Origin of the sequence: Streptomyces sp. IBSBF 3136 (genome assembly GCF_036815105.1) — a bacterium.
GTDB lineage: Bacteria > Actinomycetota > Actinomycetes > Streptomycetales > Streptomycetaceae > Streptomyces.
In genome coordinates this window covers 1-43,117 of the sequence record NZ_JAJSZC010000044.1, presented here as the reverse complement: position 1 = coordinate 43,117, position 43,117 = coordinate 1, and the positions used below count along the sequence as shown (strand labels likewise).

At 69.6% G+C, this 43,117-nt stretch carries 35 protein-coding genes and 15 pseudogenes; 23 read left to right on the top strand and 27 right to left on the bottom strand.

The annotated features are described in order from the left end of the window. Window positions 1-680 precede the first annotated feature (680 nt). Window positions 681-1,018: pseudogene (locus V7E45_RS12535) on the top strand (M15 family metallopeptidase); the annotation flags it as partial. Between the two features lie 27 nt (window positions 1,019-1,045). Here the strand turns inward: V7E45_RS12535 and V7E45_RS12530 are convergent. Together V7E45_RS12530 and V7E45_RS12525 are read right to left on the bottom strand one after the other, a co-directional pair. Beyond that, window positions 1,046-1,396: pseudogene (locus tag V7E45_RS12530) on the bottom strand (IS630 family transposase); the annotation flags it as partial. Between the two features lie 110 nt (window positions 1,397-1,506). After that, on the bottom strand, window positions 1,507-2,964 hold the full coding sequence (locus tag V7E45_RS12525; protein WP_333774193.1) for a helix-turn-helix domain-containing protein: 1,458 nt from the start codon (window positions 2,962-2,964) through the stop codon (window positions 1,507-1,509). 1,068 nt (window positions 2,965-4,032) lie between these two features. Between V7E45_RS12525 and V7E45_RS12520 the strand changes: the two genes are divergently transcribed. Further along, window positions 4,033-4,485 carry a hypothetical protein gene (locus tag V7E45_RS12520; protein WP_333774192.1) on the top strand — a complete coding sequence of 151 codons (453 nt, stop codon included), beginning with the start codon at window positions 4,033-4,035 and terminating at the stop codon, window positions 4,483-4,485. Here the strand turns inward: V7E45_RS12520 and V7E45_RS12515 are convergent. From V7E45_RS12515 to V7E45_RS12495, 5 genes and pseudogenes are all read right to left on the bottom strand, one after another. Beyond that, the gene (locus V7E45_RS12515) at window positions 4,482-4,781 is read right to left on the bottom strand and encodes a hypothetical protein (RefSeq protein WP_333774191.1); all 300 of its coding nucleotides are present in this window, start codon (window positions 4,779-4,781) and stop codon (window positions 4,482-4,484) included. The genes V7E45_RS12520 and V7E45_RS12515 overlap by 4 nt on opposite strands. Next, a pseudogene (locus V7E45_RS12510) lies at window positions 4,672-5,160 on the bottom strand (transposase); the annotation flags it as partial. The pseudogene V7E45_RS12510 and the gene V7E45_RS12515, both read right to left, overlap by 110 nt. Window positions 5,161-5,338: 178 nt before the next feature. Further along, window positions 5,339-6,055 (bottom strand): DUF4232 domain-containing protein, encoded by a 717-nt coding sequence (locus tag V7E45_RS12505; protein WP_333774190.1) that lies wholly within the window; start codon window positions 6,053-6,055, stop codon window positions 5,339-5,341. A 391-nt stretch (window positions 6,056-6,446) separates the two neighbouring features. Continuing rightward, window positions 6,447-6,857, bottom strand: coding sequence for a hypothetical protein (locus tag V7E45_RS12500; protein WP_333774189.1), 411 nt, complete (start codon window positions 6,855-6,857; stop codon window positions 6,447-6,449). Window positions 6,858-6,950: 93 nt separating this feature from the next. Continuing rightward, entirely contained in the window at window positions 6,951-7,307 is a 357-nt protein-coding gene (locus V7E45_RS12495; protein ID WP_333774188.1) for a PRC-barrel domain-containing protein, read from the bottom strand. A 109-nt stretch (window positions 7,308-7,416) separates the two neighbouring features. Here V7E45_RS12495 and V7E45_RS40585 point away from each other — a divergent pair. Beyond that, window positions 7,417-7,689 (top strand): annotated as a pseudogene (locus V7E45_RS40585) (ISKra4 family transposase); the annotation flags it as partial. 123 nt (window positions 7,690-7,812) lie between these two features. Here the strand turns inward: V7E45_RS40585 and V7E45_RS12485 are convergent. The 3 genes and pseudogenes from V7E45_RS12485 to V7E45_RS12475 form a co-directional block, all read right to left on the bottom strand. Then, a pseudogene (locus tag V7E45_RS12485) lies at window positions 7,813-8,019 on the bottom strand (NAD(P)H-dependent oxidoreductase); the annotation flags it as partial. Between the two features lie 124 nt (window positions 8,020-8,143). After that, window positions 8,144-8,400 (bottom strand): annotated as a pseudogene (locus V7E45_RS12480) (carbohydrate ABC transporter permease); the annotation flags it as partial. Between the two features lie 63 nt (window positions 8,401-8,463). Beyond that, window positions 8,464-9,597, bottom strand: a complete 1,134-nt coding sequence (locus tag V7E45_RS12475) for a GH12 family glycosyl hydrolase domain-containing protein (protein ID WP_333774186.1) — start codon at window positions 9,595-9,597, stop codon at window positions 8,464-8,466. Between the two features lie 340 nt (window positions 9,598-9,937). On the opposite strand from V7E45_RS12475, the gene V7E45_RS12470 reads away from it, so the two are divergent. Together V7E45_RS12470 and V7E45_RS40580 are read left to right on the top strand one after the other, a co-directional pair. Next, window positions 9,938-11,905 carry an acyl-CoA dehydrogenase family protein gene (locus V7E45_RS12470; protein ID WP_333774185.1) on the top strand — a complete coding sequence of 656 codons (1,968 nt, stop codon included), beginning with the start codon at window positions 9,938-9,940 and terminating at the stop codon, window positions 11,903-11,905. Window positions 11,906-11,911: 6 nt separating this feature from the next. After that, entirely contained in the window at window positions 11,912-12,247 is a 336-nt protein-coding gene (locus tag V7E45_RS40580) for a DUF6308 family protein (protein ID WP_443056021.1), read from the top strand. A gap of 589 nt (window positions 12,248-12,836) precedes the next feature. Here V7E45_RS40580 and V7E45_RS12460 read toward each other — a convergent pair. Then, complete coding sequence (locus tag V7E45_RS12460; protein ID WP_333774183.1) at window positions 12,837-13,244, bottom strand: hypothetical protein; 408 nt, start codon at window positions 13,242-13,244, stop codon at window positions 12,837-12,839. A 128-nt stretch (window positions 13,245-13,372) separates the two neighbouring features. Next, window positions 13,373-13,648, bottom strand: a complete 276-nt coding sequence (locus V7E45_RS12455; RefSeq protein ID WP_333774182.1) for a hypothetical protein — start codon at window positions 13,646-13,648, stop codon at window positions 13,373-13,375. A gap of 690 nt (window positions 13,649-14,338) precedes the next feature. Between V7E45_RS12455 and V7E45_RS12450 the strand changes: the two genes are divergently transcribed. Continuing rightward, complete coding sequence (locus V7E45_RS12450) at window positions 14,339-15,022, top strand: hypothetical protein (protein ID WP_333774181.1); 684 nt, start codon at window positions 14,339-14,341, stop codon at window positions 15,020-15,022. Between the two features lie 106 nt (window positions 15,023-15,128). On the opposite strand, the gene V7E45_RS12445 is transcribed toward V7E45_RS12450, so the two are convergent. From V7E45_RS12445 to V7E45_RS12430, 4 genes are all read right to left on the bottom strand, one after another. After that, window positions 15,129-15,683 carry a hypothetical protein gene (locus V7E45_RS12445; RefSeq protein WP_333774180.1) on the bottom strand — a complete coding sequence of 185 codons (555 nt, stop codon included), beginning with the start codon at window positions 15,681-15,683 and terminating at the stop codon, window positions 15,129-15,131. Further along, window positions 15,638-16,063, bottom strand: a complete 426-nt coding sequence (locus V7E45_RS12440) for a hypothetical protein (RefSeq protein ID WP_333774179.1) — start codon at window positions 16,061-16,063, stop codon at window positions 15,638-15,640. The genes V7E45_RS12445 and V7E45_RS12440 overlap by 46 nt, the downstream gene beginning before the upstream one ends. A 717-nt stretch (window positions 16,064-16,780) precedes the next feature. Beyond that, entirely contained in the window at window positions 16,781-17,266 is a 486-nt protein-coding gene (locus V7E45_RS12435; RefSeq protein ID WP_333774194.1) for a hypothetical protein, read from the bottom strand. A gap of 11 nt (window positions 17,267-17,277) precedes the next feature. Next, window positions 17,278-18,234: a LysR family transcriptional regulator gene (locus V7E45_RS12430; RefSeq protein WP_333774178.1), complete on the bottom strand. Its 957-nt coding sequence runs from the start codon at window positions 18,232-18,234 to the stop codon at window positions 17,278-17,280. Between the two features lie 98 nt (window positions 18,235-18,332). Here V7E45_RS12430 and V7E45_RS12425 point away from each other — a divergent pair, with 98 nt between their 5' ends. Together V7E45_RS12425 and V7E45_RS12420 are read left to right on the top strand one after the other, a co-directional pair. Next, window positions 18,333-18,698, top strand: a complete 366-nt coding sequence (locus V7E45_RS12425) for a YybH family protein (RefSeq protein WP_333774177.1) — start codon at window positions 18,333-18,335, stop codon at window positions 18,696-18,698. A 231-nt stretch (window positions 18,699-18,929) separates the two neighbouring features. Beyond that, entirely contained in the window at window positions 18,930-19,598 is a 669-nt protein-coding gene (locus V7E45_RS12420) for a class I SAM-dependent DNA methyltransferase (RefSeq protein WP_333774176.1), read from the top strand. A 178-nt stretch (window positions 19,599-19,776) separates the two neighbouring features. On the opposite strand, the pseudogene V7E45_RS12415 reads toward V7E45_RS12420, so the two are convergent. Beyond that, a pseudogene (locus V7E45_RS12415) lies at window positions 19,777-20,773 on the bottom strand (helix-turn-helix transcriptional regulator). A gap of 93 nt (window positions 20,774-20,866) precedes the next feature. Between V7E45_RS12415 and V7E45_RS12410 the strand changes: the two are divergent. From V7E45_RS12410 to V7E45_RS12405, 3 genes and pseudogenes are all read left to right on the top strand, one after another. Next, window positions 20,867-21,265 carry a VOC family protein gene (locus V7E45_RS12410; RefSeq protein ID WP_333774175.1) on the top strand — a complete coding sequence of 133 codons (399 nt, stop codon included), beginning with the start codon at window positions 20,867-20,869 and terminating at the stop codon, window positions 21,263-21,265. A gap of 49 nt (window positions 21,266-21,314) precedes the next feature. Continuing rightward, a pseudogene (locus V7E45_RS40575) lies at window positions 21,315-21,581 on the top strand (helix-turn-helix domain-containing protein); the annotation flags it as partial. After that, entirely contained in the window at window positions 21,476-22,306 is an 831-nt protein-coding gene (locus V7E45_RS12405) for a DDE-type integrase/transposase/recombinase (protein ID WP_443056020.1), read from the top strand. The pseudogene V7E45_RS40575 and the gene V7E45_RS12405, both read left to right, overlap by 106 nt. Here V7E45_RS12405 and V7E45_RS12400 read toward each other — a convergent pair. Beyond that, a pseudogene (locus V7E45_RS12400) lies at window positions 22,271-22,435 on the bottom strand (aminotransferase class III-fold pyridoxal phosphate-dependent enzyme); the annotation flags it as partial. The gene V7E45_RS12405 and the pseudogene V7E45_RS12400 overlap by 36 nt on opposite strands. Window positions 22,436-22,868: 433 nt before the next feature. Further along, window positions 22,869-23,168 (bottom strand): hypothetical protein, encoded by a 300-nt coding sequence (locus V7E45_RS12395; RefSeq protein WP_333774173.1) that lies wholly within the window; start codon window positions 23,166-23,168, stop codon window positions 22,869-22,871. A gap of 111 nt (window positions 23,169-23,279) precedes the next feature. On the opposite strand from V7E45_RS12395, the gene V7E45_RS12390 reads away from it, so the two are divergent. From V7E45_RS12390 to V7E45_RS12360, 6 genes and pseudogenes are all read left to right on the top strand, one after another. Then, on the top strand, window positions 23,280-24,242 hold the full coding sequence (locus V7E45_RS12390) for an NADP-dependent oxidoreductase (protein WP_333774172.1): 963 nt from the start codon (window positions 23,280-23,282) through the stop codon (window positions 24,240-24,242). 707 nt (window positions 24,243-24,949) lie between these two features. After that, a pseudogene (locus V7E45_RS12385) lies at window positions 24,950-25,219 on the top strand (transposase); the annotation flags it as partial. 493 nt (window positions 25,220-25,712) lie between these two features. Then, window positions 25,713-27,974 carry an FUSC family protein gene (locus V7E45_RS12380; protein ID WP_333774171.1) on the top strand — a complete coding sequence of 754 codons (2,262 nt, stop codon included), beginning with the start codon at window positions 25,713-25,715 and terminating at the stop codon, window positions 27,972-27,974. Continuing rightward, the gene (locus V7E45_RS12375) at window positions 27,925-28,356 is read left to right on the top strand and encodes an ImmA/IrrE family metallo-endopeptidase (RefSeq protein WP_333774170.1); all 432 of its coding nucleotides are present in this window, start codon (window positions 27,925-27,927) and stop codon (window positions 28,354-28,356) included. Before V7E45_RS12380 ends, V7E45_RS12375 begins: the two co-directional genes overlap by 50 nt. Window positions 28,357-28,791: 435 nt before the next feature. Beyond that, window positions 28,792-29,397, top strand: a complete 606-nt coding sequence (locus V7E45_RS12370; RefSeq protein WP_333774169.1) for a WD40 repeat domain-containing protein — start codon at window positions 28,792-28,794, stop codon at window positions 29,395-29,397. Window positions 29,398-30,169: 772 nt separating this feature from the next. Next, window positions 30,170-30,472 carry a hypothetical protein gene (locus tag V7E45_RS12360; RefSeq protein WP_333774168.1) on the top strand — a complete coding sequence of 101 codons (303 nt, stop codon included), beginning with the start codon at window positions 30,170-30,172 and terminating at the stop codon, window positions 30,470-30,472. 356 nt (window positions 30,473-30,828) lie between these two features. Here V7E45_RS12360 and V7E45_RS12355 read toward each other — a convergent pair whose 3' ends face one another. Beyond that, window positions 30,829-31,974 carry a hypothetical protein gene (locus V7E45_RS12355; RefSeq protein ID WP_333774167.1) on the bottom strand — a complete coding sequence of 382 codons (1,146 nt, stop codon included), beginning with the start codon at window positions 31,972-31,974 and terminating at the stop codon, window positions 30,829-30,831. A gap of 116 nt (window positions 31,975-32,090) precedes the next feature. Between V7E45_RS12355 and V7E45_RS12350 the strand changes: the two are divergent. Then, a pseudogene (locus V7E45_RS12350) lies at window positions 32,091-32,857 on the top strand (permease); the annotation flags it as partial. Continuing rightward, a pseudogene (locus tag V7E45_RS12345) lies at window positions 32,854-33,571 on the top strand (TIGR03943 family putative permease subunit); the annotation flags it as partial. The pseudogenes V7E45_RS12350 and V7E45_RS12345, both read left to right, overlap by 4 nt. Before the next feature lie 713 nt (window positions 33,572-34,284). On the opposite strand, the gene V7E45_RS12340 reads toward V7E45_RS12345, so the two are convergent. Both V7E45_RS12340 and V7E45_RS12335 read right to left on the bottom strand, forming a co-directional pair. After that, window positions 34,285-35,145, bottom strand: a complete 861-nt coding sequence (locus V7E45_RS12340; protein ID WP_333774166.1) for an alpha/beta fold hydrolase — start codon at window positions 35,143-35,145, stop codon at window positions 34,285-34,287. 9 nt (window positions 35,146-35,154) lie between these two features. Beyond that, entirely contained in the window at window positions 35,155-35,589 is a 435-nt protein-coding gene (locus V7E45_RS12335) for a hypothetical protein (RefSeq protein WP_333774165.1), read from the bottom strand. A 561-nt stretch (window positions 35,590-36,150) separates the two neighbouring features. Between V7E45_RS12335 and V7E45_RS12330 the strand changes: the two genes are divergently transcribed. After that, the gene (locus V7E45_RS12330) at window positions 36,151-36,402 is read left to right on the top strand and encodes a hypothetical protein (protein WP_333774164.1); all 252 of its coding nucleotides are present in this window, start codon (window positions 36,151-36,153) and stop codon (window positions 36,400-36,402) included. A gap of 53 nt (window positions 36,403-36,455) precedes the next feature. Continuing rightward, window positions 36,456-37,622 (top strand): serine hydrolase domain-containing protein, encoded by a 1,167-nt coding sequence (locus tag V7E45_RS12325; RefSeq protein ID WP_333774163.1) that lies wholly within the window; start codon window positions 36,456-36,458, stop codon window positions 37,620-37,622. Between the two features lie 144 nt (window positions 37,623-37,766). Here V7E45_RS12325 and V7E45_RS12320 read toward each other — a convergent pair whose 3' ends face one another. The 3 genes and pseudogenes from V7E45_RS12320 to V7E45_RS12310 form a co-directional block, all read right to left on the bottom strand. After that, window positions 37,767-38,063, bottom strand: a complete 297-nt coding sequence (locus tag V7E45_RS12320) for a hypothetical protein (RefSeq protein WP_333774162.1) — start codon at window positions 38,061-38,063, stop codon at window positions 37,767-37,769. Between the two features lie 166 nt (window positions 38,064-38,229). Then, entirely contained in the window at window positions 38,230-38,673 is a 444-nt protein-coding gene (locus tag V7E45_RS12315; RefSeq protein ID WP_333774161.1) for a cupin domain-containing protein, read from the bottom strand. Between the two features lie 369 nt (window positions 38,674-39,042). After that, window positions 39,043-40,251, bottom strand: a pseudogene (locus tag V7E45_RS12310) (PP2C family protein-serine/threonine phosphatase). Between the two features lie 177 nt (window positions 40,252-40,428). On the opposite strand from V7E45_RS12310, the gene V7E45_RS12305 reads away from it, so the two are divergent. Continuing rightward, entirely contained in the window at window positions 40,429-40,788 is a 360-nt protein-coding gene (locus V7E45_RS12305; RefSeq protein WP_333774195.1) for a hypothetical protein, read from the top strand. A gap of 154 nt (window positions 40,789-40,942) precedes the next feature. After that, entirely contained in the window at window positions 40,943-41,251 is a 309-nt protein-coding gene (locus tag V7E45_RS12300) for a hypothetical protein (protein WP_333774160.1), read from the top strand. A gap of 44 nt (window positions 41,252-41,295) precedes the next feature. Here the strand turns inward: V7E45_RS12300 and V7E45_RS12295 are convergent. Continuing rightward, window positions 41,296-42,486, bottom strand: a pseudogene (locus V7E45_RS12295) (IS110 family transposase). A gap of 411 nt (window positions 42,487-42,897) precedes the next feature. Next, a pseudogene (locus tag V7E45_RS12290) lies at window positions 42,898-43,117 on the bottom strand (SMI1/KNR4 family protein); the annotation flags it as partial.

Sequence of the window (43,117 nt, the reverse complement as noted above, 5' to 3'; positions counted from 1 at the left end):
TGCGTCTGGAAGGGGGGCGGGGGGGGGGGGGGGGCCGGCGGCGCCCCCCCCCCCCCCCCCCCCCCCCCCCCCCCCCCCCCCCCCCACGCGCCTAACTAACCTTCCTGTACGAACGCTTGGGAGGGATCGGGCGTATCGGACGCTCCGCAGGGTAGGTGAGTGATGCACCGGCCCCGCGGACCCAGCAGTGGAACCCTGCTCCTCCTGTCTGCGGGGCCGCTGCGCACCGCTCGTGCCGGACGTACCGGTCGACGTACCGGTCGATGCGCCGGTTGGCTAGCCCCGACCGGTCGGCCGGCAGCGATGCAGTGCCGATACCCGGTAGCTACGGAACTTCTGTGCGGTACGGGACGCGTTCTGTGCCTTTCGGGTCGGCCAGCACTCTCGCAAGCCTCGCGCAGAGCGGCGTCGAAGGACTCGCCCAGGAGTGGCGGGTGAGCCGCCGCAGACACGGTTGAGCGAAGGAGTTCGCTGGTCAGAGCAGTTCAAACAAGGGTCCTGCACGTGACACTCACGAGCCTGCCGCGTGGCACAACGTGCTCAACGAAGGGTCCATGGCCAGCGTGAGAGTGAATTGCTCTGCCGGTTGCCCATGCCAGTCCGAGTCGTCCCAGTCAGTAGACGAGTGAACGCCCTCGACCGGACCCCATGGCAGAGAATTGGGTTGAGGCGAGGCGGAGGCGAGCCGTTTCGTGTCGCCACCGGAGATCGCGCCGCAGAGCGCGGGCGCGGCGGTGGATCTTACGCTCGTGGATGCGAACGGCCGTGAGCTGGATCTGGGTACGCCTATGAACGCGACTCCGGAGGAGAGCGCCGGCACCTGCTACACCGACGCTGCCGGGATCGGCGAGCAGGCGCGCGCCCACCGGGAGATCCTGGGGCGTGTGCTGACGGCGTGGGCCTGGTGAACTATCCGACGGAGTGGTGGCACTGGTCGTTCGGCGACCGCTACTGGGCGCTGGCCACCGGAACGGCAAGCGCCTGTTACGGACCGAGTCGGCAAGGCGTGTACGAATGACGCTCCCGACTGAGCCGCGGTAGCCCGTCAGGCCGTCGCGGCAAGGGGGCGTCCGCCCCAGCGGATGCCCTTCTCGCTGCGGATGCGGGCGCGCTCCTTGCGTTCGGCGACGAGCACGTCGGGGTGACGGGCGTTGGCGTTGCGCCAGCGCAGATACGCGTGCAGGGCCCGGGTCTGTGCGGGGTGGCTGCGATGGTTTCAATTGGCCAGAGTGAACTGCCGCAGCGGTCCGAAGTGGGCCTCGATCGGCTTGGCCCAGGACGCGTAGGTAGAGGTGAAGCACAGCGCGACGCGGTTCTTCCTTGCCCAGCGCCGGATGGTCTCGCCCTCATGCTGGAGTCCGACACCCGCAGCGTACCGCTCGGGGCGCGAGGCCCTGCGGCGAGACGTGGTGCCCTATGAGCGCTGCGGCCTCGCTTTCAGCCGCTCTCCGGGCCTGGGGGACGGGAACGGGCACATCGAATGTGACCCGAGCAGCTCCTGAGGTCTCACGAGTTCGTGGGTACCCACTGGCGCACACCGTGGTCGTTCGTGCCGTACCAGTAGCGGGGCAGTCCCTTGATGCTGCTGGTGCGGAACGGGCGGCCGTGGTCGTCGATGCGGACCGTGCCGGTACGGCCTTGGGAGGACCAGTCGAGTTCCAGGTACCAGTTGCAGTCGTACGCGTCGGTCGTCGCGGTGAGCTGCAGCACCTCCGGGTCCTCCGCAGAGACGCGGTAGGGGAACTGCACCGCGGGCACGAGCGTTCCGCTGTCGTTGCCGGGGCCCGGGTGGGCGATCGGGCGGTCGACGTCCAGGTTCACGGAGAAGTTGCGGGGCGGCAGATCACTGCCGCAGCCCTGGCCCATGGCATACGCGGTGCCGGTGACCGGGGTGCCGCGGCTGACGACACGGACCCGCAGCGCCGTGAGGACCACGGACGTGGACGACTTCCCCTGCACCGAGATCTGCACCATCGTCTGCTGCCCGGGTACCGCCTGCTGCGTCGCTGCCCACACTCCGGCGTCCTGCTGCACCGGTGGCGGGGGCACCTGGGCCGGGTCCTTCCCGATGACGTAGTCGTGCCCGCAACCGCCGTCCCAGATCTGCGAGTCGGCGGTCCAGGCGAGCGGCATGGGGGCGTCGTTCTTCGTCTCCGCCGAGGGTCCGCCCTTCGACTCGGGGCTCCCTGAAGCCCGCGCCCCCGCGGAGGGCGAGGCCGAGGCCGAGGAACGGCTGCGGGAGGGGCCGGCCGCAGTGGCCGAGGGGTGGCGTGACGTACCGGCTCCTGTCGTACGGGACTGACCGGGGGCCTTGGCGGAGGTGCCGTGAGACCGGTCGGCCGACAGCGCCGACATGCTGCCCAGCGTCACCAGCATTACGGTCGCCGTGGCCGTGCCGACGACAGTGCCGCGACGGCGGTACCAGGGCCGTCCAGTTGAACGGACCGGATCCCACGTGGCCGTCGACTCGCGACTGCCCGGTCCAGGAGCGTCGGAAGCAGGCAGCGCCGCGTCGGGCGCGCCCGCATCGAGTCGCGGTGGTGAACCGCTCGTGCAGCCCCCGTCACCACCGATGCCGTCGGCGCCGCCACCCACACCGCTACCCGCACGCCCCGCCGTCCGGCCGGCCGGACCCGAAGCCCGCTCGTCCCCTGTCGGCTTCAGTGCCCCTTCGGCCGCTGTCGGCTCCGCCGCCTCCTCACCCTTCGGCCGCTGTCGTGTCGTCAGGGCGAGCAGCCACAGGCGGTGCAGTTCGAGGCGTTCCTCCGGGCTCGCCCCGCAGAAGGCGGCCATGCGTTCCACGGGGGCGTAGTCCTGCGGGACCGCGTCGCCCGCGCAGTAGCGGTGCAGCGTGGAGGTGTTCATGTTGAGGCGCCGGGCCAGTGAGCCGTAGCTCCGGTCCGTGCGGTCCTTCAGCCGGCGCAGCAGCGCCGCGAACTGCTCGACGTCGTCCCCGGTCGACATCGTTCCCCCGTCCTGCCGTGTGTCCCCGTGTCCCAGGCGGTCCATGTGGTCCATACACCTGCACGTCGGATGGGCTGGGATGGTTCCACCGTGGCTGGAGGGGCGTTTGGCGTTGCGCCGCGCCGCCGTGACGGCTGATGCGCACGGCCCCGCACTCGCGTACTCCCGGGGTGCGGGGCCGCGGCGTAGGCGTGGGGCGCGGCGGGCTGCTGGGGTGCGGGGCACGAGGGTGTCCCGCCCGGGCGGCGGGCCTACAGCAACGCCTGCAGCGACCTGTGGACCTCTTGGCTGCGTGTCAGCAGGAGTTCACCGCGTTGTGCCGCTCCTGGCGTGAGCAGCACCCCTTTTGCCCTCTGCCCGGTGCGGCCGTCCAGGCCATGTGTATCGGTCCGCTGTGGTCGCCGGCGCCCCGGTGCTGTCCGCAGGCGTGGCGGCACAGCGGCCGCGGCCGTAGGGATGTGCATGTGTCTCCCGCACGATCAGCCGGATCTTCGTCCGGGTGTGCTCAAAGACAAGGCGGACAATTGGTTGTAGGGCGGTGGAGCTCTTTCCTGCGGGTCGGTGCTGCGGACGGTCGCGCACGCGGCCGCGGTGGGGGCGGTGGTGTGTCTGAACAGCGACGCTGGCTAGGGCAAGACCGTCGCTCTGCAGTACGCCCTGTCGCAGTTGCCGCACCCGGCCTGGGAGTCACTGGTTTCGACGGGACGTGCCCAGGTGGAGTCACCGGGGCACTCACGCATTGCCTCGTCGGCCAGTTGCCGTGCGGTGTCATCTCAGAGGTGCTTGGTGCGCGCGCCGCTGTGGCTGCGGGTCCTGCGAGAACCGGCGAACAAACCATGCCGCCTGGAGCTGCTCCGCTTCGCCCGCCGGGTCGCGGTCCAGCAGGCGGCGTTGTCCCTCGCCCGGCTCGATCGGTGGAGCGCTGTTGGAAGGTCGGGAGGCCGAACACCGTCGTGAGCGGAGGCGCCCACTCGATCCCGAGTGGCTGATCGAGTGCGGCCAGGTGGCGCTCTGCACCTCGTACGGTGGGCCCCGCGCCCATGACCAACCCCTAGCTGACAGGAAGACATGAACGACGTACCCGCCGACGAGAGCCGGGTTGAGATCGCCACCGCGGACATCCCCTCGCTGCTGTTGCGCATGATCCCGGAATCTGCCGACTCCATTGCAGAGACGTCTGGCCATCCCGCGGAAAAGGCCATGGTGACCGAGGAAGCGTGGGTGCTGCTGTATCGGCTGCTGGCCGAGTGCTTCACCACGCCCGTGCTGATGCCCGAGCTGGAGAGCGTCAGACCCGACGCCCAGCTTCTCGGCCGCTGTTGGGACTTCGTGGAGACCATCGTCGCCCGCTCCAGTGAGCATGTCAGCGGCGCCGTGTACTTCGAGGTGCTCGAACAGCTTCTGAACGCTGAAGGGCTCATCGAGGCGGCCTGGCCCTACATGAAGGACCGGACACGGGCGCGCACCGTGCAGATGCTGGACTCTTACGACGTCCGCCTCCCAGGGATCAACCGGCGCTAGAAAGCCCGTGAACAATGCGGGTACGTCACCCACCGCCTGGCAGACGTGTCGTACCACGCGAGTGTCCCGGCCAGGATCGCGCTGAACGGTATCCACTCATCGTCCGGATTCCACTTCTCGCCGCCCGTGGCTTGCATGAAGATCGGGCTGGGCGCCCAAGCGACCGATACCCGATCGTCCGCGACTTCAGCGATCCAGCCGAGAAACTCGCGACCGTCGACAAGGCTGAAGCCGACCTTCGCCGCGTTGTCCATGCAGCCGGCAAAAAAGGTCTTCATCCTCGAGACATCGGCCATCGCCCGAGCATAGAGCGGAGTTCGTCAAGAGGATGCAGACGAGGACCGCAGCCACCCCCCGCCCCGTCGTGCCGACCGGCGACCGGCACGCGTCGGATTTCCACCGGCGGCGATGCCTACCCGCGCTGACTGCAGGGTCAGGCTGAAAGGGCTCAGTAACAAGTACGGCTACGAAACGGTGATCGAGCCGCTCGTCGGCGCCCGCGCTGATGCGCGGGGCGTCGTATCCGGCGTCCGGCACGACCACGACCCCAGGATCGCCCGCTTTCCACTGTCCGGCGTCAATCAATTGGCCGATCATGTCGTGGAGTTGGGTGGCGGTGACGGCGACGAGGTTGGCGCCGGGCTCCAGTCGAATGGCGTCCAGAATCGACGTCCGGGAGGTGTTGCCGGCCTCCCGCGCGGCGACGAACGGTTACGGCCAGCCGGGGGTCATCTGGTGCTTGGCGTCGCCGCGACCGGCGGTGTGGCAGAACGAGCGGTGCGGGCAGGCCCCGGCGTTCGGGCGGGGCCAACGGCGCGGTACTTTGCCCGCCGGGCGACGGCGCGCCGGCGTGCTAAGGCATACTTCCCGGGCCCGGCTGGATCGCGCTGACGCTCAGGATGCCAACCGTCCCGGCACAGGCCGTCGAGTTGTAGGAGACGTACATCGGGGTCGTCTGGCCCGGCGGGTAGACCTGCAGGTACTGCGCGGCCGTCGGATGACACTGTGTCGCGGGGTAGTTGCCGGCGTCCGTGATCCGCAGCAGCGCGTTGCCGGTGGCCCGCGGTGCCAGCGTCACCAGCGCGCGGGGGGCGGTGGTGTTCCGCGTGGCGGCCGAACCGATCTGACGGACGGGGGTGCCGCCGGCGAGCGACACGCCGGGGTAGCCGTACAGGGTGCAGGTGGTCTGGGAGATGTTGGTGAAGTCGATCACCTGGTAGACACTGCCCGCGGCACCCTGGCTGGCACCCAGTCTGGCGCTCACATAACGGGTCGGGCAGGCAGCGGTACGTCTGTGCGCTGTTCCGGCCGGTTGCGCCTGGGTACTGGTGCCGGTACTGCCGGCCCGAGCCGTGTGAGCCGCAGTCGGCGTTGCCGCGGCTGACTTTGTCCCGGCCGGTGTTCTCCCGGACGGCGCCGGCGCGGCCGATGATGCGCCAGAAGCCGTGGCCGCAGCCGTGCCATCCGAGGAAGAGGTGGCCGGGCCCGCGCTGCAGCCGGCGGCGAGCACCGCGACACAGGTGAGCGCGGTGGCCGGGAATACCCGCCGGAGCGTGAGCGGAGATGACATCGCGGTTGCCTTTCTGCTGACGAGAGCGGCTCAATTGGCCGTGTGACACTCATGACGCCGCAGGTGCCGCGACGGTTGTACCGGACACGTCCCGGTGGTTTCACTGTTATGTCACGCCGCTCGGCGGCGAAGACGGCTCGGCGGCCATGGCGCCGAGCGGCGTCCCCGCCCTGCGAGACACCGCCGCGTGACGGGCATCCGTCGGCCGTCCCGCGCCTGACCCCTCGGCGGACGACGCGGGCTCATCCGGCGCGCATCACCTCGCGGGCCGGTCCCGGTGATCACGTTCCCTACGTCGTGCCGGGTGCTCCCAGTGCGGTGCCCGGGGTGCGGTATGCCCTCCGGGCGGGGTACCAGGATCGTCAGCACTGCCGGCCACCGGGTGAGTGCTTCAGGATCGGGGCACACCACCCCACCCGAGCCGGAACTCCCGGCTCGGGTGGGGCCTGCTGTAGACGAGCAGCCCGTTGCCGTGCGCGGGACTCTGGCCGCCGTACTCGACCGTCTTGCCGGAGACGGTACGCACCAGCCGCGTGAATGCGGGCCACACCCCGGCAGCCGTCCCGGCATGTTCGAGGAACACGGCCAATCGTTCCTGCTCGGCCCGCCGTTCCTGTGCTTGCAGCAGAGCCTCCTGCAGACGCCGTTCGGCGGCAGAGGCATGCGCAGCGGCAGACCGGCGCGCCTGCTCGGCTGCCTTGGCACGCGCGGTGGCAGACCGGCGGGCCCGCTCGCCGGCCCTGGCACGCGCGGCGGCATCGGCATCCGCCTCCAGCCGGGCGCTGGCGGCCGCCAGGTCCACGCGCCGTGTGTCAGCAGATATGTATCCGCCGTGACGTCGCTGATGAGGCGTAGCGGAGTCGTGGTCGGCCGCCTTGTTGGGGAATCGGCGGAATCAGTGGCCGGCGCCGCCGGCCCCGTAGTGGCCGCTGATCTGGTCGCGGTAGGCGGGGTCGCCCAGGTGCTTGTCCTTATCGAACTCCGGTGCGCGCTTGATCTGCTCTTTGGAGCGAGCGACAGTGATGGTGCTCGCATCGTGGTCGATGAGGGTGATCGTAGCGGCTGGGAGCAGGACCTCCTTGCCGAAGATCCACATTCCGGTGTCGACGACGATGTACTGCGATCCGACGTCGCTGGAGTGCTTGTCGACCTTGCCGATGTGTCCGTCCGTCGCTTCCACCGCATAGCCGGTCAGATCGGCGTCAGGAGTGTGGCCGGCTGTGGGCGCGTAGTTCCACATGTTCTCAGTCACGCTCATCCTCCACAGATGCGCTAGAGAGATGCCTGCGCATCTCGGTTTCCGTCTCGGGGGCTCCAAATGTCCGTGAAGCGGGCTTGTAAACGCCGTCAAGGCTGTCGACGCCCGCTACCGCTACCTGGCGGGCCACCTCGACCAACTCCGCTACGGCGCTGCCCTCGCAGCCGGCTGGCCGATCGCCACCGGCGCGGTCGAGGGTGCCTGCCGCCACCTGATCGCCGACCGCCTCGACATCACCGGCGCCCGCTGGCGCCTTCACGGAGCGAAAGCCGTACTGCGACTGCGTACCATCCTGGCCAACGGAGACCTCGGCCCGTGCTGGCGCTACCACGCCGCCCGCGAACACGAACGCCCCTATCTCGCGCCCGACCAGAGACCTACGCAACCCGCCATCGCCCGCGCACCACCACACGGCCGCACCCTCCCGCTCCGAGCCGTAGACGCCGAGGTGATGCCGGGGGCATACCGGCCAGACCTGCCAGATCCATGCTTCCGCCGGCGCCGATGGGAGCACCGTCTTGCCCACAAGGGGCCCAGGTCGTCGGTCGCTTCTCCGAGGCACTCGGCAGCCGTACGGCCCTGCCGGCGGCCAGTACTGCGGAAGCAGGTCCAGCAGCGACTTCAGCAGGCCGGTGCAGGCGGCCTTGTGGACCGGCGTGCCGATCACGACGCCGTCGGCTCGCGCGACCAGTTCGGTTACCTCGACATTCCCTTACGCCTCAGTAGGTCTGTGCGTCGGGTTGAGCCTTTCAGCGTCGGCAAGGCGGACACCGGCTCCCACCGGGAACCAGTCGTCCAGGGCCGCCGGGTGAACGTCTCCTTGTAAGCGATCATTTGGTGGCCCCCTGGGCGAACCCGTTGTAGATGTAGCGCTGCAGGAACAGGAAGACGACCAGGGTCGGCAGGATGACCAGGTGAAGCGGAACAGGGCCGTGGAAATGGTGCCGAGGTCCTCCGAAGGCATGTAGAGGAAGGGGATGATCCTGCGGTAGATCGTGACGGAGTTCGCCCCGTCCAGGCGCGCGGCCTCGTCCAGGGATGTGGGAATGCCGCGGATGAACTGCAGGAAGATGTAGATCGACACGACCCGCCCGGGAGGACGTCACCCGGGAGGGCGAGGACGAGGGGAGGAGCTGTCGCGCGAGGCGCATCACGCGATGGCGCAGGCGGTCCCGTTGAGGCTGAAGGTCGCGGGCTTGGCGAAGGTGCCGCCGTACGTTCCCTGGAAGCCGAAGGTGACGTTCCCGCCGGCCGGGATCTCCGCGTTGTAGGAGACGCCGCTCGCCGTGACGGCCCCCGACGCCGCAGCGAGGGAGGCGTTCCAGGAACCGGTGATCTGCTGCCCGGCCGGCAGCGTGAACGCCAGCTTCCACGCGTCAAGCGGGGCGGAACCGGTGTTGGTGACGGTCACGTCCGCGGTGAAGCCGCCCTGCCAGACGTTCGTGCCGTAGGACACGGTGCAGGCCGAGGACCCTCCGGAGCCCCCGGAACCGCCGCCGGTGCCGGTGTTGATCGTGGAAAAAAACGAGGTCACCGCGAGGCCGGCGCCGTTCTGCCAGGGCTCGAACCCGGCCTGGACGCTGGTCAGGTACCAGTTGTTCTGCGCCAGCCCCCGCGAGACGGCCTGTCGGACGAAGTCCATGACGTCGAAGTTCCAGCTGCCGACCGCGGAGGGGGCGACGAACGACAGGACGTCGTTGGAGCCGTTGTTGCCGGACCACACCTGCCACTGGCGCCCGGCCACGGTGGCCGTGCCGACCTGCGTGCCGACGGGCTGGACGGGGCCGACCTTGTTCAGCCAGACCATGATCTCGGTCCGGTTGACCCCGTCGGTGCGGGGCGTGGGGTCGAGCCAGATGTCGTACGCGGCGTCGTACACCGCGTCGCTCACGTAGCTGTAGGAGATGCCGGTCGGCGCACTGGAGATGCTGCTGAGCTGGGCCGGAAGGGCTGTACCCGGGGAGCAGTTGGTGTAGTGGCAGCCGTTGTAGACGGACGGGTAGGACTTGGGGGCGCCGTTCGTCGGGACCGAGCCGTCGGCCTGGGTGATCCTGAACCCGGAGTCCGTGGCGGTGATGCACTGGGTCTGGCTCGTGCCCCAACGGTTGTTCTGGACGACGTAGCGGCCCTGAATCGTGGTCGACCCGAACTGTTCGCAGATCGAGGTGTCGGCGTGTGCCGCGGGGGCGGTGCCCAGCAGGGCGGCCAGGGTGGCGAGCGAGGCGAGCAGGGCGCCTAACAGGCCACAGGCTTTGTGGGGGAGGGGGTGCCGTGAGGTTCGCACGGAGGTCCTCTCGGAGATGTGGGGGAGTCATACGTGAAGGCATCGCGCGGGAGTGACGAGAAGACTTGGGAGCGCTCCCACGGCTTTCGTTTCGCAGGGACTGTAGGAGAGGGGCGTGGCCCTGACAAGGTGGTGAACGCGAATCCGTTGAACCTTCTCTCGAACGCCCAGGTCGGACTGGCATCACGTGCCGTGGCCGCGCCAGACGGTGCCCCCCGGCCTCCAGTGGCAGCGTCCGTCAGCCGTTCGGAACCGCGCACCGGTCCCGCGCCCCGCCCCGACCACGCTTGACGCCGGGGTCGCGTCGGTTGATCGTCGCGGCTCGGGGTAGCGAAGCGCCATGGCAACCGAGAACAGCTCCGTCCCCGCCGGCGGCCGGCTCCAGCCCGAGATCGACGTCCCGGCCCTCACCGCCGTCCTCGACGGCGAGTACGCCGGGATCCGGGACCTCGTCCGGACCAACCTGGTCACCCATGCCGCCGTCCTCGACGAGGCCGATGAGCTCGGCATCGACGCGTTCCGCGAGAGGGTCCGCGATGTCGTCGTCCAGTTGGCCGCGACCGGTCAGACCGGCATGGGCTTCCCCGGCGCATACGGCGGCGGCGACGACGTCGGCGCGTCGATCGCCGCCTTCGAGACCCTGGCATTCGGCGACCTCTCCGTCCTCGTGAAGGTCGGCGTCCAGTTCGGGCTCTTCGGCGGAGCCATCCTGCATCTCGGCACCGACCACCACCACAAGACCTACCTGCCCCGCCTGGTCACCGGAGAGCTGATGGGCTGCTTCGCCATGACCGAGGTGGGTCACGGTTCCAACGTCCAGGCGCTCGGCACCATCGCCCGCTACGACCCCGAGAACCGGGAGTTCGTCCTCACCACTCCCGACGAGCAAGCCCGCAAGGACTACATAGGCAACGCCGCCCGCCACGCCGAACTCGCCGTCGTCTTCGCCCAGCTGGAGGTGGACGGCCGGACCGAGGGAGTGCACGCCTTCGTCGTTCCCCTACGGTCGGACGGCCGGGTCCTGCCCGGTGTCGCCATAGAGGACGACGGCCGGAAGTTGGGCCTCAACGGCGTCGACAACGGACGCATCCGCTTCGACGGGGTACGCGTCCCCCGCGAGGCGCTCCTCGATCGCTTCGCCCAGGTCACCCCCGAAGGTCGCTATGAGAGCGCCATCGAGAACCCCGACCGACGCTTCTTCACCATGCTCGGCACCCTCGTGCAGGGCCGAGTCAGCGTTGCCGGAGCCGGAGTCAGCGTCGCCAAGGTCGCACTAGCGGTCGCCACCAAGTATGCCGACCGGCGGCGCCAGTTCAAATCGTCCCAGGACACCGAGGAACAGGTACTCCTCGACTACGGCCTCCACCAGCGCCGGCTGCTCCCCCTCCTCGCCCGCACCTACGCGCTGCACTTCGCCCAGGACGTCGTACGAGCCCAGCTGCACGAGGTCTTCTCCAGCATCGAAAACGACCCGCAGGCACGGCGCCGCCTTGAGTCGCGAGCCGCCGGCATCAAGGCACTCGCCACCTGGCACGCCACCCGCGTCGTCCAGGAGTGCCGCGAGGCGTGCGGCGGCGCGGGCTACCTTGCCCGGAACCGCTTCGCCGCCCTCAAACGGGACAGCGACGTCTTCACCACCTTCGAGGGCGACAACCACGTGCTCCTCCAGCTCGTGGCCAAGGGCCTGCTCACCGACCACGCGACCGAGTTCGAGGACCTCGACCAGCTCGGTATGGTCCGCTACGTCACCGGCCTAGCCGTCGAGACCGTCATCGAGCGGACCTCGGCGCACAAACTCCTCGAACGTGTCCGCGACCTGCTGCCCGGCGGTGACGCATGGGACCGGGAAGCTGGACTCCTCGACTCGGAGTACCACCTCGCCATGGTCCGCTTCCGCGAGGAGCACATGCTCGCCGGCCTCGCCCGCCGCATAAAGCGCGGCGTCCAGCAGGACGAGCCCGGCGCGGTCTTCTCGCTGATCCAGGACCACGTCATCGCCCTCGCCCGGGCCCACGTCGAACGGCTGGTCACGGAAGCCTTCGTCGACAAGGTGCGGGCTCTACCCGAAGGCACAGAGAAGGATGCCCTGGGCCTGCTGTGCGACCTGTTCGCGCTCTCGACCATCGAAGCCGACCGCGCCTGGTTCATGGAACACGGCCGACTGACCGTCCAGCGGTCCAAGGCGATCAGCCGCGAGGTGAACGACCTCTGCCGCAAGGTGCGCCCCCTCGCCGTCGACCTCGTCGACGCCTGGGGCATCCCCGCTCCCGTCCTGCGAGCACCGGACCTGGTCGGCCCCGCCGACTGAGCGCACATCAGTTGGCCCCGGAAGCCCCCCGGCGTTGTCGCTCCGTCGCCCACCCTCACGTGTCGGCCTCTACTGGCTCACTGCCGAGTTCTCTTCGCGGGGAAGCGTCCGCGGTTGTTGCCGGTCTGCGACCGTATGGTGCGTTGCGCTCTGGGCCGCCCGCGGCCACCGTTCTGGCTTGCGTTGCACGCCGCGCTGCGCGAGGACAACGGCGCTGTGCACCGCCAGTTGCATGAGCTGCGCCAGGTGACGGGGGTGCCGGAGACGGTGAGCGCGCTGCGGGTGTGCGACGTGGCGGTGTGGAGGGGGCACCGGGACACCGGGCACGCCTGCCCTCGCTGACGCCCGGCCCTATGACGCTGCTTGGGCGTTCTGGCGTGTGCTGCGATCTATCCACATTTGGTACGTACTGCGTACGCTATATGTACGTGTACGCTTCATGGCCGGTTCGGCGGCACAGACGCGGGCTTGGGCGTTCATCCTGGCCGGCCGGGCTTGGGTGGTCAGGTCCATCGCATGCCGATGGCGGGGGATGCTGAGCGATCCGAAGGGCCTCGGCGGTGACGTCGGCCTGGAGGTCCTCGCTCATGTCGGGGCCTGCCGGGTCGGGTGTCCTCCCGGCGGACGTCGCACCTCCGGGCGGGAAACTCGAGGTCAGGGCCGTCGAGGCACGGCCGCCGAGCCGGGCCAGGACATCCTGCGCAGCCTCGGCCGCCCACTCGCTGATCGCCACGAACCTTGTCACACGGGTCCATGGCGGAGCAGGCGATCAGCAGTACTGCCACGAAGGGGTGACGCTTCCCGCGCCGGCACCGCGGATCGGCCAGTGTCTGCAGCCGCTCATCGCCCTGAACGCCGCCTACCGTGCGGCCCACAGGCGTCCGGCTACCGGCGCCGTGGGCTTCGTCAAACTACGCGGCGCGCTGCGGCTCTACAGTTGTTGAGCGAAGCCGCACGACTTGGCCACGTAGGCGAGCTTTCCGTTTTTATCGGCCACACGCGCCCACTTGTTGTCGTGCAGTCCGCTACTTCCATCTGCGTAATTGCACGTGTAAGAGCCGCCCGTGACCGTCGAGCCGCAGCCGCCCGTTTGATACCAACACCATGCGCCCTGGCTGCAACTGGACAGGTGGCCGACGATGGTGCCGCTGGTGCTCGCCGAGCTGCGGAGATTGAGACCGCAGTCGTTGCCAGGGTTCGGCGTCGTGTACCAGTGCGTTGCGGCTGGCTGCGCGGTTCCGGTGCCGTTCGCCTCCGCCGTGCCCACAAGGCCGAGCGTCATAAGTGCAGCGATAGAGACCACGCAGGCAAGCCGCCGAACAAGGCTTTCGCGAACCATGTTTCCTCCCGTTTCCTCTGAAATGCGCTCGGTCTGACGCGGTGAATATGCCTTCCCTTGCTGACGCCTGGCGATTCGGGACTAGGGCAGGTTGTCCAGTTTTCGGTGGTTCCAGGGAACAGCTGGTTTCACTGCGATGGCTGCTCGGTGGCTTGCTCCAGCAGGGCTCGTGCGGAGTCCGCATAGCGCATCGCGGTCTTCTCGTCGAGCCCGAAGACTTCTGCGAGATGGAGTGGGTCAGGCCCCTTGGCCATGGCCTCTTCGAGTTGGTGGTCGACGCGGAGTTTCCCCAGGGTCGCGTCCTGGCTGCGGCTCGCAGTGCTGTTCCTGTGGTTGCTGGCTCGGCCGGTCGTGTTGGCGGTTGTTTGTTGATCAGCAGGTGAATGTTCGCAGTGTTCGGCCACCGGCTGCGCCGGTGCTCCAGCCAGTCCAGTAGCAGCTTCAGCCGCAGAGCACCCGAAGGAGAAAGAACCCCCTGGCCACCGGGTCGGGGAGCCGACAGGGCTCAGGGGAACTCACGGGATACTCCGAGAATGCCGGGCCGGCGCACATCGAGTACGGCAAACAGGTGCCCACGTGCACGCTCCGCAGGCGGGAGCCCAGGAGCAATGGGCGCTCACTACATGAGACAGCGGTACCGGTGTGAGCCGTATATATCATGGGTCTCGTGTCCCGTCTGTGCTCCCGCTCGCAGGGAGTCACCGCGTCCTCGTACCAGTTCCGGTCCCCGGCCACTGTCGCTGTCATGTTGCATCCCGCCATCGCGGCATCGCGGGGCCGCCCACCGCGCTTCCCCCTCTGAGCGGCCCCACACCGGCGCGTCGACACCCGCCGCGAGCAGCACTTTTGTCGAGCGCTGCGATTTCCAGACGGTTGCGAAGGGACCGCAGCCCACTCGGTCGTCCCCCGTGGAGAGGGGACACGCCAGGTGGAGCAATTGCGCACACCCGGCAGGGTGAGGTGAGTGCTTCCGGATTGCAGGCCGGACGTACAGTACGGACTGTGGTACCTGGCTGGTGCGGATAGCCGTGGCACCGGTGAATGCGTGTCAGTCCCTCGTGAGGGGCCGACGTGCCCCACACGGATGTGACTCCATGAACGGGACGGTCGCCGATCTTGCCAAGCAGCTGCGGACCGGGCTGGCCGAAGTCCTGCCCCAGCTGGTTGCGCTCGACGTCACGCAGAGGCGCGCGAAGCTGGCGGAGGCGCTCGGACTGCCGGGGGCGCGCCTGACGCCCTCGGCGCTGCTGTCCCGAGTCGGCGTGCCGGAGAGCGATCAGGCGGGCGACCTGTGGCCCAAGCTGCTGGCGCTGCTCGCCGACGCGGTGGGCGGCGCGGTTCCGAGCTGGAACCTCACCGTCCCGGACGTCCTCGTGGTCACCGCGAACGACGTCCAGGTCCTTCGCGACACACTGCCGCCCGAGATCTCCTTCAGCGTGCACCTGGGCACGCTCCAGCTCGCCGACGTGCTGCGGGTACGGGACACCGACCTCGCCCTCGCCGTGCCGTCCGATCCCACGGGCTCCGCGCTGCAACTCTCCGTGCGCGGCCTGCGGCTCAGCCTGCCCACCGATGAGCTGCTCACCCTGCTCGCACCGGGCGGGCTGGCCTTGGAAGGTGACGTCCAGGGCCGGCTGGACGTGCAGGGAGGCCACTTCCAGGGCGGCAGGAGGAACGGCCTGGCGGTGCCGCTACAGATCGCGCCGCCAGGTCTGCGCGCGCCCGCCCTGTATCTGGCTCGAAGCTCCCTGCTGCGTTCTGAGTTGTCTCGTGGGTAGGGCCGCGTCACGGCCAACGTGCCCATGCGCCCGCCAGCGGAGATCGCTGTTCGGGCGCCGGATGGGCCGCTGCTTTGCTCGCCGTGCAAGGGAGCACCTGCCTGAGTCACGCCGCTCGGGGAGCCGCAGAGCGTGGGCGAGGGACGACCACGCTGGACTCAGTTGGTGCGTGCACGGTGTTGCGCAGAAGCCGCCCGTAGGCCACCAGAGGATCGCCCTGTTCACGCTTCGGAGTCAGAATGCTGACCGATGCGACCACCCGCGGCTCGGCACCGGGAACAGCCGGTGCGCCAGGCAGGCGGCGTACCGGGACCGAGATGAGGATCCAGCCGGGCAGCGGCGACTCGGTGATCGCTACCTGAGCGGACCGGATCTGACGCAGGTCCTCTCGGAGCGGGGCATCGTGGCCGGCCAGGTTGGCAAGCATGGCCAGGCCTGGTACGTCGGAGTCGAGGGGAGCCCGGCGAAGACGGTCGACAGCCTCGGGCGTGAAGGCCAGTTCGCGACGGAAGCTCACGTCCTGGGCTCCGACGGCGGCGATGCAGAGCCGCTCGCCGGTGACGGGGGAGTGGGTGTGGAGCAGTACAACCTGGCCGGTGCGGTTGTGGATGCCCGTCAGGAGGAAGGAGACGTCAAGCAGGGGAGCGGTGGTCGGACGCACGAGACCGGTCGGCATCGGAGTGGCTGCGGCGGGGCGCAACTCCCAGTAGCCGTATCGGGGCCGGTCGCACAGCTGCGCGTGGAAGAGCTGGAGCAGCCGACGGCGGACTTCTTGGTGCCGCCGGTCTTGGACTTACCGTCGCCGACGGTGGTGGAGTCGTACGACTTGTCCAGCTCCTTGCTGGCCTTGTCGACGGCGGAGAAGAACAGGGCGTTCATGGCGAAGAACATGATGATCGCTACGGCCGACGTGACGAGGCCGGTGATGCCGGCGCCCTTGCCCTTGCGGACCTTGCCCGCCCTGGAGAGGCCGATGGCGCCGAAGATGATGCCAAGGATCGCGAGCGGCCAGACGACAACGTTGAGGACAGGGACTGTCAACCCAGATGCCGAGATCGATCACGAGGGGCCGGTGACCCCGTACCGGCAGCTTGCCGGGATCCTCAAGGCGCGCATCAAGCGTGGGGACTGGCAGGACGGGCGGCCCGTGGCCAGCGAGACCCGCCTGGTGCAGGAGTACGGGCTCGCCCGGTCGACCCGTGCGCCGGACCATCGCCGTCCTCGTGGAGGAGGGCGTCGTCTGGACGGTGCAGGGACGCCGCACGTACGTGGGGCAGCCGCCCCAGGAGGGGTAGTCGCAGACAAGGATCGCGGCTGACAGGGCAAGCCCTGCCAGCCGGTCACCGGCGCTCAGCGCCGCTTACCCTTCGGTTCCGCCGCTCAGGCTTTGTGCGGGCCGCTTTCGCGGGTCCGAACTTGACCTTCAACGCCGAACATCAGGATCGCCCCCTTCCGTCAAACCGCCCATACAGGGCAGATCACGGTCAGAGCTATCAACGGCTGGTGCAGAAGGTTTTCCTGCATAACCGGTCCTCCTTTCTCCAGAGGACCGGCGGCCCAGCCGCTGTCGACACAGACGCCTGTTTTCATTTTGTGACTAAAAGTGCCACTTGTCTAGCCTTGCTGGACACTAGTCGATCATGCTCGTCGGACTACCGATGCGGTAGCGGCGCGCTGGGCAGTGAGTGAGGCTGTGGACCGGGCAGATAAAGGACGCCGCCGGGGCGTTTCGATGCCCCAGCAAACGTCCTCACTGACTCACTGAAAGGGATCCCGGTCAGGCCACGCCGACCTCGCCCAAGGGGACTTGTTGCCTGCCTGAGCTTGTTCTTTATCTTCTGGCGCTCCTGAAGCGGTGCGGGCAGAGTGGGCGGCATGACAGACAGTTCCGGCCCTGTTCCTTGAGGACGTGGGCGACCGCCAGGCGATAGAGCACATCCTCGGTCGTCCCCGCCGAACTCGAAGTGGAGAATGCCGCGCTCCGCGAATCTCTCCACCAGATCGGCGGCAACGTAGCTTCTCTCCCCGTGACGTCTTGAAAGCGGCCGCGAGGCGGTCGTGGTGGAGGATGTCGAACACGTTGAGGATGTGCCCGGTGCCTCGTACGAGGCGGAACATCTCGGAGATGTGCACGGTGTCACCCGGCCGGGCGTAGTCGAGGAGCGCGCGGAACTTTGGGCTCTGGAGGGGGTGGAGGCGGCTGGAGGTGCCCGGGCCCTCCTGGAGGATGACCGGGTTCTGGATGCCGGCCTCGTCTAGGTCGAGGTTCTGCCGGGCGGTGGACTGCTGGTCGGTCGAGAAGGCCCGTGGGTTCGCGGTGAAGTCGCGGGGGCGGGCTTGGTGAATGCTTGCCGGCTGTGCACGAGCAGTTCACGCATCCCCGGGCTGTGCGTGTTCTTCCAGATCAGGGCGAGCAATGCGGGTGTATCGACATCATCGATGGTGCGGGCGGTGAGCCGGTCGCGGTAACTCGCGGCCATGGAGTCGGTGAGGACGGCGACGGCGAGCCCGCGGGCGGCGAGGCCGGCAATGGCGTCCGCGGCGCTGGCCTGCAGAGAGATCGCGGGTTGAAGGCTCTGTGCGGCGCAGGCCTGGTCGAATACCGTGCGCAGGCCGGTGCCGGGCGGCATGCACACGATCGGGTAGGCGATCAGGTGGCGCAGGGTGACCCGCCGCTGTTTCGCCAAGGGGTGCCCGGCCGGGACTGCCGCGACGAGCCGCTCGCTGATGATGGTCAGCGCGTCCAGCCCGTCGGGGGTGGCGGTTGCCGCCCCGATGAGTGCCAGGTCGACGGTGCCGGTGCGCACCCCCTCGATGAGCCGGTCGGAGCTGTCCTCAAGCAGCGAGATCTCCACACCGGGATGTGCCTGGTGGAACGCGGCGAGAGCGTCGAACAGCGGGGTGAGGCTGCAGCCGATGACCATCCCGACGGTGAGGTGCCCCCGGATCAGGTCGGTCACGTCGCCCACCGCCTGGCCGACTGCCCCAGCGGCGGCGAGTGCGGCGCGGGCGTGTTCGAGTGCGGCCTTTCCGGCGACGGTGAGGGTGACGGTGCGGGCCGACCGGTCGAACAGCTCAGCTCCGAGCTCCCGTTCCAGCTGGCGGATCTGGGCGCTGACGCCGGACTGGCTGATGTGCACCCGCTCGGCTGCCCGGGTGAAGTTCCGCTCCTCGGCGACCGCGACGAAGTATTCCAGCTGTCTCAGCTCCATGACTGCAGATTCTAGTTTCTAGAAGATTCATCTGTTGGAATTCTGGCCAGTCGGCAGCCACGCTTGGAAGCCACGAAGCCCGACGTCAGGAGGAATTCATGCCGGAGTACGAGAAGGCCATGCGGCCCGAGGACATCACCCGCTTGTTCGTGGAACGATCCAACGCCGGTGACGCGGCCGGGGTCGCCGCACTTTACGAAGAGGGTGCGGTGATGGCCTACCCACCCGGCGACCAGACGGTGGGCCGGGAGGCGATTCGTGCGCTGTGGGAGAAGGTGCTGGCCAACCGTCCCCGTTTTGAGCAGGAACAACCGCTGCCCACGCTGATCAGTGGCGACATCGCCCTCACCTCGACTCCTCCGATGGACGGGGCCTGCGCCCGGGCGCAGGTCGTCCGGCGCCAGCCTGATGGAAGCTGGCTGCGCCTGCTCGACCAGCCCGAGTTCGTCCCACCCACCCGCTGACCCCTCGCCTCCGCGAGTTCGCGGAACTGAAGGCTGTTGGGCGCGGCCGCGAGAGGTCGGTACCCCAGTGTCAAGGAGTTGACCTCGATCTTTCGTGACGGTCCGCCGATGGAGTCGGTGGGCCGTTTCGCCTTCTGGGGCTGATGGTGGGCAGGCTGAGGAGCCGTGTGTCGTCCCGGGTGGAACCGCTTCACCAGCCCCAAGTCCCCGGTGCGGTCCTATCGTTGGCTGATGCGCGCACATCCTATTGACCGCCCAGCCGACCTCGACGTGGTCCGTGAGTCCTATGACCGCGTGGCCGACAACTACGCCCACATGGTGGTGACAACCGGCATGGGCGACATCCGGCGCCATCCCTGGCTCAAGGCGTCGATTGACGCTTTCGCCGACACCGTGGGCGAGCTCGGGCCCGTCCTCGACGTCGGCTGCGGCCCCGGCACGGTGACCGGCTACCTCGCCCAACGCGGACTCGACGTATCCGGGGTCGACCTCTCTCCCCGCATGATCGAGAACGCGCGCCGCCTCCATCCGCAATGCCGCTTCAGCGTCGCCTCCGCCACCGAGCTCGACCTCGCTGAAGCCTCCCTAGGCGGCGTGCTCGGCTGGTGGTCCCTGTTCAACCTCCCCCGCGATGTCCTTCCCCAGGTCCTCGCCCATTTCGCGCACGCCCTGAAGCCGGGCGGGCACCTCATCGCCGGCACACACGTCGGCGACGAGGACGCGGAGCGCACCGAGGCCTACGGAGGAGTGCCCGTTCGTTGGACCACGCACACGTGGCGGCCGGAACAACTCGTGGACCTGATCGAGCAGGCCGGACTACACCCGGTCGCCGAACTCCGGCTCCCCGCGGATGAGTGGAGCGGGCCGGGTGTGGTCGTCATGGCCAGGCGTCCCGGCTGACGATCAGCGTCACAAGCGGCACAGGGGCTCCTGCCGGGCTCCACCTGACGCCTACCGCTAATTTCCGTTCGGATACCGAGGCCGCTGTCCAGCGGCGGTCTCCCCGGCGGGACGACTCCCCATTTGAACTTTAAGGAACAGACTAGCTGTGCCGTCTCATGACATTGGTTCCTCGCTGTCAGGCTTGGCGGGCGTAGGACGTGAGGCGATCGGCGAGCGCGATGACGATGTCGCGTAGTTCAGCGGGGCGCTCAATGACGAACGGCCGGTCGAGTGAGGCGAGTATCCGAGGCAACCAGTCGAGCTGTTGCGCCCGTAGCTCGACGCGCAGCCAGTGCTCAGCCGCCGGATCCTGGCCGGCCGCAGGCTCGTGCTCCTCCAGGCTCGCGACGCTGGCGGGGAGGTGCGCGCGGATCTGCTCAACTGTCCCGTGGATCCGCAAGGTCACCTCATGCTGGTACTCGGCCGTGGCGAATCCTGACAACACGCGCTGTGCCGGACCGGGACCCACGGGCGCTTCGAATGAGCCGGGCAGGGTCCTCGCGTCTGCGATGCGATCGAGCCGGAAGGTTCGGTCCTCGTCGACTTGGGCGTCCTTGCCCGTGACGTACCACCGGCCCGCATGGGCGACGATCCCGTACGCGTGCAGTGTGCGTTCGCTGCGCCGTCCGTCGCGGTCGGTGTAGCGGATCGAGACCGGTCGGCGGTGGCGCACCGCATCGGCGATGGTGAGCAGGAGCCCGGCGTCCGGGTGGTCCAACTCGCCGGGCTGATCCGTGAAGGCGAGAGCTTCCAGGAGTGTGTCGAGCCGGCGGGCGATGTGCTTGGGCAGCACCCGCCGGATCTTCGCTGACGCCGTCTCGTTTGCCGTGCGCTCCGTCGTCGTCAGCCCTGCCCGGCGGCCGGCGGCCGGTGACCAGGCCGAGCAGCACGGCCAGCGCCTCGTCGTCGCTGAGCATGAGCGGAGGCAAGCGGTACCCGGGAGCCAGCCGGTACCCGCCGTAGCGGCCGCGCACCGACTCCACGGGCACGTCCAGGTCGATCAGCTGGTCCACATACCGCCGCACAGTGCGCCCTTCGACGCCGAGACGGTCCGCGAGCTCGGCCACAGTCCGGGTGCCGCCCGACTGCAGCAGCTCCAGGAGTGTCAACACGCGGCCGGTGGGTCGTGGCATGTTCGCAGCCTAACGCGAATACAGGACCGATTCTGTCCACTATTTCTCCTAGCCTGCGACGTGCACGCCTCCAGCACAGCCAAGGAGATTCCCATGGACTTCGTCTCGATCCGCATCATCACCAGCGACGTCGCACGCCTCGCTGAGTTCTACGAGCGAGCTACAGGGATGCAGGCGATACGGGCCACCGAGGACTTCGCCGAGCTCAAGACCGCGGGCGCAACCCTCGCGATCGCCAGCACCCGCACCGTCCCGCTGTTCGCCCCGGGCTCTGCCCGCCCGGCGGACAACCATAGCGTGATCACCGAGTTCCTGGTCGACGACGTGGACCGCGTTCACCAGAACCTGACCGGCTTCGTCACCGACTTCGTCAACGAGCCCACCACGATGCCCTGGGGCAACCGGTCGCTGTTGTTCCGCGACCCCGACGGCAACCTCGTCAACTTCTTCACCCCCGTCACCCCGGAGGCCATCGAAAAGTTCGCACGCTGACGCCACACACAGCCGCTCACGCGGGAGCCCCGAGATCCCAGGGCTCCCGGTGAACGCGGACGCCGTGTCCAGGAGCGCCACCGGCAGGGGACATCTGAACGCACCGCTGACGCCCGAAGGACGTCTGCGCTTGTGCCTGCGGGTCGATGCCGGACGTCCGATCGCACACGTCGCTGCGGAAGCAGGAATCTCCCGCCGCTGCCTGGCCAAGTGGTACGCCCGCCGGCTCGCCCACGGCGAGGACAGCCTGATGGATCGTTCCTCCCGACCCATCGCCAGCCCCAACCGCACGAGCGAGGACATCGCCGATCTGGTAGAGGCGCTGCGGCGCCAGCCAAGTACGGGCCCGCCCGGCTCGCCGCCGAACTGGAGAGGCTGCATGGCATCACCGTGGCACCGGCCACCGTGCACCGCGTCCTCGTCCGGCGAGGGCTCAGCCGCCTGCGCGACCTCGATCCGCCCACCGGCGGGCAACTGCGCGAAGTCGTTCGCTACGAGCACGACCACGTCGGCGACCTGGTCCACGTCGACGTCAAGAAGCTCGGTCGCATCCCCGCCGGTGGTGGCTGGCGGATGCACGACCGCGGCACCGAAGCCGCACGGGCCTCCAAGCGCACCGGTCCCGGCACCGGGAAGGTCGGCTATACGTACCTGCACACGGTGATCGACGACCACCCCCGGCTCGCCTACACCGAGGCTCTGGACGACGAGACGGCCGTGACCGCAGCCGCGTTCTGGCATCGTTCCGTCGCGTTCTTCGCCGCCCACGACATCACGCCGATCCGCCGCATCCTCACTCACAACGGCTCCCGCTACCGCTCCCACGCCTGGGCTGCTGCCCTGGTAGTGACGGGAACGAAGCACAAGCGCACCAGGCCGTACACGCCGCGAACGAACGGGAAGGTGGAGAGGTTCAACGGGACGCTGGCCCGCGAGTGGGCCTACGTGCTCCATGGAGGCCATCTCGACGCCGATCAGCAGACCCCGGCCCCGTACGTCGCGCACGGTCGGCCGCTGCTTCAGCGGAGCGAGAGCGTCTAGGAGTTGTGCGCCCCGGGCGGCGGCGGCCGCGACGAGCTTGTCGTTCTCGACTATGTCCAGGACGGCGAGGGCCGCGGCGCAGGCGGTCGCATGACCGCCGGTGGTGTGACCGTGGCGTAGTCCGCCCAGCAGCGGGTCGCGGGCGAAGGTAGATGTCCGCAGGTACGGTCACCGCCGCCAGCGGCGCGTACCTTTTTTGCCCACGCTTAGCCGGTACCGCGTTGCGACCGTTCATTAACTGGGCAACCGCCTTAGCACCTCGACGGATGGTCCGCTTGGGTCCGGCGCCGGCCGTCGCTGTCCGCCCTTGTTGGTGTCAGACGCGCTGATGGTGCACCGTGATCGACCTGGCAAGGATGAGGCCGGATCTCAAAATCTGCTTCCAGCGCCAGCGCTCCAGGGGTGACCCCTGATCGACCTGGAGCGGCGCGCTGCGGAGGGCGGTGGGGAGCGGTGGGTGTGCAACGGCGCGATAGCTCGGAGAACACCCTTGCGAGACGGGGAGCTGTCGGAAGGTGGTCGCCGGCCCGGTGAGCCCGGGCCGGTCGGGCGGGCCGGCGGGTCAGTGGTCGTCCCAGTGTCCGTCGTGCTGGGCGTGCCGGTGGCCGTCGTGCAGGTAGTCGACGTGGTTGCCGTGCTGGACGCGCTGGTGGCCGCAGCCCTCGCCGTGGTGGTGGTCGTGGCCCTCGTGCGTCGTGTGTCCACCGGCCTCGCACTCGTCCCAGTGGCCCGCGTGCTCGCGGTGCAGGTGGCCGTCGTGCGCGTAGTCGACGTGGTCGCCGTGGGGCACCTCGGTGTGGCCGCAGCCCGGTCCGTGGGTGTGGATGTCGTGGGAGGCGTGTTCCTGGTGAAGCGGGGGCATTGCTCACCTTCAGGGGTACGAGGTGTTGACTGGTGAAAGGCTGCCACGCATGCAGCTCATATCGGGTCATCTGGCTTGCGTGGCGTTCGCATACTCCGGAGGGTCGAACCCATGAAGGCGATCAGCTACAGCCGGTACGGCGGCCCGGAGGTGCTGGAGTACGGCGAGGTCCGCGATCCCAAGGTCGGACCCGACACGGTTTTGGTGAAGGTGCTGGCCGCGGCGGTGAACCCCGTCGACTGGAAGTGCCGCGAGGGCCATCTGGACAGCATCCTCGACGCCGTCTTCCCGGTGGTCACAGGCTGGGACGTCTCCGGGGTGGTGGTGCAGCCGGGCGCCTCGGTCACGGAGTTCACCGTCGGTGACGAGGTCATCGGCTACGTGCGCGAGGACTTCCTCTCCCGGGGCACCTTCGCCGAGTACGTGGCCGCCCCCGTGCGCACGCTGGCCCGCAAGCCGCGCAACCTCCCCTTCGAGGAGGCGGCCGGGCTGCCGCTGGCCGGGCTCACCGCCTTCCAGGCGCTGACCAAGGTGATGGAGGTCAAGGCGGGCGAGACCGTGCTCGTGCACGCCGCCGCGGGCGGGGTCGGCTCGATCGCCGTCCAGCTCGCCGCGCACCTGGGCGCCCGGGTCATCGGTACGGCGAGCCAGTACAACCACGACTACGTGCGCTCGCTCGGCGCCGAACCGGTGACGTACGGCGAGGGGCTGGCCGAACGGGTCCAGGCGCTCGCGCCCGAGGGCGTGGACGCGGCGTTGGACACGATCGGCGGCCAGACCATGAAGACCTCGGCGGACCTGCTGACGCCGGAGGGCCGCCTGGTTTCCATCGCCGACCCGGAGGTGGTCTACTACGGCGGCCTGTACTACTTCGTCCGCCCCGACACCGACGACCTGACACGGCTGTCCGAGCTGGCCGAGGAGGGCGTGGTGTCCGTGCACGTGTCGCAGACGTTCCCGCTGGAGCGGGCGGCGGTAGCGCAGCGGCTGAACCAGGAGGGGCGGACCCGGGGCAAGATCGTGGTGAAGGTGGACTGGCCCGAACCCGCCCCCGACTACGAGGGCGCCCTCTAGCTCGGCTGGCCCGGCTAGACGGCCAGAGCCGCCGCGCACACCGCCAGGGCGACCGCGTACAGAGCCGCCGCGGTGGCGAGCCATGGCGTGGGGGCCGGGGGCACGCCGCTCGGGATGGACCTCCCGGCCCTCCGGGCCTTTTCGTCAGTGGGGAGGTCGTCTGGCATGCGACCCACAAACCACCAGGTCAAGGTCCGGCTCGATGGGTGGCGGGCAGCCGACGAGTGATCTTCGCTGGGCCGTCTCCGGGCCGTCCGAGGCCGCCCAGTGCCGACCGGCGACGACTACTGACGACAGTCGTAGCAGGCGACAGCCGCAGGTCACCCGATTGGATCTGCGACACTGATAACGCCATGTCTAATCCCGGAGATTGCTCATCGCTAGGCATACTCAGCGACGAACTTCGGGCGGTATGTGGCTTGGTAGTCGTCGAGCGCCCGGCGAAGCATGGCGGCCCCGCGGGGAACGCCGGTCGCGAGCTGATCCCAGCCGAGGAAGCGCACAGCTCAGTTCCCGCTTCAGAAGCAGGTGCAGGGCGCGCTCGTCGGCTACCTCGCTGACGTCAATGGTGATCACGGGCGACATGCTGGCATGTGGTCGAAGGTTTCTGACATCAACGAGTGACTGTGAGGATGTCGGTGGTGCCGCCCGAGGCGGTCTGACCCGCCGACTGACCGACGCCCAGGCTGTCTTGCACTGAGCGGACCGGTCTGCCCGTCTCGATCGGCATCTCGGCTGCCAACACCCACGACAGCCATGGGCTGGAACCGCTGGTGCGGGGCATACCTCCCATCCGCTCCCGGCGCGGGCCTCGTCGGCGACGGCCTGCAAAACTGCACGGCGACAAGGGGTACGACTACGACCACCTGCGCCGATGGCTCCGCTCGCGGAACATCACGCCGCGCATCGCACGCAAGGGCATCGAGTCCTCTCAGCGGCTGGGCCGCCACCGCTGGACTGTGGAGAGAACGATCGCCTGTTTCATGGAACGCCCCCTTCCCGGCGAAGCCCCTACGTCAGCGGACCGCGCAGGGCGCGGCGCGGCAAGTCCGGCACGCCCTGGAGTGACCGCTCGACGGCGACGGCTAACGCCGAACCCTTCGACCGGCAAGATCAACGCCGCGCCGACTGTCACACCGGGGGAGGACTGTCAGTCTTGAGGGAGGTGCAGCCGCCGGCGGAACACGGTGATCGTGGTGCATGCGGGTACCCGTCTGGTTGAGGGTGCCCGGCCACGCCGGGCGGCCCGCCCGCACGCCGGTCGGGGGCCGCACGAAAGCCGTTACCGGGGGCCGGAACGCTTCTGGAGGCCCAGCCACGGACCAGGACACCGCGCAGCAACGAGTACCCGCAGGCACTCTGGGGCCGGCCGGGCGGGTCGAAGATGTCTGGAGGTCCGCCTGGGACCGGGTCATCGCCTCCGATCCCGGGTTCATCCGGCTGCTGAACGCGCTGCGCATCGTCTTGAGCGTGCTGCTGTCCGTCGCCGTGATGAGTGCCCTGCACATCCCTCTTCCGCTCCTGGTCACCGGTGCGACGGCGGCGGAGGTCTTCTCGTTCGCCGTCTCCGATCCGCACCGGCGGGATCAGGCGATCACGCTGGCTCTGGGACTGCCGACCGGTCTGACCGCGTTGGCTTTCGGAGCCCTGCTGGTGCACCACCGATTGGTGAGCGACGTGGTCTGCGTCCTGGTGATCTTCGCGGCCGCTTACGCGCGACGGTTCAGCAAACGGTGCAAAGCGTTGGGCGTCATCGCCTTCCAGATGTTCTTCATCACCCAGTTCGTCAGGCCTTACCCGCAGTGGCTGCCTCAGCTGTGCCTGCTGCTGGTGATCGGTGCGGTCTGCAGTGCGGTGGTGAGGTTCGGGCTCGTCCCGACGTCGCCCCAGGGCACCCTGCGACGACTGCTTGAGGCGTTCCGCGCGCGACTGGTGCAGCACCTCGAGGCAATCATCGACCTCGCTCGGCAGAAGCCGGGAACACCCGGCGCCGAACGGGCCGTGCGCCGTCTGCGGCGGAGCACGGCTGCCCTGCATCAGGCAGCACTGATGATCCAGGACCACTTGGAGGACACGATCCGGGAGCACTGCACGGCAGCCCATGTCCAGCGGCGCATCGCCGAGGCAGAAGTCGCCGCCGAACACCTCGCGGTCCTGCTGACAGGGGCGCTCGGCCTGCAGGGGGTCAATCCCGTCGCCAGCGACATCACCGAGCGCACCGGCCGCGTGCCACCGGTCGTCTCGGCACCGCTGCGCACGGCCGACGAGCAGGTCATCCACCGTCTCATCGCCGATCTGCACGCGCTCAAAGTGGTCGCCGGGCGGGCTCCCGGCAGCGACCACGGTGTCGGCCTGAAGATCGTGCGGGACCGGCTCCTGGGCTACCGCGACGACGAACGGCTGCCCGACGCGCCCCCTGCCGTGCAGGACGTGTTCCGGGCGATCGGCGACGTCAGCCGAGCCCTGCTCGGCCTGCGCCTGGCCCTGACCGGGCCCGACGAGAGCGAGGAGAGTCCGGATGACAGCCCCGAGACCGTGCGCTGCCGGGAGGAGCTGCAGACCGAAGACGCCGTCCTCGACGCCGAGGACGCCACGCGGGAGGGGCGCGAGGAGGAGGGCGAACCGGCCGGCCTGGAACGCACGACCACCCGCATCGCGGTGCAGGTTTCCCTCGCCTCGGCTCTGGCGATCGTGGGCGGCGAACTGCTGTCGCCGCAGCGCTGGTACTGGGCCGTCTTCACCTGCTGGGTGGTGTTCGTCAACACCTCCTCGACCGGAGAAATCCTCGTCAAAGGGTCCCGGCGTCTGGTGGGCACTCTGCTTGGCGTCCTGGCCGGAATCGGCTTGGCCGGCCTGGTCGGCAACCAGCCCTGGGCCGCGTTCACGCTGGTCATGCTGTGCCTGTTCGGGACTTTCTACGCGATCTCCTATGCGGTGGTGTCCTTCTTCGTCACCGCGATGATCGGGCTGCTTTACACGCTGTTGCACAGCTTCACCCCGGACCTGCTCGTGATACGGCTGAGTGAGTCCGCGCTGGGGGCCGCCTGTGCGGTCGTGGTGGGCCTGGTGGTGTTGCCGGTGCGGACGCAGGAGCGCACCGAGGAGCAGATCCGCGAAGTGCTGTCACGACTGCGTGAGGTGACCGGCCAGGGTGTGGCCGAGCTCGGCGGCGGTCGCCCCGTCGACCTGCTCCACCGTTCACGGGCCTTGGACAGCGCACTGGCCGATCTGCGGACCACCACTCTGCCGCTGCGTCATCCGATCACCCCCTTGCGCCGTCGCCGGCGGCTCACCCGCTACGTCCTGGGACTGCTGGAGACGGCCGCCTACCACGCCCGCAACCTCGCGGCCCTGGCCCAGCCCGCGCCAGGCAGCCGGGGGATCGTGAGCGATGCGCGGCTATCCGAGGCGGCAGGACGCGTAGACCGCAACCTCGGCGCGCTCATCGACTGCCTGCAGACCAAGGGTGACTGCCGGGAGCCTCTCGACGCCGAGGCGGGAACCGCCACCGCGCAGAAGGACTCCCAAGCCCCTCACGCCCCCGGATCCGGAAGGCGGGCGGCGCCGGAGACGGAGCAGCAGCGAAACCGGCTCACTCAGGTGGCACTGCGCCATCTGCAGCGGGTGGACGAAGACGTCCTGGGACTCGCCCGCCCGCTCGGCATGGGATTCAAGGAACCGCATGCCGAGCCGGACACCCGGCCGGCGGAGACAGCTGCCGCGGGCCGGTAGGACGCCGGCGCCCGCGGTGGGCGATCGCGGCGGGGGTCGGACTGACGGGGCGTCATGGTCCTGGCGGGCGCGACGATGCCGGCAGGTCGGCGTCAGGGTGTTCTCCCTGGCTCCCGACTGCCTGGACGCGGACGCCTTTTCCACCACCTACTCCGGCACGCCATACGTCTTCCTCAGTACCCGCAAGACCGGCGAACGTGGCCGGTTCGACGCCGCCCACGAACTCGGCCACCTGGTCCTGCACTCCGAACACCGCATCCCCGGCGGCCGGAACAGGAGCCTGACCACGGTGATCGAGCGGCTGTGCCGAGGCGTGGACGGCGTGGTGTCCGTCTCGGTGAGACTCGCCTGCCGCACCGATGACGGCGCTCCGGCAAACTGAACGGCTTCCAGAGGGCGTGCTTCTACGGTTGACCCGTACGGCGGCGCGACGAGGGACATCCGGTGCTGGTGCCGTCGTCACGGTGCCGGCTTCCTCCTGCCCGATCGAGATCACCATGATCACGCAAGTGCAGCACCTCTTCCAAGGAGGCCGCCGTCACCGGACGCGAGTCCTGTCCCGGACCTCAACGGCAGTACGGCGTTCTCGCCGAAGGCCCCATGGACGGCCGGCAGGACCAGCCGAGCATGACCTCGGACGTCCCCTGCGCGAACATGGCAACGCCCGGCAGAAACAAGGCGAACGGCATGAAAAAGCCCCGCAACCCGAAGTCGTGGAACGCCGCAGACAGCGACAGCACGCGGAACCGGCCGTCCCGGCAGCGGGGATGACGTAACGTCAGACATGCGTCACCGTGGGCCACCAGGGAGCCGGTGGTTGGATTCTGGACGCCTCGGGACTGGACACGGAGGCAGGCTGACCGGGGGGTACGACGGGGCCGCCCTGGTCACCCAGGAGGGCCTGGTCGCCGACCTGCGCGCCGGGCGCATGGAGCCGCGCGTGCTCGGCGAGGACCTGATCACCACAGCGGCCTTCGGCCCCGACGGCTCACGGCTGGCCGTGGGAGACGTCCTGGGCCGGGTCACCCTCTGGGACGGGACCGCGCGGGTGCGCCTCGGTGTGTTGGACGGCACCACGTCCGACCCGACGACGGACACCACCGGCGCGGTGACCGCGCTCGCCTTCTCCCACGACGGGCGTACGCTCGCCGTCGCCGGTTCGGCGGGCGGTCTCCAACTGTGGGACCCGGCGTCCCAACGACTCCTGGGGACCACCCTGCCCACCCAGGGCGACGAGATACGCGCCCTCGCGTTCGGCGCCGACGGGTCGCTCCACGCCTCCGGCACCCACGTCCCCGAACAGCGGTACGACTTGAACCCGCACCACCTGATCACCGAGGTCTGCGAGCGCGCCGGTTCGGGGCTGTCCGAGTCCGTCTGGAAGACGTATCTCCCGGATCTCCCGTACCGGCGCACCTGCTGACCCGCGGCGCGACCGCGTTCAAGTACCGCACGGGTACGCCGTGCATGGATCCGCCCGAGCACTTCGGGTCGTGGAAGGGAGCCCACAACCGGCTGCGGAAGTGGGCCGCCGACGGCAACTGGGAGAAGGTCCTCACCGATCTGCTGGCCCAGGCCGATGCCGAAGGTGACCTCGACTGGATCGACCAGCACACTGCCGGGGCCGTCAAAAGGGGCCCCGGCACGCGAGCCGGACGACCATGCCCGCGGACGGTCCCGCGGCGGGCCCCCGCCCAGGCTGGTGATGCACCCGCCTTCCCGAGGTCATGGGTCAGCCGTGCGGGTGCGGTGGCGAATCGGCCGACCCAGGACCACACCAGGAGATGGTCCTGGCCGATAAGGCCCACTCGTCCCGCGCGATCCGGCCCCATATCCGTAAGCGCGGAATCCGGGCGGTGCCCCCCAGCCTTCCGACCAGGTCGCCAAGCGCAAGAAGCGAGGGCGATCAGGCGGCCGTCCGCCGGCCTTCGATCGGGAGGCATACAAGCGGCGCAACACCGTCGAGCGGTGCACCAACGAGCTCAAGCGGTGGCGAGGCCTGGCCACTCGATATGACAATACCGCGACCATTTACCTCGCCGGACTCCACACCGCCCGCCATTCTTCATCTGTCGGCCAGGTGATCCGAAGTAGACGGCCTAAGAGTCACTGATCGCCGAGCAGATGTGGTAGGGGCTCGTCTGACAGGCCTGGAGATCCAGCACTCAACGCTTCGGAATCAGGGAGAGCATTCTGTGACCTCGGACCACCCAGCCCCGCCGACCACCCTTGAACAGGCCCTCGGCATCGTCCGCAGCCGCTTCGCCGAGCCCAGACTGCCCGACGGCTCGCCCGCCGAACTCCGGGTCGAGGAGTTCGACATCGGCTACCTGGTGCACGCGGTGTTCCCGCCGGTCGCGGACGCCGCCGGACGGCCTCAGCCGGCTCCCCCCGGCGGCAGCAAGATCGTGGTCTCCAAGGAGACCGGCGAGGCCGTCACCATGCCCAACTACCCGACGCAGGCGGCCATCGACCTGTACCGCCGGCAGCGGGGCTGACCCGTTCGGCGAGTGCTCAGTACAGCGAGAGGCGGGCATCATCCACGTCGTACCGGGGTGGTACCGATGCCCGGAACGCGCAAGAAGAACCTGCGGGTGGCGGCGTTGGCCCTGGCCGCCCTGGCGACCGCGTTGCTCACCTGGTGACTGCTTCGCGACCCTGCCCCCCCTACGCTCTGGGCAAGACACCAGAAGTCAAGGTCACCGTCCACGCCGTGATGTCGGAGCACACCGACGCCGAGGAGGTCGCTGACGACGTCGACCTGCTCGGTGGCGCGTGCTGCTGGGGCCCGGGCGGGCATCCCTTCCGCATCGCCACGCTCGTCTGAGTCCTCGCTTTCCGATGAGCGCCCGTTTCAGTTCCTGGCGAGCGCCCCTTGCACCGGCTCGCGTCCGGGGCGGCGGTCGCCGCGTGGGGGACGCTGGGGCCACAGAAGGACGTACGCCGCCGAGCCCAGGCAGAACGCCAGGCGGATGAAGCCCCGGGTGGCGTCCGACGGGATCAGCAGGGCGCTGCCGTACAGGGAGATCAGGGCGATCCAGCTGACCCACGGGACCAGGCGGCGCTGGCCGATCGAGTCCCAGATCAGGGTGCCGAGCAGGACCGAGGCGTTGTAGTACGTGTACACGCTGGGGTCGAGGACGATACGGGCGTCGGCCGCCAGGAACACCAACGCCGACCAGCGTCCGCGTCGTACTGCCAGGGCGCCCAGGCCCATGCCGAGGGCCAACTGTGCGGGGCGGTCCCACCAGGGGGTCCGGGGGTCGTCGACGCCGAACCAGCGCAGTGAGGACGCGGGCTGGTTGGGGATCGTGAAGCGGGCCGCGTGCAGAGTTTCCAGGTGGGTCAGGTAGAAGGGCAGCCAGGCCACCGCCACCAGGCCGAACGTCCAGGCCGTGGCGCGCAGGCGGGGCGGGCAGGGCAAGGCGAGCAGCAGGGGCAGGAAGCCGACGGCCCATGGCTTGGAGTCGACCGCGAGAGCCAGGAGGACGCCCACCGCCGTGGCGTTGCCCCGGACCAGTGCGCGGACGGCAAGCGTGGTGAAGAACAGGGCGAGGACGTCGTCGAGGTGGGCGAAACGGACCGCGACCTCTACCCACATGGGGATGAATGCGGCGCCGGCGATGAGGACACGTTGCTGGAGGCGCTTGTGGTTGACGCCCGTACCGAGGTAATGGTCGGCGGCGGCACGGCCGACCAGGACGAGCATGTAGAGGCCGAGGCCGGACATGAACGCGTCGGCGAGCTTCTCACCGAGCTCGGCGGGGAAGGGTGCGAAAAGTCCGGCGACCAGGAAGCTGACGGGACCAATCTGCAACTCGGGGTGGTTGGCGTAGAGGGCGAGTCCGCCGCCGTTCGCCTGGCCGAAGAGCAGCTGCTCACCCTGTCGAAGATAGTGCCAGGACACGGCCGCGTGCCGTTCGGCCACCGCGAACCAGACGACCGTCCACAGGGTGAGCAGCACGATGTGCCACCGCACCGGGTAACGCCCGAATTGCACGATCCTCCGTCCTTCCCGTCACGCCGGTCACCCTTTCCCGCCCATCACAACACCACCCGGTAAGAGCGGGTTCGGAGGCCGCGGGTTCCTTGCGTGCGGCTCGCCAACGGCCTTTACCCGCCGAGCTGTTCACGCGGGTGCTGCCGAAGCGACCCACGCTCGCAGTCCCGGTGGCCGGCGTGGCAGGCGCCGTGCTACCCGGCTGCGAGTGCGCCTCCGTGCCGGTCGCGAACAGCCTGATTTGCCGGGGTGTCACCCCGGCCGCCGCCTTCGCTTTTCTACTCACCGCGCCCGCGATCAACCCGGTGGTACTGACCGCCACCGCTGTAGCTTTCCCCGGCAGTCCGGCGATGGTCGTGGCCCGGCCTGCTCGCCTCGCTCGCGACCGCCGCCGCGATGGGCTGGTTGTGGCTCTGGCTGGGCCGGGAGGAATGGCTGCGGCCGGCCGACCGTCCGGCACACCGGTCACCGGCACGGTCACAGCCGGTGGACCGAGTTCCGTCTCGGCTTCCAGCACGACCTCCTGCACGCCGGGGGCTTCCTCGTCCTCGGTGCCATGGCGGCGGCCACCTTCAACGTGACCGTGCCGCGCTCCGTCCTCGACACGTTCTCCGGATTACCGAGGTGGTCGGTCCTTTTCCTGGCCGGACCGGCTGTGGTGCTGGCGGTGTGCTCGGAGGCCGACGCTTTCGTCGCGGCATCGTTGACCGGGTTCTCGCCGACCGCGCGGCTCGCGTTCATGGTGGTCGGGCCGATGGTCGACCTGAAGCTGATCGCGCTTCAGGCAGGGACGTTCGGGCGGGAGTTCGCCTGGCGTTTTTCCACCGCGACCACCGTGGTGGCGGTCGCCGCCAGCGCACTGATCGGAGGCGCGCTGCTGTGAGACGCCCCGTACAGGCGTCACTCCTGGTCCTGACCGGCGCCGGTCTGCTGCACTCCGCGGTCCTCACCGACCTCTACCTGCGGTACGTCAAGGAAGGGCTGCGCCCGCTGCTGATCATCTCCGGCTTCCTGCTGGTGCTGCTCGGCCTGGCGGGTGCGGCGCTCGACAGGGGATGGGATGAGCATGCCGACGACGGGCACGGTCACTCCGGCGCACCGCGCATCGCCTGGCTGCTGTTCATGCCCGCGCTGAGTCTGCTCTTCTACGCCCCGCCGGCCCTCGGCGCGTACACCGCGGCACGCTCGAACGACAAGGCGGTCAAGGAGCACAACCAGTTCGCTCCGCTGCCCGCGACCTCACCGCTGCCCATGACCCTCACGGACTTCACCGCCCGCGTCCGCCAGGACCGCGCACTGGCCATCAAGGGCCGCACCATCCTGATGACCGGCTTCGTCACCCCGGCCAAGCAGGGGGACGGCTGGTATCTGACCCGGATCATCTTCACCTGCTGTGCGGCGGACTCGCAGTCCGTGAAGGTACGGATGTACGGGACTCAAGCCCCATCCGCCAACACCTGGCTGGCGGTGACCGGCACCTGGCACCCGAAGGGCACGCTCGGCACAAGGGCCGCCGAAGCCGCCCTCGACATCCACGGCACCAGACCGATCACCCCACCGGGTCCATGCCTACACGGACGACCGGCCGCTCACACCCGACTCAGCAGCCAGCAGCGAACTTAGGGCTGCACGAGGTGTGCAGGGCGAGGGGGGCGTAGGCCGTGGGCCGGGCTTACAGCGGCCGAGGCCGTCCGCCGCGCTACTGCTCGCCGGTGCACCGGCGCCGGGCATGGGAGGGCCGCTCCGCAGAGACCGGGGCCGAGCGCCTGGTGAGCGAAGGCGGGCGCACCCGTGAGCGCCCCGGCCGAGTGCTGCGGGAGACGGGACATTGGACCCCGCCGCGCGGTGTCCTAAGCTGCGCGGCCCCCCTTGCTCGCGAAGCACCGTCCAGTCGCAGCCGCGCTGCCACGACTGGACCGGCACCCGTCGGGCATAGCGGGAACTCACGTCGTCGGCTCCGTACGGAACTCTCATTCGACTTGGCCCGCTGGGAGTGGCCTGTCGGGCTCACCGATCGCCATACCGCTGTCGTCCGGTTGATCGAGACCACCGTCGGCCGCCAGGGACAGCTGCCCTCGATGCGACGAGGCGCTGCAGCGTCTCCCCCGCTTCGGCGGCCGGGTCCTCGTACCTAGCCCATGATGGGGCCCACGGACGCGTGGCCCAGGTGACGGACCCGGACGGCGCGCGGTTCGCGCTGCTCCAGCGCCCTCGCTGACGTCCGGGTCTCCGGGTGGTGACCAGCGGTTGAAGTGGCCGGTGGTACGCGTGCGACCGTGGGTGTGGGACACACGGACGTACGCCGTGGCCTCAGGAGCCGGTCCGCTTCTCGATCCGCTCCAGGGCCTGCCCCAGGTATTGGGCGAAGCGCGGGTGGTTCTCGCTCATAGGGAAGTGGCCGATCTCCTTCATCTCGATGAACTCCGCTCCGCGGATGGCCTCTGCGGTCCGGCGCCCGTCCTCGGGGGTGGTGAGGTAGTCGTACTCGCCGGTCAGCATGATCACGGGACACCGGTCGCCGTCGATGTCGTCCAGCCGGTCCCTCAGATCGTGGTCGACGGAGTAGAAGTACAGGTCGCCCTTGAACGCCTCCGATCCCTGGGTGTAGTAGAACCAGGTGGCCCAGCGGTCCTGCTCCGGGGACTGCGGTGCCATGAGGTCCCACACGCCGCTGGCGCACACCTGGGCGGCATTGGCGTGGGGATGCTGCCACCAGTCGAGGTAGAAGCCGGGTGAGTAGTCCGCGCCCTCGACGGGGATCACCGCTTTGAACCGGTCCGGGTGCCGCAGGGCTAGTTGCAGGGCCACGTTCCCCCCGAACGACGACCCCATGAAGATCGGGTCCTGCAGTTCGAGGGCGTCGCAGAAGGCGACGATGAAGGACGTGAAGTGGTCCGCGGTGAGTCGATACTCCTCCTTCCACCACTCCTGATTCGACGGCGGGTCCGACTTGCCGTGCCGGGGGAGGTCGTAGGCGATCACCCGGTAGCGGCTGGTGATCTCCTCGTCCTCGAGGAGGCCCCGCCACTGGTGGTTGTGGCAGCCCGCGGTGTGCTGGCACACCAGAGGCGTGCCCTGCCCGTTCTCCAGGTAGAACACCTTGTACTGTGCGTCCTCCACGTCGATGGTGACGTAGTGGCCGGTGACCGGAGAGATCCTGCCGCTGACCATGGGGAGCTCCTATGTCTCACGAGAGGATGGGGCGGGACCGGCCTCGTCCACCGGCCCGAGGGGGCCCGTGACGCGCAGCAGCTCCAGCTGCCGGGTCACGCAGCGCAGGTTTTGCATGAGCACGAGCAGGTCGCCCTCCAGGCGCATGCCCCGCCGGAACGTGGCCGCCCAGATGCCGTGGCACATCGGCGGAGGCGTCTGCCGGCAGAAGCCCTGCCATGTCTCCGCGTCCGCGCGGATCGCGAAGTCGTAGGCCGCCAATGGCTCGGGGTCGGTGATCAGTTCGTCCACCTTTCCTTTGTGCATCCGCACGAGGAACCGGTGGGGGTCCATGTCCAGCAGGAAGCTGCACGAGTAGTACGTGCCGTGAGCCTGCAGTTCCGGATCGTCGTCGCTCAGCCGGCGGAACTCCTCCGCCGCGTCGGTCGTCGTCGCTGATGTCATGTGTCACCTCGAGACGTGTCGTCGCTGGCGTACGCCGGGACGTCGCACCGGCACGGTGACCGGCCGGCGCGGCCGACGGCCACTTCCCGGCCTCGCTCCTTCCAGCCTGGGCATCCTGTCAGCCGCCCGCAATCCGGGTGCCGGGCCGCCGGGCAGACCGCAGCAGCCCAGCCGCGTCGCGGCGCCACGCTGCCTCCCCGCGGCCAGATGTCCGCTTTATGAGCGGGCACGCGGTGCTGCGCGTTAAAGGCGGGCGCGCCGGTGAAGAGCTGCTGCGCGAGCAGCGCTTCGGCAGCCTGGCGGGTACCCCCGATGCGGCTCTGCCTTGTCAGGACAGCGGGGCTGGGGGTGAATCGAGAGATCCGGTTTTCAGTGCTCGCGTGACGATGCCCTGGGCGGTGCGCTCGGTGATGTGGCAGGCTGCGGCGATGTCGCGCAGACGCAGGTCGCCATCGCGTGCGTCCCCCGATCCATACCTTTCTTCGTGGGCTGATCCATCGTCGAGGCGCGCGACGCCGGCGGCCGACGCAGCCGCGCAGCTCGGCCAGTAGCCGCAGAGCGGTGACGGACGTGCGCTTCTCGGCGCCGGTCGTCGGCCCGGAGGGGGTGGCGGTGGCCGAGTTCCGGGTGCTCGCCGAGGAGGAGGGAGCGCCGTCCACCCTGGCGGGCTGCGTGTTCGCGCGGTTCGACGAGGCCGGTCTGGCGGTCGAGACACGGCACTACTGGCACACCAAGGACGGTCACGAGGAGCCGGCCGGCGACCTGTCCTTTCTCCGACCTTCCCTCCAGTCCGACCAGTCGGTATGTTCATGAGGCCCGGATCGCGGCGGTGCGGCCCGAGCTTCCGGCGGAGGACGGAGGGGTCCATGGCGGAACGTGAGCCAGTCGCGCGGGGACACTGCGACGCGCGGTTCGAGGCGGTGCGGACGGCGTTCGAGGAGAACTTCCGTGAGCGGGGGGAGCTGGGCGCCGCAGTCACGGTGACCGTCGGCGGCGAGGTCGTGGTGGATCTGTGGGGCGGCTGGGCCGACGCGGACCGCACCCGGCCGTGGGAGCGGGACACCCTGGTCAACGTGTGGTCGACCTCGAAGGGCCCGACCGCGCTGTGCGCGCACCTCCTGGCGGACCGGGGGCTCCTCGACTTCGACGCGCCGGTGGCCGAGTACTGGCCCGAGTTCGCCGCGGCCGGTAAGGAGAAGGTCCTCGTACGGCATCTGCTGTCGCACCGGTCAGGCCTGTCGGGCCTGCGCGAGCCGCACTCGGTCGAGCAGCTCTACGACTGGGGGCTGACGACACGGCGGCTGGCGGCGACGGAGCCGTGGTGGGAGCCGGGGACGGTGTCCGGCTATCACGCGATCACCTTCGGCCACCTGGTCGGGGAGGTCGTACGGCGGATCTCGGGGCTGGGGCCCGGGGCCTTCCTGGAGCAGGAGGTGACCGGGCCGCTGGGGGTCGACTTCACCATCGGCCTGCCCGAGAAGGCGGCGGGGCGGGGCGCCGAGCTGGTGCATCCGCCGGCCGCCTCCGACAGCGAACAGGCCGCGGCCTTCGGCCTGTTGACGCCGGCGGTACTCGCCGCGCTGGCCAATCCCCTGGTGGGCGCGGCCGAGGCGAACACGCCGGAGTGGCGGGCCGCGGAGATCCCGGCCGCGAACGGCCACGGCACGGCGCGGGCCGTCGCCGCCCTGTACGGGATCTTCGCGGGACGAGGGTCGTACGGCGGCCAGCGCGTACTGTCCCCCGAATCGGCGGAGCGGGTGCGCGAGGGGCAGGGCAGGTGCCGGGACCTGGTGCTCGGTCCCGGACTCGGCACCATTACGGAGATCGGGCTCGGCCTGTGGCTGAGCGGGCCGAACGGCTCCTACGGGCCAAACCCGAGGGCTTTCGGGCACGACGGCTTCGGCGGCTCCTGCGGACTGGCCGACCCCGAGGCGGGGGTGTCACTGGGGTACGTCATGAACCGGATGGGGCCTCATATCGCCGACGACCCGCGGAAGATGGCACTGGTCGAAGCCCTCTACCGCGCCTTGTGACCCCGGGTGCGCGGCGGGTCGGTTTCGGCCGAACCGCCCGCCCACCCTTCTCTGGTGGTTTAGACCAATGCTAGATATGGTGGCGCACCGCGCCCTCACGGCTACCGGCCTCCGCCGGGACCGCTCGTCTATGCCTGGACCGGTTCAACCAGCCAGGGCGCCGGTGCGGGCTGCGAACTCGTGGACGCCCTCAATACGGGTCGGCCCGTACAGCAGCCCGGATGTCAGCGCCCGCAACGAGGGCCGGCGCACCTCCTGCGGTGCCTCCCGCTCGACCCGCCGCAGCGCGGCGAACGTCTGCTTGCCGTCTCCGAGCGCGTTCCACATGCGGGCGACGTCGCTCCATGTCCGAGCCCGCCGCTCCGCCGTAGGCATCCGGTCCACGTTCAGCCGGCGGGCTACCCGTACCGCCTCGTCCGGCGTCCCCAGCGCGTTCAGCACACTGAGGGGATCGTGGCGGCAAGGACGCCGGTGTACTCGGTCGTCGGTGACTGCGCGAGCAGCAATTCCGGGAGTAGTGGGAGGACGGGGGTGTCCGGGCGGCGACGTATCGGCCGTACCTGCGACCACTTCCTCACCGCCCGGTCGGGCTGCCGGACCGGCCCGGTCAGCGCATCTCGAAGTCGTCGTAGTGGAAGCCGGGTGCGACGATGCACGAGACCAGCACCGGCTCGTCGCCCTCGCACCGGGCGGTCTGCCAGGCGCCGGCCGGGACGAGGTACTGGGGCCGTTGCCCGCGTTCCACAGCGGGACCGAGGAGCACCGTCCGCGCCGGGTCGGGGTCCGGTTCCGGGTCGGGGCCGTGGCCGCCGAGCCGCAGGGTCAGGGGGTGGCCGCGGTGCCACAGCCACATCTCGTCCGACCTAACCCGGTGCCAGCGTGAGACCTCACCGGGATGGAGCAGGTAGTAGATCCCGGTCGCGCAGGGGCGCACGGCGCGGCGGCCGTACGCGAGGGTCTGCGCCTCGGTCTGCCAGGTCCGCCGGAACCAGCCGCCCTCGGGGTGCGGCTCCATCGCCAACTGCTTCACCAACGGGGAGATCACGTTCATGGCGACCAGCCTGCCCGAACTCCCCGGCCGGCGCGTTCGGTGCTGATGGTGCGGAAGCGACCGCGCATCAGTTGGTCCGGGAATCGACGCGCACCGCCACCTCACCGTGGCCGTGGCGAGGCCGGGAAGGGGCGGTCCCGGCCGTTCGGGCCGGACGAGGAGGCGCCGCCGCCGTCAGGAACGACGGCAGGGGAACCGACGGCTGCGCCGTCCTCGCCCGGCGGCCAGCGCGCCCCCCGCCGTCTCCGCCGCGCCGTCCGGTTCGGGCGGTGCGTCAGCCGTCTTGGCCGGGCGAGGACCGGGTTCTGGCGGGCGCTCGGCCGAGAGGGGTTCGGTTGCGGATCGGCCGGTGCGCGTGTTGAGGGCGCCTTACAGGCTGACGACGACGAGGGCGGTGTCGTCTGTGACGCCTTCGGCGGGGATCAGGTCGTTGATCACGGCGTCGGCGAGGGCTTCGGGGTGGGTGAGTTTTCGGTAGCGGGTCAGGGCGTCGGTGAGTTGGGTGAGGCCGGTGTCGATGTCCTGGTGCCGGCGTTCGATGAGGCCGTCGGTGTAGAGCAAGAGGGTGTCGCCGTCGGTGAAGGCGGTGGTGGCCTCGGGCCGGGGCTGGGCTCGAAGGCGGCGTCCAGCGGGGGGTCGGTGGCCTGGTCCAGGAGCTCCACGGTGCCGTCGGTGCGGAGCAGGGCCGGGGGAGGGTGGCCGACGCTGGAGTAGGTGATGAGGTGGCGGCTGAAGTCGATGAAGGCGTTCACGGCGGTGGTGGACTTGGCGCCGGGGAGGGAGTGTGCGCAGCGGCCGAGGACTTCGAGGGCCTGCGCGGGGCCAGTGGCGACGCGGGAGGTGGCGGACAGGGCGCTGCGGAGCTGGCCCATGACGCCGGCGGCCTCCAGGCCGTGGCCGACGACGTCTCCGACCGCGACGGCGATTTTGTGGCCGTCGTGGATTTCGACGAGGTCGTACCAGTCGCCGCAGACGTTGAGGGAGCCGACCGCGGGCCGGTAGCGCACAGCGACCCGGTGAGGGCCGACAGACGCCGGGACGGGAAGCATGGCGCGCTGCAGCGCGAGGGCCACCTCCCGCTCGCGGGCGTGGGCGCGGCGCAGGCGTTCGTTGACTTCGTGCAGCTGCGGCATCCGGCTGAACAGCTGGCCTCGAGCCGGCGGGCGCCGTCGGGGCGGCTGGTGGCGCGCAGGAGTTCGGTGACTTCCTCGACGCGGTGGATCACCAGGGCGATGTGGCCGTCCGCTGCGAAGACGGGCGCGTTGACCGGGCTCCAGTAGCGCTCCTCCCACTGGCCCGGGCGCTGCGCGGATTCCACGTCGTAGCGCTGCAGGTCCATGGTGTCGATCTCGCGGTTGGCCAGCACCGCGCGCAGGGACTCCTCCAGATTGCGGGCGCCGGAAGCTGACGGGTCCCGCGGGTTGGAGGGGAAGACGTCGAAGGGGTAGCGGCCCACGACCTGCTCGCGGCTGCGGCCGGCCGGCGCAGGAACGCGATGTTGGCGTCGGCGAAGACCAGGTCGGGAGTCAGCAGGGCCACCGCACCGGGCAGCGCTTGGAAGACGGCCGCGTAGTCGATAGCCGTGCACGCACAATGAGGATGAAGGGTGCGAAAGGGCCCATCGGTGCCACCGGTGCCTTTGAGTCTTCGCTCGGCCCAGGCCCGGTGCCAACCACGGCCTGCCGGCCCGGCCTGTCGCCCTGCCGACCGTGGCCATCCGCGGCGGCGGCCCTCGCCCTGGCGGCCGCCGCCTCTTTGGCCGGCTCCCTCGTCTTCGCCACCGCGCGCCCCGCCCGGGCCTGGCGCGCGGTGGCACGCCGCCCGGACCCGCTGGGCGTGCTGCGGCCGCCCGCCATGCGCCTGCTGCTGTGCGCGCTGGTCTTCCTCGGCGGCATGGTCGGGGCCCTGGACGTTGCCGTCACCACCCTCGCGCCGCCGGGCACCTCGACGGAGGCGGTCGGCTGGATGTCCAGCGCGATCCTGGGCGTGGCCGGCGGCACGGCCCTGGCCGGCCCGCTCGGCGGGCACTTCATCCTCCCGCTGCTGGCCGCCGCCCTGTGCGCACTCCTGCTCTCGGCCCTCACCACGCCCGCGGCCGCACCGGCCGCCGTCTGAGCCCGGACACACCACCGGGGGAGTGGTCCCACCTCACGGAACGGCACCCCCGATCACCACGCCGGGCACTGGCACGCCCGGGCCCGGCACCGGTTGCGGGCCGCTGCCCGCCTGGAGGCTCCCCTGTACCACCACCGAGCAAGGGGAGATTGCCGTGCCGTTCCCGTCCGTCCTCCGCCGCACCAAGCCCGCGCACCGTGCCCGGGCCATGGCCCTGGCCGCCTCCTCGATGCTCGGACTGTCGCTCGCCGCGGCCGCGCCGGCGAGCGCGGTGACGGGCTCCGCGTGCACCCACCAGGTCAAACTCGACACCCGGGTCACCGCCACCGTCAACTTCCGCACCGGGCCCGGCACCAGCTACACCAGCCTCGGGCTGCTCAACAAGGGCCAGGGCGTCTACTGGGCCTGCAAGGGCAACTGGGGCTACCTCAAGCCCTACTACGGCGCGCACAAGGGGCAATAGGGCTGAGTGAGCCGCACCTACATCGACGTGCCGATGCAGACCTCCTAATGATGTTGTCCAGCCGCTGATGTGACGGGGAGTGCATGCTCGTAGTTCTTCCCGTCACGGATCAGGGCCCATAGGACGTTGACCCGCCGACGGGCCAGGGCGAGGACCGCCTGGATGCGTCGCTTGCCTTCGGCTCGCTTGCGCTCGTAGAAGCGGCGGGATTCCTCGCAGCTGCGGATGCTGATCAGCGCCGAGGTGTAGAAGACGCGCTGGAGGCCGCGGTGATAGCGCCGGGGGCGGCGCAGGTTGCCGCTGACCTGGCCGGAGTCGCGGGGCACCGGCGCGACTCCGGCCAGGCTGGCAAGGCGATCCGGTGTACTGAAGCGACTCCGGTCGCCGGCGGTGGCGGCCAGGAACTCTGCCCCCAGGAGCGGGCCGATGCCGGGCATGCTGGTGATCACTTCAGCGAGCTCATGCTCGCGAAACCGGGCCGCAATGAGCTTGTCGATCTCGGTGATCTGCTCGTTGAGGCCCATCACCTCCTTTGCCAGGGTGTGGATCACCTGGGCGGCGATCTTCTCCCCGGGGACGGCGGTGTGCTGGCGTTCTGCAGCCTCCAGGGCGGCTTGGGCCAGGGTGTCGGCGCCGCGGACCTTGCGGTTGCGCAGCCAGGCTTCCAGGCGGCTGCGGCCGGTCCGGCGCAGGGCGGCCGGGGTCTGGTAGCCGGTCAGCAAGACCAGCGGACCGACGTTGCCCATGTCCAGAACGCGCTCCAACGCTGGGAAGATTCCGGTGAGTTGGCTACGCAGCCGGTTGATCCTGCGGGTGCGGTCAGCGGTCAGCGGTCAGCGGTCAGATCGGAGCGGCGGTCGGTGAGGATCCTCAGCTCGACGGCGTGCTCGTCGCCCGGCCGGATCACGGCCAGGTCCCGGCGCATCCGGGCCTGGTCGGCGATGACAACGGCGTCCTTCGCGTCGGTCTTGCCCATGCCCCGGAAGGCCAGGTATGTAGACCAGCTGCTGGCCGTGGTTGAGCAGCACGTTGATCAGCAGGGCGGCCATGCCGTCGGCCACATCGACCGCCCAGAGCACGTCCTCGTCTATGGCCAGGACGTCGGCGAGCAGGGCCAGCAACTCCGGTTCGTCGTTCAGGACCCGGCGCGAGAAAAGCTTCCTGCCCTCGGCATCCAGGACCACGCAGTGGTGGTGGGTCTTGCCGATGTCCGTGCCCGCCCAGATCTGGGCCACCTGTTCCTCCGGTCGTTCGATGCGTGCTGTTCGTCCGGACGACCTCGCCAGCGTGGTCCTACTCAGCGATGCACCCGAGGGGCCCGCAACTCCTAATCAGCGGTCGAGTCGTCGTGAGACGCCGGGCGGCCAGGTCAGCGGAACCATCGAGGGCAACCGACTGAAAGCCATACCCGGCGTCTCTGGATCTCTGGACCTTACGACGGCCCGTCCAACCCACCAACAACGTAGGACCGACTGACACCGTCCGCCGGCCCAGGGCCCGCGCCGTGGCACACCCCCCTCCGGGTGCCCGGACGCGGGCCCTGCGCGTTGCCACCCGCGCCGCGCCCTTTGCCGTGAGCCGCCCACGGGCTGTGCCCGCGCGGCCTGACGTCCGCCCGAGTTCCGCTTGGCCCTGGACGCAAGCATTCAGTCCCACCAGTCGTCGCCGGTGTGCCAGCGCCGCACCCAGTCCTCGAAGCCCCATGCCTGGTCGCCGGGCACCGGGATAGCGCCGACGTCGGCGATCATCCACACCTCGCCGCGGCGGGGGCCGGTGATCAGCAGGAGCCAGAACGACGGCCCGTCCTCGGCCCCGAGAACGATGGACCCCTTGTTGAACGCGGCGTTGATCCGCGGGTCCTCGGGG

Excerpts from the sequence above, each read along its gene's own strand:
- V7E45_RS12525 (WP_333774193.1), bottom strand. The coding sequence starts at position 2,964 with ATGTCGACCGGGGACGACGTCGAGCAGTTCGCGGCGCTGCTGCGCCGG.
- V7E45_RS12520 (WP_333774192.1), top strand. The coding sequence starts at position 4,033 with ATGAACGACGTACCCGCCGACGAGAGCCGGGTTGAGATCGCCACCGCG.
- V7E45_RS12515 (WP_333774191.1), bottom strand. The coding sequence starts at position 4,781 with ATGGCCGATGTCTCGAGGATGAAGACCTTTTTTGCCGGCTGCATGGAC.
- V7E45_RS12505 (WP_333774190.1), bottom strand. The coding sequence starts at position 6,055 with ATGTCATCTCCGCTCACGCTCCGGCGGGTATTCCCGGCCACCGCGCTC.
- V7E45_RS12470 (WP_333774185.1), top strand. The coding sequence starts at position 9,938 with ATGGCAACCGAGAACAGCTCCGTCCCCGCCGGCGGCCGGCTCCAGCCC.
- V7E45_RS12460 (WP_333774183.1), bottom strand. The coding sequence starts at position 13,244 with ATGGTTCGCGAAAGCCTTGTTCGGCGGCTTGCCTGCGTGGTCTCTATC.
- V7E45_RS12450 (WP_333774181.1), top strand. The coding sequence starts at position 14,339 with ATGAACGGGACGGTCGCCGATCTTGCCAAGCAGCTGCGGACCGGGCTG.
- V7E45_RS12430 (WP_333774178.1), bottom strand. The coding sequence starts at position 18,234 with ATGGAGCTGAGACAGCTGGAATACTTCGTCGCGGTCGCCGAGGAGCGG.
- V7E45_RS12425 (WP_333774177.1), top strand. The coding sequence starts at position 18,333 with ATGCCGGAGTACGAGAAGGCCATGCGGCCCGAGGACATCACCCGCTTG.
- V7E45_RS12420 (WP_333774176.1), top strand. The coding sequence starts at position 18,930 with ATGCGCGCACATCCTATTGACCGCCCAGCCGACCTCGACGTGGTCCGT.
- V7E45_RS12410 (WP_333774175.1), top strand. The coding sequence starts at position 20,867 with ATGGACTTCGTCTCGATCCGCATCATCACCAGCGACGTCGCACGCCTC.
- V7E45_RS12395 (WP_333774173.1), bottom strand. The coding sequence starts at position 23,168 with ATGCCCCCGCTTCACCAGGAACACGCCTCCCACGACATCCACACCCAC.
- V7E45_RS12390 (WP_333774172.1), top strand. The coding sequence starts at position 23,280 with ATGAAGGCGATCAGCTACAGCCGGTACGGCGGCCCGGAGGTGCTGGAG.
- V7E45_RS12375 (WP_333774170.1), top strand. The coding sequence starts at position 27,925 with ATGCCGAGCCGGACACCCGGCCGGCGGAGACAGCTGCCGCGGGCCGGT.
- V7E45_RS12340 (WP_333774166.1), bottom strand. The coding sequence starts at position 35,145 with ATGGTCAGCGGCAGGATCTCTCCGGTCACCGGCCACTACGTCACCATC.
- V7E45_RS12335 (WP_333774165.1), bottom strand. The coding sequence starts at position 35,589 with ATGACATCAGCGACGACGACCGACGCGGCGGAGGAGTTCCGCCGGCTG.
- V7E45_RS12325 (WP_333774163.1), top strand. The coding sequence starts at position 36,456 with ATGGCGGAACGTGAGCCAGTCGCGCGGGGACACTGCGACGCGCGGTTC.
- V7E45_RS12315 (WP_333774161.1), bottom strand. The coding sequence starts at position 38,673 with ATGAACGTGATCTCCCCGTTGGTGAAGCAGTTGGCGATGGAGCCGCAC.